Here is a 57,671-nt window from a genome sequence, read left to right on the forward strand (position 1 = left end):
TTTGAGGGGCATGTGAAGTCCTAGGCCCTTATAGGGTAGCCTAAAAACCGCACGTTTTACGTGCGGATTGTTATTTTGTCAATATCAGAGATAGCCCTACTTCCGCCTGAAAAATCCCCCCAAAAAAACACCGCACTTTAAAATTCAGCCCCCCATTCCCCCGTCCAAACCGCCCGAATGAAAATAAAATTTTTAGAAAAGTAACGCCTGAACGCAGCGAAGCGAACATCAGGCTGATTTTTCGTTAAGAAAATTTTATTGGAATGAGGGAAAAGTGAGTTCGTCAAATTTCTCACTTACAGACAAGACATTTTGTCGAAGACAGTACGCCAGTACGGCAAGACAAAATAACGCAGTATGGAAGTGAAAGAAATTTGGCGATGATCGGGGTTCTTTTCTTTGCTTACTCTCTTTTGGGTAAGCAAAAGAAAGGAAGTCGCCAACGGCGAAACCCGTTATTCATTAAAGCATTTAACCAACAATAAAGAACCAAATAATAAAGAGCGGTGGTTTTCCACAAATTTTTAACCACTTAAAACTCCGTGAAAAACCACCGCTCTTTTCGTTTATGTTATTTTTTATTCCACCGCTTTAAATAAAATCTCGCTTGGAATAATTTCGCCTTGCCAATAAAGTTCGCTCGCAACTTTTTCGGCGAGTTGTAGGAAAGATTGGGCAATTTCGCTGTCTGGTGCGGAAATCACTGTTGGTTTGCCGTTATCCATATCTTCGCGCAAGCGGATATGTAATGGCTGTTGTGCCAGCACTTTTACTTGATATTTTTCCGTCATTTTTTCTGCTCCGCCTGTACCAAAAATAGGTTCATGATGGCCGCAGTTGCTACAAATATGCACAGACATATTTTCCACAATGCCAAGCACAGGGACAGAAACACGCTGGAACATTGAAATGCCTTTAATCGCGTCAATTAAGGCTATATCTTGCGGTGTGGTAACCACAATCGCGCCAGTTACAGGGATTTGTTGTGAGAGCGTAAGCTGAATATCGCCTGTGCCGGGTGGCATATCAATCACTAAATAATCTAGCTCCACACCGTCTTTCGCCCATAAGGTTTCTTGTAAAAGCTGGCTTAGCGCACTGCTTGCCATTGGGCCGCGCCAAATGGTGGCGTTATCAGGTTCCATCAAATAGCCAATGGAGTTGGTGCGTAATCCATACACTTCAATAGGGTTAATATGTTTGTTGTCTGGCGAAGTCGGGCGCTGATCTGCCACGCCAAGCATATGGGGGACAGACGGGCCATAAATATCCGCATCGAGCAAGCCAACTTTTGCGCCTTGTGCTTGTAAGGCTAACGCTAAATTGACGGAAACAGTGGATTTGCCCACGCCGCCTTTGCCTGAACTTACTGCAATAATATTTTTGATGCCTTTCACCGCTGGGTGATTATTGGCACGTTTTAAGGTGGCGATTTGGTAGTTCAGTACCCATTTTACTTCTGTGGCTTGGGTGATTTTTTCTAGCGCATTGGTTAGCGCTGCTTTTAATTGTTCAAAACCACTGTTCCACGCAAAAGGCATTGTGATTTCAATGCGTAATACGCCTGCGCCTAGCTCTACTTTTTTGATCGCATTAAGGGTGATTAAATCACGTTGTAAGCTAGGGTGTTGAAATTGTTGGAATAATTGTTGAATTTCGGCTTGTTGGGCCTCGCTTAAATTCGCTGAAAAATGAATGCTCATCATTATTTCCTATTGTTAAGTCGCTGTTAAGTAAATGGTTAGAGAATAGTTGAGTAAATTTGTGGGTATATTTAAACACGGCAAGGCGGTGCTGTTAAGTATAAATTGAGATAAACCGCCTTGAACTGGAAAAAATACCGCCAATAAGGTAAAATTCGGCACAATTTTTCTGATGATAAAGGTAACAGATAATGTCAAATTCACCTCGTAAAATTTTAGTCACTTGCGCATTGCCTTATGCAAACGGCCCGATCCATTTAGGACATATGCTTGAGCATATCCAAGCCGATATTTGGGTGCGCTTCCAACGTATGCGTGGCAACGAAATTTATTTTGTTTGTGCTGATGATGCGCACGGCACGCCAATTATGCTTAAAGCCGATCAAATGGGCATTACCCCTGAGCAGTTAATCGCTGACGTGCAACAAAAACACGTTGAAGATTTCAAAGGCTTTAACATTAGTTTTGATAATTATTATTCAACCCATAGCGAAGAAAATCGCGAGCTAGCAGAAAGCATTTACAATAAATTAAAAGAAAATGGTTTTATCAAAAGCCGTACTATTTCGCAATTATTCGATCCTGAAAAGCAGATGTTCTTGCCTGATCGCTTCGTTAAAGGCACTTGTCCAAAATGTAAATCCCCTGATCAATATGGCGATAACTGTGAAGTTTGTTCTGCTACTTATAGCCCAACGGAATTAATCGATCCGCGTTCTACGGTATCGGGAGCAACGCCTGTGTTGAAAGAAAGTGAGCATTTTTTCTTTGACTTACCAAGTTTTGAAGCAATGTTGAAAGCGTGGATTCGCTCTGGTTCATTGCAGCAAGAAGTGGCGAACAAAATGCAAGAATGGTTTGAAGCTGGGCTGCAACAATGGGATATTTCTCGTGATGCACCTTACTTCGGCTTTAAAATCCCGGGCACAGAAAACAAATATTTCTATGTTTGGCTTGATGCGCCGATTGGTTATATGGCTTCATTCAAAAATCTGTGCAACCGTAAAGGCAACATTGATTTTGACAGTTTTTGGCATAAAGACAGCCAAGCTGAGCTGTATCATTTTATCGGCAAAGACATTATGTATTTCCACTCCCTTTTCTGGCCAGCGATGTTAGACGGAGCGGAATTGCGTAAGCCTGATAATATTTTCGTACACGGTTATGTTACGGTGAATGGCGAGAAAATGTCGAAATCTCGCGGTACATTTATCCAAGCGGCAACCTATTTAAAACACCTTGATCCCGAATATTTACGTTACTACTATGCGGCAAAATTAGGCAACCGCATTGACGATTTAGATCTCAATTTGGAAGATTTTGTACAGCGCGTAAATACCGATGTAGTAAACAAATTAGTCAATCTTGCTTCACGCAATGCAGGCTTTATCCAAAAACGTTTTGCTGGGGAATTAGCGGCCAGCTTGCAAGATCCTGTTTTATTCGCAGAATTTACTTCACAAGCGGATCACATTGCAGCTTATTACGAAAACCGTGAATTCGGCAAAGCCATTCGTGAAATTATGGCATTAACGGATAAAGCCAATAAATATATTGATGAAAAAGCCCCTTGGGTCATTGCAAAAGAAGAAGGTCGCGAGCAAGAGTTACAACAAGTTTGCTCAATGGGTATTGAGTTATTCCGTGTATTAATCGGTTACTTAAAACCTGTGCTACCCCAATTAGCCGAACGTGCTGAAGCTTTCTTACAGACTGAAATTACTTGGGATAACCTTGCAACACCATTGCTTGCTCACAAAATTGCGCCGTTTAAAGCCTTGTTCTCTCGTTTAGATATGAAGCAAATTGAGCAAATGATCGAAGCATCAAAAGCGGAAAATGCTCAACTTAATCCGCAAAGTAGCACAGAAAAAAGTGCGGTACAAAATGCAGCAGATTTTGAGCCTTTTGAAGAAACCATCACCATTGATGATTTCGCCAAATTAGACTTGCGTGTTGCCAAAGTACTGAAATGCGAAGCCGTGCCCGAAAGCAATAAATTATTGAAATTTATCCTAGATTTAGGCGTGGAACAGCGTCAAGTGTTCTCGGGCATTAAAGCAGCCTACAACAAACCAGAAGATCTAGAAGGGCGAATGGTGATTATGGTCGCCAATCTTGCACCACGCAAAATGAAATTTGGAATGTCTGAGGGGATGATCCTTTCTGCAGGCACAGGCGGTGCAGATTTATTCTTGCTTGATGTGGATTCTGGCGCTAAAGCAGGTGCGCGCGTGAAATAATAATCGCAAATTACGGTAGAAAATAGAAAAAAGGCGAACCTAATGTTCGCCTTTTTGTTTATGCTACCGGCGTGCCTTTCAGCAATTTTCTTATCCAGCTGCGATTTGGGCTGAGCTGATGCAAAATATCTTCATTTAACGGCAAAGGTTCGCCATAAATTAATGAAGCCAACACTTCGCCAAGCAAAGGCGCAGACGTGAGTCCCCTTGAGCCTAATGCGCCGATTAAATAAAGATTGTGATGAATTGCCGCTGGCGGAATAGGTTGTTTGCGGCGGCGCAGATTAAAGAGATTTTTATAGTCTTCTACTTGCTGTGTGAAATCTGGCACGTTGCCCACCATAGGAATGCGATCACGCACGGAGCAACGCACGCCAACACGCGCCAAGTTGCCTGAGGTATCAATCTCATTCACCCATTCCACACCCGAAAGATTTTGCTGAATTTTGTGCTGATTTTCTTGCTGTTCTTGTTGGCTAAATTGACGATCTTGATTATCACGAACGTGGCTCGCACCTATGCAATGGCTGGTTTGTTCTTGATCTGCAGGGGTGAGATAGCCGTCATAACAAAGCACCGCTTTAAGTTGATTTAGCTGTGCTGTGGTAGGAATTTGGCTCACTTGCCCACGCACGGGATAAACAGGCAGTTGTGCGGTTTGGCTAAAGTCTTTGAGCTTATGCCCGTTAGCAATAATGGCGATCTGATGAGAAAAGGTTTCACCCTGTGAATTAGTCAGCAGCCAGCCTTCACCTTGTTGAGAAAGTGCGGTGATTTTTTGCGAAGTTTTTATCGTTACGCCACGCTTTTGTAAATAAGCAAATAAATTTTGCACGAATTGACGAGGTGCAAGCCAAGCGCCTTGCGGAATAAATGCCCCATCGCAAGGCAGTGGCAAACCGACTTTTTCGCTCAACTCCGCTTGAGAAAGGCGTTGAAATAAGGTTCCGGGCAGATCTAAGTGAGAAATTTTGTCTAATTTCACCGCACTTTTATGATCATAAGCGCAGAGCGCCACGCCGCAAAAATCTCGTTCAAATTCAATGCCTTGCTCAATCGCCCAATGCAGTTGCTGTTGCCCATATAAAAACGCGTGAATATAAAAACGAATGTTACGCTCATCATCATCGCTCAGCTGCGGATAAAATGCCCCTTGCTTGTTGCCTGACGCGTTGAGCGCGGTTTGCTCATCTTCACAATAAAGCGTGATATTCGCACCACGTTGCAATAAAGAAAGTGCGGTAAAGGCAGAAGCAATGCCGCCACCGATAATGGCGATGTCTTGCGTTTCATTCATTTGAACTGCTTGTGGCAAATACCAAGGGGTTAAAATCGCGTAAGTGCGGTGATTTTTTGCGGAATTTTCTGGTTTCATACCCGCTAAACATTCCCGTTTTTTACCGTAGCCTTTACGTTTATGCACGCTAAACCCTGCATTTTCTAGCCCTTTTCGCGCCGCACTTGCAGCGGTGAAAGTGGCAAACGTGCCGTTAGGTTTGCAATAATCAAACATTGCATTATAAAGCTGTTCGTTCCACATTTGCGGATTTTTACTCGGCGAAAAACCATCTAAAAACCACGCGTCAATGCGATTTTGCATATAGTCGCCAAGTTGCGGTAAGTTATCCGCAATTTCACCAAACCAAATATCCAACGTGGTTTCGGCAAAATGAAAACGCTGACAGCCTGTGATCATCGGCTGCCAATGGCGACAAAGTTGCGTGCTGAAATCGGCAAATTCAGGATAAGGCTGATGAGTTTGGGCAAGCAGTGTTGGATTGAGCGGATATTTTTCAAAAGAAATAAAAAACAAGCGTTTTAGAGGGCTGTGCGGATTGGCTTGGCGAAATTGACGAAAAAGTTGGGTAACAGCAAAAAAATTCAGCCCTGTGCCAAAGCCAGTTTCGGCAATCACAAAATGCCCTTGGTTAAACTGATGCCAACGTTCCCACAGCGCATTTCCTTGTTGAAAGACATAACGGCTTTCCGCCAAACCGTCTTGGTTAGAAAAATAGACATCATCAAATTGGTGGGAAACGGGCGTGTTTTCTTGATTAAAATAAATCTCTGCGTGATTAAGTTTAAACATCTTTGCTGGCATCTTTGTTGTGCTACTTGAGTTTGCTATAATAGCGAAATTTTCGGGATTGGTCGAACCTTCCAAGAAATGCTTGCAATATTTTCATTTCGTAGTAAGTTAGCGACCGACTGTATTTTTTACTCTTTCAACTCAAAAGGAATAATCTATGAGAAGAGCGGTGATTACTGGTTTCGGTGTCATTTCCAGTATTGGTAACAATAAAGAAGAAGTATTAGCTTCATTAAAAGCGGGTAAATCAGGCATTGAGTTAGTGCCAGAATTTGTGGAAATGGGTATGCGTAGCCATATCGCAGGTACGCTCAAAATTACACCTTCAGAATTGATTGATCGTAAAGTTTATCGCTTTATGGGCGATGCGGCGGCTTATGCTTATCTTTCAATGAAAGAAGCCATTGAAGACGCAGGCTTAACAGAAGAACAAGTTTCTAACGATCGCACAGGTTTGGTGATTGGCGCAGGTACAGGTTCTGCACATAATCAGCTTATCGCTTGTGATGCCGTGCGTGGTCCGCGTGGTGTGAAAGCCGTTGGCCCTTATGCGGTAACCAAAACGATGGCATCAAGTGTATCAGCTTGTTTAGCCACCCCTTACAAAATCCGTGGCGTGAATTATAGTATCAGCTCCGCTTGTGCCACTTCTGCACATTGTATCGGCCACGCTTTAGAATTAATTCAATTAGGCAAACAAGACATCGTTTTTGCTGGCGGTGCAGAAGAATTATCGTGGGAATGTGCCACAGAATTTGACGCAATGGGTGCGGTTTCCACCAAATATAACGACACCCCAGAAAAAGCTTCGCGCGCTTATGACGCAAACCGTGATGGTTTCGTGATTGCAGGTGGTGGCGCTGTGGTTGTGGTTGAAGAATTAGAACACGCCCTTGCGCGTGGTGCAAAAATCTATGCGGAAATCGTAGGCTATGGTGCAACTTCTGATGGTTATGATATGGTTGCACCAAGCGGTGAGGGTGCAGAACGTTGTATGAAACAAGCAATGGCAACGGTAGATACCCCCATCGACTACATCAACGTACACGGTACGTCAACGCCAGTGGGTGATGTGAAAGAATTAGGTGCGATCAAAAATGTTTTCGGTGATAAGAAACCGGCTATTTCCTCAACCAAATCAATGACAGGCCATTCATTAGGTGCTGCAGGCGCACACGAAGCCATTTACACTTTATTAATGTTAGACAACGATTTCATCGCCCCAAGCATTAATATCGAAACCCTCGATCCACAAGCGGAAGGCATGAACATCGTAACAGAAACCAAAGAAAATGCGGGCTTAAATACCGTAATGTCAAACAGCTTTGGTTTCGGCGGCACAAACGCAACATTGGTGTTTAGACGTTATACAAAATAAACCAAGCCAAATAATAAAAAACGCTTTCAGTGAGAAAGCGTTTTTTTATATTCAATCATTGTTAGCATTTGAGCTATTTGTCATTCTTTTGCGACTGTTCTAAAGCTAAATATCCTTCCAATAATTCAATGGATTCCAAACAGCGTGAGCGGCGTTGTTGGGTGTGTGCGATGAGCTGTTGGAGCCGTTGTTTTTCCAATTCTTCTTGGGCTTGAAAATACTGATCTTGTTGTTGCTCAATTTTTGCATTTAAGGCTTGCAGGGCTTCGTAATATTTTTCTAAGCGTTCTCTTGGTGGCAGGCGATGAATGGCGTGTTGTTGCTTATCCTTTGCGGTGAGTAGCGCTTTTGTTGGATTACGCTGCGCTGTTTTTCTCGATTTCTGTTGTTTTATGGCATCTAGCAAGGCTTGCAATTGGGCAAGCAGTTTTTCACAATAAAATTGACATTGAGCCTGTTCGTTTTCTTGCAAACGTGCGATTTGAGCAAGGGTGTTGTCTAATTCTGCGCGATAAAATTTGAATAGCTGGAAATCTTCACTAAATAAAGTGCGGTCAAATTTTGCATAAATTTTTTCCGTATCCGGCATTGGATATTGCTGATAACATTGCGAAATTTTTTGGCGCAACGCTTGAATGAGTTGAGTTTTGTTCATTTTTCCGTTCAGTATTGATTTAGTGAGATTGGGTAGCGCGGAAATTATCGCATAAAAAAGGACATCTTGTGATGCCCTTTTCGCATAAAAATGCTTAGAGATACATCGCAGCAAGCCAGCCGAAGATAATCAATGGGATATTGTAGTGAATAAAGGTTGGAACAACAGAATCCCAAATGTGATCGTGTTTGCCGTCCATATTTAGCCCTGAAGTTGGTCCAAGAGTGGAGTCGGAAGCAGGCGAACCCGCATCACCCAACGCCGCTGCCACGCCCACAATGGAAACGGTGGCTAAAGGGCTGAAGCCTAAGCTTAAGCAAAGTGGCACATAAATGGAGGTGATAATCGGCACGGTGGAGAATGATGAGCCGATACCCATTGTGATAAACAAGCCCACAATTAACATTAATAATGCGGCTAAGCCTTTGTTATCTGCCCCCAGTCCGTGGCTGAAGGTTTCCACTAATTGGGTAACGCCGCCCGTTGCGTTAATTACCGCAGCGAAGCCTGAGGCGGCGATCATTACAAAGCCGATCATCGCCATTAAGCGTAAGCCTTGTTGGAAAATGTCGTTACTTTCTTTCAATTTGAAAATGCCACAGACGGCGAAAATGATTAAGCCCGCTAAGCCGCCGATAATGGTGGAATCGGTGAAAAGTTGTAGCCCAAAAGTTACCACAATCGCAACAAGGCTTGCGATAACGTGGAAAGGTTTGATGTTGGCGATATGTTGCTCAATCTCTTCGGTTGTGAGGTGGCTGTCATCAACAGCGTATTCTCTTGGTTTGCGATAGGTGATGAATACGGCGGTGAGTAAGCCTAAAATCATTCCAATCACAGGCAAGCCCATCGCGAGAGATACTTCGCCGACGCTGGTGTGTAAACCCAGTGGCTCGCCCACTTGGTTGATGTTTTTCACTAAAATGCTTTCGATAAAGATTTTCCCGAAGCCAACAGGCAAGAGCATATAGGTGGCGGTTAAACCAAAGGTTAGCACACAAGCCACCGCACGGCGGTCAATGTTGAGTTTATTGAAAATAGCAAGTAACGGTGGGATTACGATAGGAATAAACGCGATATGCACAGGAATGACATTTTGTGATGACATCGCAAAAATTAATAACACGGCGAACATCACATATTTGAAACTCGCCATTGAAAGCCCGCTTGGAGTGCGTCCGAGCTTTTGAATCACTTTGAATGCCAAGAGATCGGTAATACCTGATTTAGAAATGGCAACGGCGAAAGCCCCTAAAATGGCGTAGTTCATCGCCACTTCAGCACCACCACCTAAGCCGCCCGTGAAAGTTTGAATGGTTTCGCTCATTGTCAGGCTGCTGCATAAGCCGGCGGTTAAGGCGGAGATAATCAAGGCGATCACCACGTTGATCCGCAACAGGCTCAGGGCTAACAAGACAATGATCGAAATCACAACAGGGTTTGAGAGTAACATTGCATAGTCCTTATAAAAATAATGAAAAAAAGACCGCACTTTATTCCGCGATATGGTGCGGAAAACCACCTAATTGTTTGAGATGGTTCACCATATAACAGAATAATTCTGCGGTGCGTTCTGTATCATATAAAGCGGAATGCGCTTGTTTATGATCAAAAGGAATGTTCGCCGCTTGGCAGGCTTTCACCAATACCGTTTGACCGAACATAAATCCGCTTAATGTGGCGGTGTCAAACATTCCAAAGGGGTGGAATGGATTACGCTTGGCTTGCACGCGTTCAGCCGCCGCCATTAAAAAACTTTGGTCGAAAGTGGCATTGTGTGCCACGATAATGGAACGTTGGCATTCCGCTTGTTTTTGTGCTTGACGCACCATTTTGAATAATTCACTAATGGCGATATTTTCCGAAATCGCACCACGCAAGGGGTTATCAATATCAATGCCGTTAAATTTGAGTGAATCAGGATTAATATTCGCCCCTTCAAAAGGTTGAATATGAAAATGGCACTTTTGATCGGGCAATAAGAACCCATTTTCGTCCATTTTTACCGTAATAGCGGCGATTTCAAGTAACGCATCAGTTTTTGCGTTAAAGCCTGCGGTTTCTACATCAATAATCACGGGCAAGTAGCCACGAAAGCGGTTTTTCAGCAAATTATAATTAATGGGTTCGCTTGTTGTCATAACATTATGGACTATCAGATCAAAGGTGAGATAAAAAGTGCGGTGTAAAATTTGCGAAAATTTCCACCGCACTTTTTAACCGTTTATTTTAACTTAGTTGCCTAATCCGGCTTGTGCATTTTTGTTTTCGATAAATTCGATTTTGTAGCCATCAGGATCTTCCACGAAGGCAATCACTGTTTTGCCGCCTTTTACTGGGCCCGGTTCACGAGTGATTTTTCCGCCTGCTCGGCAAACGGCTTCGCAAGTGGCATAAATATCATCCACCCCAATAGCGATATGCCCGTAAGCATTGCCTAGATCGTATTCGTGTACGCCCCAGTTGTAGGTTAGCTCAAGCACCGAGGCTTTGTCTTCATCATCATAACCTAAAAAGGCAAGGGTATATTTATATTCTGGATTTTCGCTGGTACGCAATAAACGCATTTCTAACACATCTTGATAAAATTTAATCGAGCGATCTAAATCGCCCACGCGTAACATTGTATGTAAAATTCGCATAATCATCTCCAATCAGCAAAAAATCTTAGGCATTATGCCATAATTAGGGGGAAAAAGCATTACAGAGTTTTGTCTTAAATTTCACTTATTTGCTATAGTCCCTTGCGCCGAAAATCGCCGTGCCAACGCGTACCATTGTCGCACCGCATTCAATGGCGGCAGTTAAATCGTCTGACATTCCCATTGAAAGGGTGTCAATTTGACATTCGGGCAACGCGGTTTTTAATTGTTGGAAAAGCTGTTGCATTTGGCTAAAGGCCTGCTTTTGCTCAGCGATATTTTGCGTTGGGGCGGGGATCGTCATTAAGCCACGCAAACATAAGTGCGGTAGATTTTTGATGTGTTTTGCCAAATCGAGCATTTCCGCAGGTTGAATGCCTGATTTACTACTTTCATCGCTAATATTAATTTGAATCAGCACGTTCAACGGTTTTTTGTAGTGGGGACGCTGATCATTAAGACGATCGGCAATCTTGGCACGATCGAGGGTTTGCATCCAATCAAAATGGTCCGCCACTAAACGGGTTTTGTTTGATTGCAACGGCCCGATGAAATGCCATTCGAGATCGAAACCTTGCCCCTCAAAATGCTGAATTTTTTCTACCCCCTCTTGCACATAGTTTTCGCCAAATTGACATTGTCCCGCTTGGTAGGCTGCCAAAATGGCTTCTACGGGCTTGGTTTTGCTCACCGCCAATAGAGTGATATCCGTGCTGGCTCGCTGAGCTTGCTCGCACGCTTGTTGGATTTGTGTTTGCACCTGTTGTAAATTTTGTTGAATTGTCATTGTGGGCTTACCTATATCCTATGAAGTTTCGCATTATTTTAACAAAATCATTCTATATTATTCATTTTCTGTTTGACAAGGCGTGAAAATTTCGGTATTTCTAACACCATCATTTTTTGTTAGGAAAATCACAACAATGCAACGTACAATGGCAATTATTACCACCACCATTATTACCATTACGATGAATGGGGCGGGTTAGTGCGTTAAAAACAGGATCACAGAAAACCCGCATTACAAAGTGCGGGTTTTTTTATAAGCATTTTTTGCATTCACAACATTTATACTGAGGAGAATTTCTATGCGAGTATTAAAATTTGGTGGCACTTCGCTGGCAAATCCAGAACGTTTTTCACAAGCGGCACGGCTGATCGAAAAAGCCCATTTAGAAGAGCAAGCCGCTGGCGTGTTATCTGCCCCCGCTAAGATCACCAATTATCTTGTCGCCCTTTCTGAAAAAGCAAGCCAAAACCTACCAACTGATACCGATTTTAATCAAGCACTTGAAATTTTCTATACCATTATTAATGGCTTATATGCCGAAAATGAAAATTTTGATCTCGCAGGCTGTAAAGCCGTGATTGACGCAGAATTTGCCCAAATTGCAGAATTATTAGCAGAAATTCGTGCTAAAGGCGTGTTAGATGACGCGGTGAAAGCGACCATTGATTGTCGCGGGGAAAAGTTGTCTATCGCAATGATGAAAGCCTGGTTTGAAGCCCGTGGCTACCAAGTTACGGTGATTAATCCCGTGGAAAAACTTTTAGCACAAGGTGGTTATTTAGAATCTTCGGTGGATATTGAAGAATCCACCAAACGCATTGATGCAGCAAGCATTCCGCTGAAAAATGTAGTGTTAATGGCGGGCTTTACTGCGGGCAATGAGAAAGGGGAACTTGTTTTACTCGGTCGTAATGGTTCAGATTATTCCGCCGCGTGCCTTGCTGCCTGTTTAAATGCTTCTGTGTGTGAAATTTGGACCGATGTGGACGGTGTGTTCACCTGTGACCCACGCCTTGTGCCTGATGCACGCTTATTGCCAAGCCTGTCTTATCGTGAAGCGATGGAGCTGTCTTATTTCGGGGCGAAAGTGATTCACCCGCGTACTATCGGGCCATTGGTGCAAGCGAATATTCCTTGTTTAATTAAAAATACAGGCAATCCTGAGGCGAAAGGCACGATTATTGATAGCCATTCTCAATCAGAACAGCTCCAAGTAAAAGGCATTACCAATTTAGATAATTTGGCGATGTTTAACGTTTCGGGGCCGGGAATGCAAGGTATGGTGGGAATGGCGGCGCGTGTGTTCTCTACAATGTCGAAAGCGGGCGTTTCCGTGATTTTGATTACCCAATCCTCTTCAGAATATAGCATTAGCTTCTGTGTGCCTGTGAAAGCGGCAGAAGTGGCAAAAAATGCATTAGAAGCTGAATTTGCTCAGGAGTTGAAAAATCAAGATTTAGAAGCCATCGAAGTTATCAAAGATCTTTCTATTATTTCCGTTGTCGGCGAGGGAATGCGTCAAGCGAAAGGGATTGCCGCCCATTTCTTCTCCGCATTAGCACAGGCGAATATCAGCATTGTGGCGATTGCACAAGGTTCTTCAGAACGTTCTATTTCTGCCGTAGTGCTACAAAATAAAGCCATTGAAGCGGTGAAAGCCACACATCAAGCCCTATTTAATAACAAAAAAGTGGTGGATATTTTTCTCGTTGGGGTCGGCGGTGTTGGTGGTGAGTTGATCGAGCAAGTGAAAAATCAGCGAGATTACCTCGCAAAGAAGGACATTGAAATTCGAGTTTGTGCGATAGCAAATTCGAATAAAATGCTGTTAGATGAGAACGGGTTAAATCTCGATCACTGGCAGGAGGATTTAGAAAACGCCACTCAGCCATCGGATTTTGATGTGCTACTTTCTTTCATTAAATTGCACCACGTTGTTAATCCTGTGTTTGTGGATTGCACCTCGGCGGAAAGTGTTGCAGGCTTGTATGCGCGTGCTTTAAGCGAGGGCTTCCACGTGGTTACGCCAAATAAAAAAGCTAACACCAGAGAACTTGAGTACTATAATTTATTGCGTGAAAATGCGCGTAAAAGCCAACATAAATTCTTGTATGAAACCAATGTAGGCGCGGGCTTGCCAGTGATTGAAAACTTGCAGAATTTATTAGCCGCAGGGGACGAGTTAATTCGCTTTAGTGGCATTTTATCTGGCTCACTTTCCTTTATTTTTGGCAAGTTAGAAGAAGGACTATCGCTTTCAGAAGTTACCGCATTAGCCCGTGAAAAAGGCTTTACTGAACCCGATCCGCGTGATGATCTTTCAGGACAAGATGTGGCACGCAAGTTGTTAATTTTAGCCCGTGAGGTGGGATTACAACTCGAATTAAGCGATGTAGAAGTAGAGGGCGTGTTGCCAAAAGGTTTCGCAGAGGGCAAATCAGTCAGCGAGTTTATGGCGATGTTGCCAGAGCTTGATGAAGCGTTCAAAGTGCGGGTAGAAAAAGCCAAAGCGGAGGGGAAAGTGCTGCGTTATGTTGGGCAAATCGATAACGGCAAATGCAAAGTGTCGATTGTCGAAGTGGGGCAAGATGATCCACTTTACAAAGTGAAAAACGGCGAAAATGCCTTAGCATTTTACACCCGTTATTATCAGCCAATCCCATTATTATTGCGTGGCTACGGGGCAGGCAATGCCGTTACAGCGGCAGGAATTTTCGCTGATATTTTAAGAACATTACATCATTAAGGAGCTACTATGTTACGAATTTATGCCCCCGCTTCCAGTGCGAATATTAGCGTCGGTTTTGATACCTTGGGGGCGGCTGTGTCCCCAATTGATGGCTCGTTACTGGGCGACGTGGTGCAAGTGGAGGCAATCAGCCAAGGCTTTGAATTAGAAAGTGCGGGTTATTTTGTGCGTAAATTACCCAAAGAACCACAAAAAAATATCGTCTATCAAGCCTACGTTCTGTTCAGTGAACGCTTAAAATTGCGTGGCGTGAACGTGAAGCCTCTCCGCCTCACGCTCGAAAAAAATATGCCGATTGGCTCAGGGCTTGGTTCAAGTGCTTGCTCCATTGTGGCAGCATTAGTTGCATTAAACAAATTCCACGATGAACCGTTTTCCAAAATGGAATTATTAGAAATGATGGGCGAATTGGAGGGGCGGATTTCTGGCTCAATCCATTATGACAATGTCGCTCCTTGTTATTTAGGTGGCGTGCAATTAATGGTACAATCCCTTGGTAATATTTGCCAACAGTTGCCATTTTTTGATAATTGGTATTGGGTGTTAGCTTACCCAGGAATTGAGGTTTCTACCTCAGAAGCACGAGCCATTTTGCCGAAAAGCTACACCAGACAAGATGTGATTACCCACGGTCGCCATTTAGGCAGTTTCGTTCACGCTTGCCACACACAGCAAGAAGCCCTCGCTGCTTATATGATGAAAGATGTGATCGCAGAACCTTACCGCGAAGCCCTATTACCAAACTTCGCGGAAGTAAAACAAGCGGTACGCGATCTTGGCGCACTAGCTTCTGGCATTTCAGGCTCAGGCCCAACAATGTTCGCCATCGCACCAGATTTAAACACCGCCAGCAAAGTGGCCACCTATTTGGAAAACCATTATCTACAAAACAACGAAGGCTTCGTCCACGTTTGTAAAGTAGATAACCAAGGTGCAAGAGAATTGGGCTAAAATCCCATATAAATTCCCAGAATGGAAAGAAGATTTCTAGAAAAGCAATATTATTATCAGCAAAACAAAATAGAAGTTCTACGTTTGTAAAACGGATAATAAAATAAATAGGAAAGGGAATTAAAAATTCCCGTCCAAACCGCCCGAATAGCGATAAAATTTTTAGAAAAGTAACGCCTGAACGCAGCGTAGCGAGTATGGGCTTACTTTTCGTTAAGAAAATTTTATTGGAATGAGGAAAAAGCGGGTTGATCGGGTGCTTTTTTCTTTGCCTACTTTCTTTTGAGCAAGCAAAAGAAAGTAGGTCGCTCAACGAGCGAAACCCGTTATCAACCCCAAAGATAAAAGATTTTAACCAAAGAACTTTAAACAAAGAATATTAACCAACCCCAAAACGGAACAACTATGAATTTATACAACATCAAACACCCCGAAGAACAAGTTAATTTCGCCCAAGCAGTACGCCAAGGGCTAGGCAAGGATCAAGGGCTATTTTTCCCTGAAATTATCCCGCACTTAGACAACATTGACGCCTTGCTTGAGCTACCTTTGGTTGAGCGTAGCGAGAAAATCCTAGGGGCATTAATTGGTGATGAAATTCCAGCGGATAAACTGGCTCAACTGGTGAAAAATGCCTTTACTTTCCTAGCACCAGTAGAAAAAGTGGCAGAGCATATTTATGCCTTAGAATTATTCCACGGCCCAACTCTTGCCTTTAAAGATTTTGGTGGATGCTTTATGGCACAAGCCCTTGCTGCCGTTCGTGGCGATGGTAAAATCACCATTTTAACGGCAACATCAGGGGATACTGGCGCAGCAGTAGCACACGCATTCTATGGCTTAGAAAATATTGATGTGGTGATTTTATATCCAAAAGGTAAAATCAGCCCATTACAAGAAAAATTATTCTGCACCCTAGGCGGAAATATCCGTACTGTTGCCATTAACGGTGATTTTGATGATTGCCAAGCCTTGGTTAAACAGGCGTTTGATGATGCCGAACTTCGCCAAGCGATTGGCTTAAATTCAGCTAACTCTATTAATATCAGCCGTTTATTAGCACAGGTTTGTTATTATTTTGAAGCGGTAGCACAACTGCCAAAAGCAGAGCGTGAAAATATTGTGGTTTCTGTACCAAGCGGTAACTTTGGTAATCTCACCGCAGGGTTAATTGCAAAAACAATGGGCTTACCGATTAAACGTTTTATCGCCGCAACCAATGCGAACGATACCGTGCCACGTTATTTAAGCACAGGCGAATGGGCACCAAATGATACCGTTGCGACTTTATCAAATGCAATGGACGTAAGCCGCCCGAACAACTGGCCGCGCGTGGAAGAATTATTTAAGCGCAACGGTTGGGCATTATCAGAATTACATTCTGCAGCAATGAATGATGAACAGACAGAACAAACATTGCGTGCAATGAATGAACAGGGCTACTTATGCGAACCGCACGGTGCGATTGCCTACGGTGTATTAAAAGCAGATTTGCAACCGGGGGAAACAGGTTTATTCCTTTGCACCGCACACCCTGCAAAATTTAAAGAAAGCGTAGAGCGAATTTTATCCACCGAATTACCATTGCCAGAAGCTTTGGATAAACACAACAAATTGCCATTGCTTTCCGATGAAATGGATAATGATTTTGCAACGTTAAAAACGTATTTGTTGAAGTAAAGATGCAAGAAGTGAAGTAGGGTGGCTTCAGCCCACCATTTGATGAGATTTCGCCCTTTGGTGGGCTGAAGCTCACCCTACGGAGCATTTAGATAAATTTTATATCAGTATAATGAATATATAGGGGCGGGCCGGTGTGTCCGCCCGTTGGCTGATTAAAGAACATAGGACAAAAAATGATTACAGTTTATGGCATTAAAAATTGCGATACGGTGAAAAAAGCGTTGAAATGGTTGGCGGATAATGGCATTGAACATCGTTTGCACGATTATCGTGTAGATGGTTTGGATAAGACTTGGTTGGAAAAAGCAGAAAGCCAATTTGGGTGGGAAAATTTAGTCAATAAACGCAGTACGACTTGGCGTAATTTAACTGATGAAGTGAAAAAAAATCTGTCAAAAAGCACCGCACTTGAAGTGTTATTTGAGCAGCCAACGTTGATTAAACGCCCGATTATTTTACAAGATGATATTGCATTAATCGGCTTTGATGCCACGACATACGATCAAGCTTTTGGTAAGTAAGAAAGGTTAAGCAATGAAAGAAACAATCGTTACCTTAGCGCAACAGCTGATCCAACGTCCTTCGATTAGCCCTGATGATCAAGGTTGTCAAAAACTGATTGCTGATCGTTTAGAAAAACTCGGTTTTCAAATTGAATGGTTGCCTTTTAATGATACGTTAAATTTATGGGCGAAACACGGCTCAATAGACCCCGTGGTAGCTTTTGCTGGGCATACTGATGTTGTGCCAGTGGGCGATGAGAGCCAATGGCAATATCCTCCGTTTTCAGCCCAGATTGTCGATGATATGTTGTATGGCCGTGGTGCGGCGGATATGAAAGGCTCGTTGGCAGCAATGGTTGTGGCGACAGAAAATTATGTGAAAGCTAACCCAAATCACGCAGGGACGATTGCCTTACTCATTACTTCCGATGAAGAAGCTGCGGCAAAAGATGGCACAGTGCGGGTGGTGGAAACCCTAATGGCACGGGGTGAGCCGATTGATTATTGTTTGGTTGGCGAGCCTTCAAGTGCTGAAAAATTAGGTGATGTCGTGAAAAATGGTCGCCGTGGTTCCATTACCGGCAATCTGTATATTCAAGGCGTGCAAGGCCACGTTGCTTACCCGCATTTAGCGGATAATCCTGTTCATAAATCCGTTGATTTCCTAAAAGAATTAACCACTTACCAATGGGATCAGGGCAATGAATTCTTCCCGCCAACCAGTTTGCAGATTGCTAATATTCAAGCTGGCACAGGCAGTAATAATGTAATCCCAGGGGAGCTTTATGTGCAGTTTAATTTGCGTTATTGCACCGAAGTAACAGACGAGCTAATCAAGCAAACCGTAGAACAAATGCTGAAAAAACATCAGCTTGATTATCGCATTGAATGGAATTTATCGGGCAAGCCATTTTTAACAAAACCGGGTAAGCTGGTGAATGCCGTGGTGGATAGTCTTGAAAAAATTGCCAAAATTACCCCCGCACTTGAAACGGGTGGTGGCACGTCAGACGGACGTTTTATTGCCTTAATGGGCGCAGAAGTGGTGGAACTTGGGCCGTTAAATGCCACAATCCATAAAGTCAATGAGTGTGTAAGTTGCCAAGATCTGGCTACGCTAGGTGAAGTGTATCAGCAAATGCTCGTGAATTTATTAGATAAGGACACCGAATGAAAAGCCCATTTAACGCAGCGACACTGACGGGAAAATCCCGTGAGCATTTAGTGGCGTTGCCTTGCCCTTTTTCTCATCAGCATTTTCTTGAAGCCAATGCGTTAAAAGCGTTTCAAGGCTTGCAACAAAGTGCGGTGAAAAATGGCTTTAATTTACAGCCTGCGAGTAGCTTTCGTGATTTCCAACGTCAGCAAATGATCTGGAATGATAAATTTGCTGGCAAGCGTAAAGTGCATAATGATGAAGGACAAGCGCTTGATTTATCCTGTTGTTCTGATTGGGAAAAATGCCAAGCCATTTTACGTTGGTCAGCCTTACCGGGGGGCAGCCGTCATCATTGGGGAACGGAAGTGGATATTTTTGATCCTGATTTATTGCCCACAGATCAAAAATTACAACTTGAGCCTTGGGAATATACGCAAGGCGGTTATTTTGCTGAACTCAGCGCGTGGCTGCAAGAAAATGTGGCGAAATTTGATTTTGCCTTTCCTTTTTCGCAAATGCCAGCGAGAGTAGAGATTGGTTATGAGCCTTGGCATATCAGCTATTTGCCAATGGCAGAGCAGGCTCGCACGTATTTCAACCCTGAGATTTTAGTGCAATCTTGGCAAGACCAAGAAGTGGCTGGCAAGGCAACATTAATCAAGCAATTACCTGAAATTTTCGAGCGATTTTTTATCTAATTTTTTATTTAATAAGGAAAACTAAAATGAATGAAAAACATTTTTTCCCACAGGGGATCTCGTCCTTTTTGCAGTGGATTTTGAATGTTTCCTTACTCATTCTCGCCTTAATTTTGGTGGTCTTTCTGGCGAAAGAAACCTATGCTTTAGCCCTTGTCTTATTTGAGCAATCAAAAGAAGCTTCTTATTTGTTGGTGGAAAAAATTGTGGTGTATTTCCTTTATTTTGAGTTTTTAGCCTTGATTGTGAAATACTTCAAAACCGATTATCACTTTCCATTGCGTTATTTTTTATATATCGGGATCACCGCAATGGTGCGCTTAATCATTGTGGATCATTCTAGCCCAGTAAATACTTTGCTCTTTTCTGGATCGATTTTGCTAATGGTGATTGCGCTATTCTTGGTTAGCTCAGATCGCCTGAAGAAAAGTTAGCCGATTTTTCACAGGTTTTGTGAACAAGGTCAAAGTTTTCAACAAAGATCAGAAAAATTACATTTTTTTTTGTAAAAAACTGGCGTATTCTTAGCAAAATTTTATGCGAGGAAAAATGATGTCCGACTTACAGCAGTTTACCCAACAGGATATTGAAATTATCAAGGAAGAACCGCTTTATAACGGTTTTTTTAATTTAAAGAAAGTTTATTTTAAACATAAGCTGTTTGCTGGCGGTGAAAGCGGTGTAGTAACCCGTGAATTGCTGGTGAAAGGCGCAGCTTCTGTGGTGGTGGCTTATGATCCTGATGCCGACAGCGTGGTGATGGTAGAACAGGTGCGCATCGGTGCTTATAACCCACAGCTCAGCCAATCCCCTTGGTTGTTAGAACTGATCGCAGGTATGGTGGAAGAAGGCGAGCAGCCCGATGAAGTGGCGCAGCGTGAAAGCCAAGAGGAAGCAGGTGTGCAAGTAGAACATTTGCGTGAAGTGATGAGCTTTTGGGATAGCCCTGGGGGCATTGTGGAACGCATTCATTTATTTGTCGGTAAAGTAGATAGCCAAAAAGCACAGGGTATTCACGGCTTGGCCGATGAAAATGAAGACATTCGCGTTCACGTTATCCCGCGTCAAACTGCTTACGAATGGGTTTGCAATGGCAAGATTGATAATGGCTTAGCGGTAACAGGTTTGCTGTGGCTACAATTAAATTACCTTTCTTTACAAAAAGAATGGTCAAAAATGTGAACTGGATCGAATTTTTAATAGAAAATTTGGCGTAAACTTTGATCCCGCTAGCATTTTTTAGATTTACCTAATGCAATTTTTTTTCAAATTCGTAACGTATAACAAAAATTAATAATAAATATAACAGGAGGAGAGCGTACTTTGGTCAATACTTATACATATCCAACGGACAATGACGTTGTACGTTTGGTGCAGATTACAGATCCTCATTTGTTTAAGGACGAAAACGGTGAATTGCTTGGTATCAACACCCAAGCCAGCTTCAACCAAGTTTTAAGTGAAATTAAACAAAGTGATTTTGATTATGAGTTGGTTCTTGCCACAGGGGACTTGGTGCAAGACAGTAGCAGTGAAGGGTATTTACGTTTTTGCGAAACAGTGCAGTGCTTAGAGAAAATGGTGTTTTGGATCCCCGGAAATCACGATTTTCAACCTAAGATGTTTGATATTCTTAATCATAATAACGGCAACATTAATCCGCTTAAACATCTTTTAATTGGTGAACACTGGCAGATTTTAATGCTTGATAGCCAAGTTTTTGGCGTGCCTCACGGACAGCTCGGACAATATCAGATTGATTGGCTGTTATCTAAACTGAAAGATTATCCTGAGCGCTATTCTTTGGTGGTGTTGCATCACCATATCTTATCTACGAACTCTGCTTGGCTAGATCAGCATAATTTACGCAATGCATTAGATTTAGCCTATGCCTTATCACCATTTAACAATGTGAAAGGCATTTTATATGGACATATCCACCAAGCTGTGGATAGCGAATGGAAGGGCTACAAAGTGATGGCAACGCCGTCCACCTGCATTCAATTTAAACCTGATAGCAACAGCTTTGCCTTGGACACATTACAACCTGGTTGGCGTGAAATTGAGCTTTACAATGATGGACGCATTGAAACCCGAGTGAAACGTATCCAGCAAGCTACATTTCTACCGAATATGCTCGGGGAGGGCTATTAGCTGAGGAAAGAGCAAATAATTAAGTGCGGTGATTTTTCACCGCATTTTTATAGTTACTTGCTCCTTACTTACTATAACCCCAACGCATACTTCAATGCCTGTTTTTTCAATGGTGTCGCTTTGGAGGCTAAGAAAAGGGCGGCATTGCGGGCGATTTTGAGTGGCAACAATTCTGTTTTAAAGCCTTTGTAGAATAAATCCATCGCCGATTGCATTAGTAAATTGTCTTTTTGGCGCAAGGCTTGGTATTTTTTTAGCACCTCATCAGAAGCAAAATCTTGCTGATTTTGCACCGCACTTTCCATCACTTGTAACAGCGCTTTCACATCTTTAAAGCCTAAATTTACCCCTTGCCCAGCCAATGGATTAATCGTGTGAGCGGCATCGCCCACTAGCACAATGCCTTGATGATAATATTGCTGAGCGTGGCGGCGGGTGAGGGCAAAACTGCCTGCTTTTTGCACCTTAACTTGACCTAATCTTGCAGGGAAAGATTGCTCAATAGTGTGGGCTAATTTTTCTTTGGATAATTGTTTCAGTTGAGTGATTTTTTCTGCGCTGTCATACCACACAAGGCAAGCCTGTTGCCCTTCAAGGGGTAAAAAAGCTCTTGGGCCAGAAGGGAAAAATTGCTGCCAAGTGATGTCTTGTTGTGGTAATTCGGTGTCCACCAAAATTAATAAACAATCTTGGCGATATTGCCAGCCCGTTACGCCAATGCCGGCAATTTGGCGCAGTTGCGAATTTGCACCGTCTGCGGCAATCACTAAAGGGGCGGAATATTGTTCACCATTGGTTAAAAAAATCTGCCAATTTTCACCGCACTTTTCAGCCCGTTCCACTTTAGCCTGCAAGCTACTTTGCACGTTTTCAAGCTGGGAAAAGGCTTGCCATAAGCCAAGTTGAATCACGTTGTTTTCCACCATATAACCCAGTTCGGAATGATCTAATTCTTCGCAATGAAAATAAGTGGAAAAGCCGTCAATTTCCCAAGTTTCTAAGGCGCGATAGGGGCAAATGCGCATTTGTTCGATATATTTCCAACTTTGTAATTGTTGCAGTAATTGGACAGAAGCAAGGCTAATGGCGGAAATGCGCAAATCATAAGGGGAATTTTCCTGAAAAGTGGGTAATGGCGCGCCTTCAATCACTTGCACGTTTAGCCCTAATTGCCCCAACCCTACGGCACAAGCCGCACCAACCATTCCGCCGCCAACAATAATTACATCGCGTTGCGTATTCATTTTTGCCTCTTTTTTATCCGAAAAGTGCGGTGATTTTTTTGCTAATTTTTATACCGCACTTGCATTTTTCACTGCCTGTTAGTTTACCTTTTATGAGTAAAATTCAAAAGAAAAGATTATTTTAACTAGCCACCACCAGCACAAGTCGGTAAAATAGCCAGTCGATTTTTACAGGTTAAACGATTTAAAGCAAATTATGACGCAAAAATTACATATTAAAACGTGGGGCTGCCAAATGAACGAGTATGACAGCTCAAAAATGGCAGATTTATTAAACAGCACACACGGCTTGGAATTAACGGATATTCCAGAAGAAGCGGACGTGTTGTTGTTGAACACTTGCTCTATTCGTGAAAAAGCGCAAGAAAAAGTGTTCCATCAATTAGGGCGTTGGAAAGAATTAAAGAAAACCAATCCCAGTTTAGTGATCGGTGTGGGCGGTTGTGTGGCATCACAAGAGGGTGAGCATATTCGTAGCCGTGCGCCTTATGTGGATATTGTTTTCGGGCCACAAACCTTACACCGCTTGCCTGAAATGATTAACCAAATCCGTGGCGGTAAAAGTTCTGTGGTGGACGTGAGTTTCCCTGAAATTGAGAAATTTGACCGCCTGCCAGAACCGCGCGCTGAAGGCCCAACGGCGTTCGTATCAATTATGGAAGGCTGTAATAAATATTGTACTTTCTGCGTAGTGCCTTACACTCGTGGCGAAGAAGTGAGCCGTCCCCTTGATGACGTGCTATTTGAAATCGCACAGCTGGCAGAACAAGGCGTGCGTGAAGTGAATTTATTAGGGCAAAACGTGAATGCTTATCGCGGCCCAACGCACGATGGTGGCATTTGTTCTTTCTCTGAATTATTGCGTTTAGTAGCGGCGATTGATGGCATTGATCGCGTGCGTTTCACCACGAGCCATCCAATTGAATTTACTGACGATATTATTGATGTGTATGCGGACACACCAGAATTAGTCAGTTTCTTACACTTGCCAGTGCAAAGTGGCTCGGATCGTATTTTGAATTTAATGAAGCGCGGCCATACAGCGTTGGAATATAAATCCATTATTCGCAAATTACGCAAAGTGCGCCCTGATATTCAAATCAGCTCTGATTTTATCGTTGGCTTCCCAGGGGAAACGGATCAAGATTTTGAAGATACGATGAACCTGATCGCACAAGTGAATTTCGATATGAGCTTTAGCTTCATCTATTCTGCTCGTCCGGGAACGCCAGCGGCAGATATTCCTGATGATGTGAGCGAAGATGAGAAAAAACAGCGTTTATATGTGCTACAACAACGCATTAACAACCAAGCGGCACAATTTAGTCGCGCAATGCTTGGCACAGAACAGCGCGTGTTAGTGGAAGGTCCATCGAAAAAAGATTTAATGGAACTCACCGGCCGCACGGAAACCAACCGTATCGTAAACTTTGTGGGAACGCCAGATATGATCGGCAAATTTGTGGATATTAAAATTACCGATGTGTTCACTAACTCATTGCGCGGTGATGTGGTACGCACCGAAGATCAAATGGGCTTACGCGTGGTGCAATCACCACAAGCAGTGATTAACCGCACGCGCAAAGAAGATGAACTCGGCGTGGGGCATTATCAAGGTTAGCTAAATTAAAATGTGGTGGTGCGATCACATTATCTTTTAGTACCTATTAAAATAAAAAAGCTGATTGTAATAATCAGCTTTTTTATGTATTAATTATAGAAACCTCACTTTAAATGATAAAACTTTGCAAAAAACCACCGCACTTTATTTTATAAGGGTTATCTGATTTGCCAAGATTCATCTGTTAGTAGTCGGCCAAAATGGCTTTCAACTAAACGTTTGGTAATATCATTTTGTGGGTGAGTGAAGACATCACGGGTTGTGCCGTATTCGATCATTTTGCCTTCGTCCATCACCAACACATCATCAGAAATATGCTTAATAATGCCCAAATGTTGCCCAACATAAATATAAGAAATGCCCAGTTTTTCTTGAATTTCAAGCATTAAATTCATCAATTGGGTTTTTACTGTGGCATCGAGTGCCCCCAGTGCATCATCGGTGATGATGATTTCAGGCTCAAGGATTAAGGCACGAGCCAGGGCAACACGCTGTTTTTGGCTCACTGACATTGTGTTGATTTTTATGCTGGCGTGATCGGGATAAAGCCCTACGAGCTTGAGAGTAGCAAAGATTTTTTCATCACGCTCTTCTTCGGTTAAATCTGTGGCAAGACGCAATGGGGTATCCAAAATTTGCCCGACATTGAGTTTGGGGTTGAAGGAGCTATTCGGATCTTGGAAAACCATTCGAATATGCTGCGAACGGTAGTGATAATCGCCAAACTGTAAGGGATTATTTTTAAACAAAATTTCCCCCGCACTTGGTGCGATAATCCCCACGATCATTTTTACTAAAGTGGATTTTCCCGAACCATTTTTGCCAATAATCGCTAAGGTTTTCTTACGCTCTAACTGGAAGCTGACATTTTCCACGGCAACGAACTGGCTAGATGAAAAAATGCCGACATTATCATCAAAGGATTTGGATAAATTTTCAATTTTTAATAAGGCACTCATTCGCTTTTCCTATTCTTCGTTATTTTCATCCGTATTAATGATAAGTGGCGTTGCGACATCTTCTCTTTCTTTTCGCTGATTTTCACGCAAATTCAGTGGAAAATGGCAGGCAAATTCGTGATGTTTAATGCGTCTTGTTGGCGGTTTATTAATACATTTTTTCTGCGCAAATGGACAACGTGGGCCAAGGCGACAGCCAATAGGCAACTGATCCAACAGCGGAACACTTCCACGCAATGTACCTAAACGGCTTTTGAGCGGCAACGGCTGTTTAAAATCAGGAATAGAATGTAGCAGTGCATTGGTGTAAGGGTGATGTGGTGTGCTGAGTACACTTTCTTTCGGCCCAGATTCCGAATTTTGCCCGCAATAAAGCACACTGAAACTGTCGCACCATTCACGGATACTATTAATATCATTGCTGGCTAGCAAGATAGATGTGCCTTGGTTTTGGTTCATACTCAACAGCAGGCGGAAAATTTGCACCTTAGTGATGGATTCTAACGCGTTGGTCGGCTCATCAGCAATTAATAAGCGTGGCTGATTGGCAACGGCAGCGGCGATCATCACTTTTTGCCCTTCCCCCTCGGTGATTTCATCGGGGTAGCTGTTCATTATGTCTTTATGATCTTTAATTCCCACACGGTGTAATAATTCAATGGCGCGACGTTTTTTCCAGCCAAACCATTGCCACCAGCGGCCTTTGAATGTCCAAGAGGGAATATTTTGGATCAGCTGTTTACCAATTTTTGTGCTGGGATCTAAATTCGTCAGCGGCTCTTGGAAGATCATTGAAATTTCTTTGCCCACCAATTTCCGCCTTTTATGTGGGCTAAGTTTGAGCAGTTCCACATCATTAAACCGAAAGCGATCGGCGGTAACAACCCACGAATCCTTAATGGTGTTACAAATCACTTTTGCAATCAGACTTTTTCCTGAACCCGATTCCCCGACTAAACCGCAAATTTCCCCTTCATTTAAGGTGAGATTGACGTTATCGATGATTTTTACTCGACCATTTGGCGTTTTTATTTCTATGCAAAGATTACGAATATCAAGTAGTGCCATAGGAATCCCTATTCATAATATTTTTCAATGGCTTTATTAATGCCGTTGCCGAGTAATAGCGCGACTAAGATCACCGTCATAATGGCAAGCCCCGGTAGGATTACCGTCCAAGGTGCAAGGTAAATCAGTTCGAGAGAATCTTTAATCATCACGCCCCATTCAGGCATTGGGCTTTGCGCACCGAGAGAAATAAAGCTTAATGCACTAATATCCAAAATGGCGATGGTAAAAGCGCGGGTGATTTCTTGGATATATTTCACCCAAATATTGGGGAAAATGGCGTCTTTTAACAAAATCCAATTTGATGCCCCTTCAAGACGGAGCATTAAAATGTATTCTTTTTTCAGCTCTTTTTGAATGGCTTGGTAAATCTCGTGAATAAAGTGTGGCAATAAGGCCAAGGTAATGGCAAGCATTGCGTTAATCAGGCTAGGCTGCATTAAGGTAGCAATAATAATGGCAATCAACAAAATGGGCGTGGAAAGGAAAGCATCAAGAAAATGCCCAAGTATACGTGATTTAATCCCTTGCGACATTCCAGCCCAAACGCCCATAATGCCACCTAAAATTGCGGTGAAAATCACTACAATTAAGGCTGAGCCTAAGGTGTAGGTTGTTCCTGTAATTAATCGGCTTAGCACATCACGTCCAATGTCGTCCGTGCCAAAGAAATAGGCAATTTTTCCGCCATTCACCCAAGATGGGGGCATTAACTCAAAACCGATAAATTGCGTTTCAGCTGGATAAGGGGCAATAAATCTACTAAAAAGTGCGGTCAAAATAAACAACAAAAATAGATAAAAACTGGCAAGCGCCACTTTATCTTGGCGAAATAATTTCCAAATGGTGGTTAATGTTGCTGTGTGGCGAAATTCTGCCGGATCTTTATCTTGCATACCAACCTTTCTTATTTAACGGATCTAACACAAAGGTGAGTGTTTCTACCAATAAATTCACCACAATAATACATAATCCAATCACGATAATGCCTGCGGAAATACTGTTGTAGTCTTGTTGGGCAACGGCATTAATCAGCCAACGACCAATGCCAGACCAGCCAAACGTGCCTTCAACCAACATACATTGCGCAATCACAAGAGTGAACAATCGCGTCATTTGCGGCACTAACAATGGCAAGGTATTGCGTAAAATATGGGTACGCAAAATCTTGCACATTGACCAGCCTCTTGTCATTGATATTTTGATGTAAGGCTGTTCAAACAAATAGGCAGCACGTTCTTGTACGATACGGATAATTTCCATTGTTGGCCAAATGGTCAGCACTAAAGTCGGTAAAATCAGGTGTTGCAGCACATTTTGGATCACTTTAATACGATAAGGGGTATCAATAAACCAGACGTCAATAATAGGAAACCCAGTGATAGGCTGAATTTCATAAAGCAAATTATATTGCCCAATAGCTGCAATTTCCCAGCCATAAATAGCAGCCGCATAAAGCAGTAGAGGCGCAAGCCAGAACACGGGCAGAGAAAGCCCTATGACAGACAAAGTGCGGATGGTTTTTCCGAAGAATTTTTTACGATAAATCGCTCCAATTAGCCCTAAAGGAATGCCAAAGAGCAACGCCAGTAAAATGGCGGTAAAGCAAAGTTCAAGGGTAGGCGGTAGCACGGTGAGAATTAAATCACTTAGGGAATCACCACCGTTATAGCTAATCCCTAAATCCCCATTGAGTAAATTTTTCACATAGAAAAAATAGCCCGAATAAAAATGTGGCGTTGCCAACACTTCATTGAGCGGATCGCGCATTAGCACCGCATAGCTAATGATAGAAAGAATTACTAAGGTGATCACCAACAAGATAAGATGTCTGAAAAACGACAAAATCATTTTTTCTCTCCTTGTTGATAGGATAGCGTAGTAAAGTTAATGCTGCCAAAAGGCGCAAGTTCCAATCCTTTCACCCGTGAATTTGCAATTAACATTCGTTTTACGTTGGCCACAGGAATAATGGGTAATTCTGACAAAATAATTTCTTGCGCAATATTATAATAATTGGCGCGTGAACGTAAATGCGTGGTATTTAAAGCACGGTTCATTGCATCTTCAAAAGGCGCATAGCACCAGTTGGAAAGATTAGTAATATCATTGACCGTGCCGCAGCTTAAAATCGGGCGCATAAAGCTATCGGGATCTAAATTCCCCGCAAGCCAGCCAGTGAGAATCAAATCGTAATCTTCCGAGCCATTTCGCAGCTGCTCAATTAAATAAGTGCGAGTTACAGGGCGAATGGCTAATTCCACGCCCACTTGTGCCAAATCCCATTTGATTAGTTCTGCCATTTTGATTGGCGAAGGGTTATACACCTGTTCTTCGTTTAGCACCCACATTGTGAGTTTGAGTTGCTTATCTTGTAAAAAGGCTTTGGCGGCTGTCGGGTTGTAATCATAGGCAAAATCAGGCGTGTTCACCGTTGCCGCCCAAGAAATATTAGGAATAATATTATTCGCTACACTTGCCGTATTATGATAAATCCGATGAATAATGCGTTCCCGATCAATACCTTGCGAGATGGCTCGGCGCAGATCCAGATCTTTCATCGTAGGTTTTAGGAAATTAAATGCTAAATAGGATAAATTCATTCCTTCAGTGGACTTCAAATAATAGCGCTCATCAAACTGTTTTAAAATTCCCAGTTGGCTCACATCAGGGCTAGAGGTGATCTGACATTCGCCATTTAAGAATTTAATCAAACGCCCTGTTCTATCTGTGGAAAGATCAATAATAATATGCTCAATTTTCCCTTTTTTACGCCAATAATCTTCATTCCTTGCTAAGCGAACATATTGATTTCGCACGAAATTTTGTACTTTATAAGGGCCCGTTCCCACCGGCAAGGTGTCTAGCTGAGAAAGGTTGTCATCAGCGTTAAGCTGCAAAGCATATTCTTGCGAGAAAATAATTGCATATTGACTGGCAAGGTGGGAAAGAATGGACGCATCAGGCTGAAAAAGCTGGATTCGCACTTGATAGGGCGAAGTGGCAACCACAGACTCAATTTTTTCGCTCAATTTAATGCTTTCAAAATAAGGAAAACGCACTTTGCGTGCTTGCTCGTGGAAAATACGGTATAGCGGATTTTTGTAGTCCACTAAGGTTTCTAAAGTAGGCAAATCCGTGTTATGTCCTAGCACGCGATTGAGCGAAAATACCACATCTTCCGCATTAAAATTACGCGTTGGGGTAAACCAATCTGTTTGGTGAAATTTAATTCCTTTTCGTAAATTAATGGTGATGGTTTTGCCGTCTGCGGACAGACTATAACTCTGCGCTAGCACTGGCTCAACGGTTGCGCTGTTATTCTTGATTTCAAATAATTTATTGTAAATCTGCTCGGTTACCACATTCATACTGGTTCCCGCATCGCTCGTTTGCGGGTTGAAGGATAAACTGTTTGCCTGCGTGCAATAAATTAACCCATTTTGCGTGAGAATTTTTGGCACTTTAGGGGCGCTAAAACTTGGCAAACTGATTAGGCTTGCACTCAGCAAAATAGCAGAAACAACGATTTTTCTTATAAACATAACAGGCATATTTGTGATAAATTATGATGAAATTTTAAAGTATATTAGCGAAATTTAAAAATAAAATGTTTGATTATATTCAAAAAGAACTGGATAACCTCATTGATCGCGGATTTGACCGCACGTTACGTTTAGCTGTAACAGGGTTAAGTCGTAGCGGCAAAACGGCCTTTATTACCAGCCTTGTGAATCAACTTTTGCATATTAATGCAGTGGATAACGTTCATTTGCCCTTATTTGATGCAGCGCGCGATAAGCGGATTCTAGCCGTAAAACGTATTGAACAGCGCACAATGCACATTCCCCGTTTTGAATATGAAAATAATTTGAAATGTTTAACGGACGACCCACCGCGCTGGCCTGATTCCACCCGTGGTGTGAGTGAAACGCGCTTGGCCATTCGTTACCAACAGCGTGGCTTATGGCGTCATTTAAAAGAAACTAGCACCCTTTATCTTGATATTTTTGATTATCCGGGGGAATGGCTACTAGATTTACCCTTGCTCGAATTAGATTTTCCACAATGGAGCGAACAACAGCATCAGCTTATGCAAGGGCAACGTCTTGAGTTAGCGCAAAAATGGCGCGAAAAACTCGAGAAAATCGACTTATTTGCGAAAGCCGATGAAGAAGTGCTGGCGCAGCTGGCGAAGGATTACACGGAATACTTACTTGCTTGTAAAGCGCAGGGCTTGCACTTTATTCAACCAGGGCGTTTTGTTTTAATGGGAGAGCTGGAAGGCTCGCCAGCGGTGCAATTTTTCCCCTTGGTTCATCTTAATGCAGAACAATGGCAAGCCTTGAAAAAAGCCGATAGTAATAGCTATTTTGCTTTTTTAACAAAGCGTTACGATTATTATTGCCAACATATCGTCAAAGGTTTTTATCGCGATTATTTTTCCACCTTTGATCGCCAAGTGATCTTGGCAGATTGTCTTACGCCGCTTAATCATAGCCAACGTGCGTTTTTGGATATGCAAGAAGGCTTGCAAGCCTTATTTAAGAGCTTTCATTATGGCAAACGCACCTTGCTTAACCGCTTATTTTCACCAAAAATTGATAAATTAATGTTCCTTGCTACCAAAGCGGATCACATTACTAAAGATCAACGCCATAATTTGGTCAGCCTGCTACGTCAGCTTGTGCAAGAAGGTGGGCGTTATGTGGAATATGAAGGCATTGAAACGGCATACAGCGCCATTGCGGCCATTCGCGCCACACAACAGGTTACGGTAAATCAAAATGGCAAGTTTTATCCTGCGATCCAAGGCGTTCGACAAAAAGATCAGCAAAAAATCACCCTTTATCCAGGGGAAGTGCCAAACCGCTTACCGAATGCGCAATTTTGGCAAACTCAACATTTTGAATTTGATCAATTTGAACCCCAGCCCCTTGAACAAGGCAACCCTATTCCCCATTTACGAATGGACGCCGTACTGCAATTTTTACTCGCGGATAAACTAGATTGATCGCACAGCATTGGTCGTAACGGAGATAAGCAATGAAAAAACAAATTTTTCACACCGCACTTGAAGATCAAGAACAACAAGCCTTTGCACCGAAACAAACTTTTTCGCAAGAGAATTTAATTATTGAAGCGGAAGTGGAAGATGAACTGGGCGATCTCGCACCACAGTTTGAGCAAGCGGTACAGCCGAAATCCCGTTGGTGGAAAAAATGGCTAGCAGGTTCTGCACTCTTTTTTGGTGGCGCAGTGATTGCGCAGTCGGTGCAATGGTTGATTGATAGCTGGCAAAATCACCAATGGATTTATTTCTCTTTTGCCGTGGCAAGTTGTTCCTTGGTGGCATTGGGAATCAGCGCGATTGTCAGCGAATGGCGCAAGCTGGTGAAGTTAAAAAAACGAATGATCTTGCAAACGCAAAGTCAAACCTTGCTTAACCGCCAATCTGTACGCCAGCAAAGTGCGGTGGATTTTCAGCAAGATTTTTCCCCACAAGAAAGTGAAAAAGTTCAACAGCTCTGCCAAGATATTGTGAAAGCAATGGATATTTCGCCACAATCGCCAGAATTTATCCAGTGGCAAAAGCAGGCTAATGAAGGGCATTCCGCCAGTGAAACCGCCTATTTATTCAGCCAAACCGTGCTAAAACCCATTGATAAACAAGCCCAAAAATTAATTAGCAAAAATGCCATCGAAGCCGCAGCCATTGTTGCAGTTAGTCCTTTGGCGGTGGTTGATGTGTTTTTTATCGCGTGGCGAAATATTCGCTTAATCAATCAGTTAGCCAAACTTTATCATATTGAGTTGGGTTATTTCAGCCGTCTGCGTTTATTGCGAATGGTGCTATTAAATATGGCGTTTGCCGGTGCGACAGAAGTGATCCAAGATATTGGAATGGATTGGCTTTCACAAGATGTTACGGCGAAATTTTCCGCTCGCATTGCCCAAGGTGTTGGCGTGGGGCTGCTTACCGCAAGGCTTGGTATTAAAGCAATGGAATTCTGCCGTCCGCTTGCCTTTAAGCAAGAAGAACGCCCACGCTTAAAGCATATTCAAAAAGAAGTGTTATCGAGTTTAAAGGGCTTATTGTTGCCAAGTAAAAAAGCAGATTAATCTATAAAAATTGCCCCTAGCGTTGATAACTAGGGGCAATTTTTTTTATTCATAAAATGAACCTTTAAGCATTCTCTTTTGGTTTTTTATCTTGCGGCAGCACTAAGTTCAAAATCAACGCTAATAAGGATCCCACAGTAATGCCTGAACCGAGTACTTCTTTGAAAAAGTGCGGTAGTTTTTCAAGTAATTCTGGGCGAGTGGTTACAGCTAAGCCGCAACCGATGGAAATAGCGATAATTAAGCCGTTGCGTTTGCTACGTTCAATGCTATCTAGCATTTGGATACCTGCGGCAATAATCATTGCGAACATCATCAGCCCCGCGCCGCCAAGCACTGGTAGTGGAATTGACACAATTAACGCACCGAATACTGGGAATAAGCCTGCTAGCACCAATAATGCCCCAGTTATAGCAACAACATAGCGGCTTGCCACGCCAGTAAGAGAAATCACGCCGATATTTTGCGAGAAAGAAGAAAACGGCGTAGTGGACATAATCGCCGCAAGGGCTGAACCTAAACCATCACACAACACGCCACCGCGTAAATGTTTTCCTGTGATTTCCGTTTTCGTGGCGTTACCTAAGGCTAAGAAATTACCGCTTGATTCCACAATGGTTACTAAATAGGCGATGGACATACCAATAATTCCCGCAATAGGGAAAGATAAACCAAAGTGTAGCGGTTGCGGTACGGCGAAAATTTGCGCTTGTTTCACCCCATCAAAATTCACCCAACCTAGGGCGAGCGCTACCACATAGCCTGTCATCATTCCAATTACAATAGCGGCCGCGGAAAAAATGCCTTTACCCCATTGCACTAAAATCACCACAATGACTAACACGAAACTTGCCATCATCAGGTTTTCTGGCGTGGCATAATTCGGATCGTTGCGTTGTCCGCCAGCAAACCAATCCACCGCCACAGGAATAAGGCTAAGGCCGATCATCATCACCACGGTTCCTGTTACCACAGGTGGGAATAATTTACGGATATAAGGCATAAAGAAACTACCGATGATCATCACCAACGATCCCACGAGCGAAGCGCCTAAAATCCCTGCAACGCCATCTTCACTAAAGCCAATGGCAAGGGCCGCGGCCACAAAGGTGAAACTTGTCCCCATTACGCTTGGTAAGCGAATACCGATCGGGCCTAAACCACGGCATTGAATAATGGTTACCACGCCTGAAATAAGTAGCGCGGCGTTTACCAAGGTGATGGTGTCTTCGGTGGGTAATTTTAATACATTCCCGATCACCAATGGCACAGCAATAATCCCCCCTAAGGCGGCAAGCAAATGCTGAGCGGCTAATAATAGGCTTAACCCGAAAGGCGGTTTGTCTTCAACGGAATAGAGTAGGTTGTTGTTCATAAGCTTTCCTGAGTAATAAAAAATAGCGCGCATTATACTTGAAAATGGATTTTAAGCAATCGTTTGCTTTTGCGCGGCTAAAACTTTGTAAAATTGCACCGCACTTTGTTATTTGGGGGATTTAGGGGGAATGAGTTATAGATTTTTTATTTTAACTTAATGCGATGAAGGAGGACAAAAATTAGGGGCTAATTTAATTTAGCCCTTCACTTTAATAAAGACATCTACATCTTTGGTTTACTCACCATAATCTCAATAACTTGTCGATCGGTGTATTGCATACTGCGTGAAGCAATGTTGCAAAGGTTATTAATTGAACGATCGATACAATGTTCTACAATGCCCTCGTTGCCGGTAACTTGCATATTATCCAATGCCATTAGTACCGCTTTATAGCTTGAGGTTACACTGGTGGATACTTTCATTGCACAGCTATTTGCTGCGCCATCACAAATAATGCCGCTAATATCGCCAATCATACTGCTGATTGCCATACTTACGGTTTCAAATTTGCCCGTAAGCAACCAAGCAATGCCCGCACAACTACCCATTGCTGCGGTGGTCGCCGCACATAATGCGGAAAGTTTTGGCAGTTTGCTATGGATATAAATCGCCATTAAGTGCGAAAGAAATAACGCACGGGTGAGCTGTTCATCAGTGGCGTTAATATGTTTTGCAACCACCACAACAGGCATTGTCGCCGCAATCCCCTGATTACCAGAGCCAGAATTACTCATTGCAGGCAGATTTGCGCCCCCCATTCTCGCATCGGAGGCGGCGGTGGTTTCGATAATAATGCGGTTCATTAAATCATCACCGAGCAATCCTGTGGCAATTTGTTTTTGCAATGTGCGCCCAATATGCAAGCCATAATCTTGCCGTAAGCCCTCTTGTGAAAGGGCTGAATTTAGCCTTTCAGCTTCATCAATAAATTTAATCTTGGCCAGATCCACTTGGGTGGAAAAATCAAAAATCGCTTTCGCTGAAAGTGCGGTAAAAATTTCGTACAAATTTTCACTTTCTACCGCGCAAGGTTTGGTGAAAATCACCTGATCATTTTTGGCAATATAAATCACATTGGTATGATGGGCCGCAATGCGCACGCACACTTTGTCCTGCTGATGAAAAAGCGTAGCTTCAGAATACAAAATATGCTCCGTTTCAAAAATTGAAACAGAAACTCTATCTTCCTTGATCATTTGTTTCGCTTGTTCGGTTTGTTCTGGCGTGATGTTTTTTAACACTTCCAATCCAGCATTAGGATCGCCACCAATCGCCCCGATGGCCGCAGCCATCGTCAGCCCTAAAGTCCCTGTCCCAGGCACGGTTACACCCATTCCGTTTTTCATTAAATTAGGCGAAACTTTTGCTTCAATACGTTCGGGCATCGCGTTTAAATATTGTCGTGCGGTTGCCGCCGCTAAAGCAAGGGAAATGGGTTCGGTGCAGCCTAGTGCGGGAACCACTTCTTGTTTTACAATGTCCAATAGGGCTTGTTCGGTATCTGCTTGAAAATTCATAATGTTCCTTTATTTTGCTGTGCGGTAATTATTTCTGTTCAGCGAGCCATTTTTTCATTCGCTCTATGCCTTCGCGTAAATGGGCAATCTCTCTGGTATAGGCAAAGCGGAGATAATGCTTCGTACCATTTTCCCCAAAATCGATCCCTGGGGTGGCTGCTACTTGAATTTCAGCCAGCATTTTTTTCGCAAATTCATAGCTATCTTGCGTGTAATCAGACACATCTGCCCAAAGATAAAATGCCCCTTGTGGTTTAAACTCGATCTTGAATAAGGCTTTTAATTCGTTATACAGAAAATCTCGCCGTTCTTGGAAAATGCCTTTAATTTCATCAAGATAATCATAATCAAAGGCCGCCAGCGCCCCGTATTGGCTCAATGTGGGCGCAGAAATAAAAATGTTTTGCGCCACAATTTCCGCTTCTCTTGCCTTTTCTTCTGGCACGATAATCCAGCCTAAACGCATTCCCGGCATACAAAAATACTTAGAAAACCCGTTAATCACATAAGCATTCGGATTAAATTGCAAGGCGGTCGCGGCTTGCTCATCATAAACCAAGCCGTGATAAAGCTCATCGGAAATAAAAGCAATTTGATTAGCAATACAATATTCATTCAGCGCTTGCAGACGTTCAGGCGTATAAATATTGCCCGTTGGATTGGCGGGTGAAGAAATTTGCAAAGCCTTAATTTGACGATTTTCAAGCTGTTGTGGTGCAAGCTGATAACAATCTTGCTTGTCTACGGGGATAAATTCAGGCTGAATATCCATCATATAAGCAAAATTTTTATAGCACGGATAAGCAGGATCTGTCAGCCCCAGTTTATCCCCTTGATTAAGGGTTAAGGCATAGGCGACAAGAAATGCGCCACTTGTACCGGGGGTAAGAATAATGCGATGCGGCGCAACCTCCACTTGATAAGTGCGGTGGTAAAATTCACGAATTTTTTCACGCAATGCGGGCAAGCCAAGGCTTTCTGTATAACTAAATTGATTGTCTTCAATGGCTTGTTGCAAGGCTTGCTTGACTTTCGGTGATGGCGGTAAATCAGGTTGGCCAATTTCAAAATGAATGGCATTAGGGTATTTCGCCGCTTCACGCACAATATCCATCACAATAAATGCCGACATATTTTCACAACGCATTATTTTTTCCTTTTTGCCTGTCTTAAGATTCTCTTAATATTTCTTTGTTTTAATGTTCCCAACAAGACAGTCGTCTTGTCATTTGAAAGGAGTTTAACAATGAAAAAACTTAGTTTAGCAACAATTTTACTATTATCAACTGCAAGCCTAGTGGTGAACGCTGAGAATTTACCTGCAAGTAATGACAAAATAGCCACAGTAGAGCAAACAGCGCCAATCCTACCAGATGCGGAAAAAGCAGAAAAAGCGCATAAAAAACATCATCATAAACATAAAAAAGAGCACAAAAAACGCGGTGGATTTGTTGATCCGACTAATCCACAACCGCAAACCAAGGATAAAAAATCCTTTGCGAATAATTTACCTGTAAGCCAAATTAGCGAGCAAGCTGCTTGGAAAGATGATCAACGCATTGTTTTACAAGGAAATATTGTTAAACAATTAAGCAAAGATGATTTCTTATTCCGCGATAAGAGCGGTGAAATTGAAGTGGAAATTGAGCCGCACGCGTGGCGTGGCAAAACGATCACGCCAAATGATGAAGTGAAAATTCTTGCGGAAGTGGAGAAATCCGACAAAAAATTAGAATTGGAAGTTCAACGCGTTGCAAAAGTGGCAAAAAGTAATTAATCGAGAAAAGATTCCATTCGCAAATTTATCTTTTTAGGCTAAACTCAATGGGCATTTTGCTCATTGGGTTTATGTGGTAAATGGGACAAAATGGCATTATTTACTTCAACATAAAAGGAAAATCAAATGCTTACCATAGAAAACCTGATCGCCCAAAGCCAGCCTTATTGGGATAATTATATCCAACATTCCTTTGTGCAGCAGCTCGCCACAAGTCGCCTGCCACGCCAATGCTTTCAACATTATTTACAGCAAGATTATCTCTATCTCTTTCAGTACAGCCGTGCGTTATCGCTAGGCATTTTCAAAGCGGATAATTTTGCTGAAATTCACACCGCTCATCAAGCCAATGACGTGCTGCTGAAAGAAATTCAGTTGCACATTGCATTTTGCCAAGAATGGGGTATTTCCGAACAGGATCTGCAAAAAGTGCCAGAATCCACCGCTTGTGTAGCCTACACGCGTTATGTGCTGGATTGTGGCATCAAAGGTGGGCTTGCGGAACTTTATACCGCCCTTGCGCCTTGTATGTTGGGCTATGCGGCAATCGGTAAAATGCTCGGCTGCCAAGCGCCAACGCCGAATAATCCTTATCAGAAATGGATCGATACTTACGCCGCACCAGATTTTCAACAAGCTGCGGCGGAGTTTAGCGCAATGCTCAACGGATTATTTGAAAATGTTTCAGCAAAACAACAGCAACAATTACAGCATATTTTCACCACGGCGACACGAATGGAAATTGACTTTTGGCAAATGGGGCTAGATTTAAGCTAACTAAAGTGCGGTTAAAATTATGCGAATTTTATTAATTGAAGACGATCCGTTGATCGGTGATGGCCTTAACATTGGGCTCGGCAAATCAGGTTTCAGTGTCGATTGGTTTCAAGACGGTGAAAGCGGTATGCAAGCCTTGGCTTCCGCCCCTTATGATGCCGTGGTGCTCGATCTCACCTTGCCGAAAAAAGACGGCTTGCAGGTGTTGCAACAATGGCGTAAAGCCAATCAAGATGTGCCTGTACTTATTTTAACCGCACGAGATAGCTTAGAACAACGCATTGAAGGTTTGCAACTCGGGGCGGACGATTATCTCGGCAAGCCCTTTGCTCTCGGTGAAGTGGTCGCTCGCTTACAAGCGCTCATTCGCCGCCGTTATGGGCAAACACAATCGCTTCTCACCCACGGTGCGGTGAGCCTTGATCTGGGGCAGCACAAAGCCTTTTTGCGTAATCAAGAAGTTTCCCTCACAGGGACGGAATACAAGTTACTTGAGCTATTTATGCATCATAAAGAGCGGGTACTTTCTCGCGGATTTATTGAAGAAAAGCTCTATACTTGGAATGATGAAGTGAGTAGCAATGCGTTGGAAGTGCATATTTACAATTTACGTCAAAAACTCGGCAAACCGTTTATTCGCACGATACACGGCGTAGGCTATGCCCTTGGTACAATCGAGGAATAAAATGAAACCGCGTAGCTTACGTCTTCGTCTAATTCTCATTCTTTCCCTGTTAGCCAGCGCTATTTGGCTGGCATCTACTGCGATTGCGTGGTCGGCAGCGCGTAGCCAAGTAAACGAAGTTTTTGATACACAACAGATTTTATTCGCCAAACGGCTAGCCACTTCGCATTTAAAAAGTATTTTAATTGAGCGCTACCGCCCCGAAGGAAAAAATTATCGCCAAAAACCACCGCACTTTCGTAAAAGACAAAATTACGATGATGACGCCCTTGCCTTTGCGATTTTTAATCACGATGGTGAAATGCTGCTCAGTGATAGTGAAAACGGCAACAATTTCATTTATGAACCGAAAAGGGGGTTTAATAACACCACCTTGCAAGGTGATGACGATGAATGGCGAATTTTTTGGCTGCCCGCGGCGGAAGGCAGATTAATGATCGCCGTGGGACAAGAGCTGGAATATCGCCAAGAATTAGTCGAAAAAATGGTGCTAGGTCAAATGTGGATTTGGTTTGCTAGCCTGCCTGTGTTGCTTGCCGTGATTATTTGGGCAATTAGCCGTGAATTAGCGATATTGCGCAATGTGAGCGAACAGGTGAGCCAGCGTAGCCCTGATGATGAACAACCGCTCGACACGCAGCAAGTGCCAAAAGAAATCTTGCCATTAGTGCAAAATTTAAATCAATTTTTTACCCGCATCGCAACCAGCCTACTCAGAGAGCGGCGTTTTACATCTGATGCGGCGCACGAATTGCGTAGCCCGCTCACCGCATTGCGTATTCAAACTGAACTCGCACAAATGGCAGTTGATGATGAAACAATGCGCAATCAAGCATTGCAAAACCTTACGCTAGGCATCGATCGCGCAAGCCAATTGGTGGAACAGTTGCTTACACTTTCGCGCTTAGATAATCTCAATGAATTAGCCCATCTTAACACCATTGAATGGGATAAATTAATCACCGAGCTTGTGGCGGAGCGTTATTTAAAAGCCGAAAAAGCAGGGATCACATTAATTTTTGAACTGCTAAGCAAACCCAATACGCAACAAGGTGAACCATTATTGCTTTCTTTGATGCTACGCAATCTGATCGACAACGCCATTGCCTATTGCCCTAAAGGCAGCGAAATTCGCCTTATTTTACAACAAGATAAACTTATCATCGCCGACAATGGCGGTGGTGTCCCTGATGACGCCCTAGATAAACTCGGCCAACGCTTCTACCGCCCCGCAGGCCAAAATGAAAAAGGCAGCGGCTTGGGATTATCTATCGTACAACGCATCGCCCAATTACATCACTACCAAGTGCGGTATAAAAATGCGGAGAATTCGCGTGGAGAGAAAGGATTTTGGGTGGAGATTTTATTGAATAAAAAAGCACCTTAAACCGCCTTAAGGTGCTAACATTATTATTGTTGCGACTATTGTTCGCTTAATACACGTGGGAATAAGATATTATTTTCCGTGTGAATATGCTCTTGCAGATCATCACAAAATTCTTGAATACCTTGGTAGAGATTACGCCAAGAAGTGCAGGCATCAGCAGGTGGTGTCATATTGTGGGTGAGAGTGCGTAATACTTCAATCGTTGCACCGTGTTCATCGTGTTCAAATTCCATTACCTGAATAGGCATTCGTGCCATCATATAATTACCTGCTTGGATCATTGGGAACAAGATTTGTTCTTCTTTCATCATATGGCTAGACAAATCCGTATAGGCATTTTTTAGCGCGTCAGCTAAACCTTTTGGACAATCAGGGTGATCAGCGTGACGTTCTTCTACTTTTTCTGCAAGGGGAATTAGCTCTTGTAATTGTTCACGATGACGTTGATGAAAACGCGATAAGATATGCGAGATAGTATCTTGATAACTGGCGCTTTGCCATTGTTGATCGGCTTGTTTCATTCTATTTTCTAATGACATAATTTGACCTTAATATTGGATTGTTAAACCTGACCAAAATACTAAGGTATTTGATTGGTAATCCCAACTTCTTTTTAAGAAAAGGTGGTCGGCTTATGATCTAAATCAGATTTTATAACTCAAAATAGGTGGGGGAATTTTACAAAATTCCACCGCACGTTGAATTATAGAGAATAAAAGGCTGGGTGAAGTGAAAAAGCGGTTTAAGCTAAACCAAACCGCTTGAGAGTTTAGTGAGATTAATGGTTGTAGCCGAGTAGCATTGCGCCAACAAATGAAATTAATGCAAACAGAAATGTCGCTGGGCTATTAGCTGTGCCTCGTTTAAAAAACTTAGCGGCAAAAATGATGTAGCTAATTAATAAGGCAAATTTGGCGATAATCCACCAAGGGAAGCCTATTCCTAGGGAGAATAATAAGATTGCACCGCTTACGATAATTAGCGTATCGGATAAGTGCGGTAGGATTTTGAGTAATTTTATGGCACGCCAATCTTTTCCTGCAAATTGCATTAAGGCACGAATAATAAATAGCCCTAAGCTAATAAAAGCACAAAAAAAGTGGGTGTAAATAGCATAAAAAATCATTGTCTAAATTCCTATAGAATGGTTTGGGATTTTAAAAGTCCAGTGTGAAAAAAGGTTTCAGCTTTGGGAAAAGAGAAAGTGGGCGAGTTGCCCACTTTGTTTTTATTCTTCCACATCGTCTGTTTCAATGCCCGATTCTTCATCGTCCACATCACAAACACGCTCAAGGCTCACCACCTGCTCGTCTTCAGCGGTGCGGATTAAGCGAACCCCTTGGGTGTTTCGTCCAACAATGCTCACTTCGCTAACACGGGTTCTGACTAAAGTTCCTGCATCAGTAATCAGCATAATTTGGTCATTTTCTTCCACTTGGGTCGCGGCAACCACTTTACCGTTACGCTCGCTCACCTTGATAGAAATCACCCCTTTGGTGTTACGCGATTTGGTTGGATACTCCGCTAAATCGGTACGTTTACCATAACCGTTTTGCGTTGCGGTAAGGATTGCGCCGTTATCTTTCGGGATCACCAGCGACACCACTTTGTCGATATTAAGATCTAGCGTCTCTTCGGTGTTATCCTCAGAAATTTCTTCAATTTCCACCGCACTTTCATCTTCCGCTAGATCGTTAGTTAGGGCTAATTTAATGCCGCGCACCCCTGTTGCGGTACGTCCCATTGGGCGCACTGCACTTTCTGCAAAGCGTACCACGCGTCCTTGTGATGAGAACAGCATAATCTCGTTTGAACCGTCTGTAATATCCACGCCGATAAGTTCATCTTCATCACGCAAGTTAAGAGCAATAATCCCGTTTGAACGTGGGCGGCTGAATTCGGTTAAAGCGATTTTTTTCACCATACCGCCTGCGGTTGCCATCACCACAAATTTATTTTCTTCATAAGCGGAAATTGGCAAGATGGCGGTGATACGCTCGTTTTCGTCTAATGGCAGAATATTAACGATTGGACGACCACGCGCACCACGGCTGGCTTGCGGTAATTGATACACTTTGAGCCAGTATAAACGTCCACGGCTAGAGAAACATAAAATCGTATCGTGGGTGTTGGCAACCAATAATTTTTCGATGAAATCTTCTTCTTTCATCTTGGTTGCCGATTTCCCTTTACCGCCACGGCGTTGGGCTTCGTAATCGGTAAGTGGTTGATATTTCACATAACCTTCGTGAGAAAGGGTTACCACAACATCTTCTTGTGCGATTAAATCTTCTAAATTAATATCGCCTGACGCCATTGTGATTTCAGTGCGGCGTTTATCGTTAAATTCCGCTTTAACACGTTCTAACTCTTCACACACCACTTCTCTTAAGCGTTCAGTGCTATTTAAAATGCGTAATAATTCGCCAATTTCGACCAAGATTTGTTGGTATTCGGTAACGATTTTTTCGTGTTCTAAGCCAGTTAAGCGTTGTAAACGTAAATCTAAAATAGCGCGAGCTTGTTCTTCAGAAAGGTAATATAGCCCATCACGCACACCTAATTCAGGGGAAAGATCTTCAGGGCGAGAAGCATTCATTCCTGCCGCTTCTAACATTCCACTCACATTGCCCAAATCCCAACCGCGCGCAAGCAAGGCTTCACGGGCTTCATCACCGGTTTTTGACGCACGAATTAATTCAATAACCGGATCGATATTGGCTAAGGCAATGGCTAAACCTTCTAAAATATGCGCACGTTCACGGGCCTTACGCAGTTCAAACACCGTACGGCGTGTAACCACTTCACGGCGGTGTTTCACAAAGGCTTCAATAATTTGTTTTAAATTGAATAATTTCGGCTGACCGTGATCCAATGCCACCATATTGATACCAAAGGTCACTTGCATTTGGGTGAGTGCATAAAGGTTGTTTAGCACCACTTCGCCCACAGCATCGCGTTTCACTTCAATTTCAATACGGAAACCTTCTTTATTGGATACATCAAGCACGTTGCTAATGCCTTCGATTTTTTTATCACGCACCAACTCAGCGATTTTTTCCACCAATTTCGCTTTGTTTACTTGATAAGGAATTTCCGTCACGATAATGGTTTCGCGGCCTTTTTCGCTGGTTTCAATTTCTGCTTTGGCACGCACATAAACCTTTCCACGCCCTGTTTTATAGGCATCTTCAATGCCTTTGCGACCATTAATTAACGCCGCCGTTGGGAAATCTGGGCCAGGAATAAATTGCATTAATTCATCAATGGTGATGTCTTCGTTGTCTAAATAAGCCAAACAACCATCTAACACTTCACCTAAATTATGTGGGGGAATATTGGTTGCCATACCCACCGCAATCCCCGATGAACCATTGACTAACAAGGCTGGAATTTTGGTTGGCAACACATCAGGGATCATTTCTTTGCCATCATAGTTCGGCGAGAAATCCACGGTTTCTTTGTCTAAATCCGTTAATAATTCCTGCGTGATCTTTTGCATACGCACTTCGGTATAACGCATTGCCGCTGGCGCATCACCATCCACCGAACCGAAGTTACCTTGACCGTCCACCAACATATAACGCAATGAAAACGGCTGCGCCATACGTACAATGGTGTCATAAACCGCACTATCTCCGTGCGGGTGATATTTACCGATCACATCACCCACCACACGAGCAGATTTTACATAGGCTTTATTATAGGTAATGCCACTTTGATCCATTGAATATAAAACACGGCGGTGTACTGGCTTTAGCCCATCACGCACATCAGGCAACGCACGCCCAACAATCACGGACATTGCATAGTCAAGATAGGAAGATTTCAGCTCTTCCTCAATACTCACAGGGGTAACGTTTGAAACCAAATTCGTCATTGAAATATTCCCTAATTAGATAAAAAATTAGGCGAGATTGTAGCATAATTTCAATTATTTCTCTAATTTAATAAAGATTGTTATGGCGTAAATTTGTTTTTTCTTTGTGATTAATAACGAGTTTCGCTCGTTGAGCGACCTACTTTCTTTTGCTTGCTCAAAAGAAAGTAGGCAAAGAAAAAAGCACCCCGATCAAACCGCGTTTCCTCATTCCAATAAAATTTTCTTAACGAAAAATCAGCCTGATGTTCGCTTCGCTCTCGCTCGGCGTGATTTTTCTAAAAATTTTATCGGAATGATGGCGGTTTGGACGGGGAAATTCGGTTAGAGTGAATTTTAAAGTGCGGTGGGAATTTGGGGATTTTTAGAAAGTGCAAAGAAAATTCCCTTATCTCAGCCACAGCGTGGCTGTGTTACCTAACCAACTATGGCTCGTAGGTGGTAAAGTTAAGAACAAATCTCCCCTAACCCCTCTTTACTAAAGAGGGGGACAGGTAGGTGCAATCCATTGAAAGCGTATTATCATCTTCCGTGTAAATTGCCTTCATTTTTAACAAATTTTTAGAAAAGTAACGCCTAAACGCAGCGCAGCGAGTATGGGCTTACTTTTCGTTAAGAAAATTTGTTAAAAATGAAGATTAGCAATTTAGTCGGGGGCTTTTTTCTTTGCCTACTTTCTTTTGAGCAAGCAAAAGAAAGTAGGTCGCTCAACGAGCGAAACCCGTTATTTATCCCAAAGAAAAAAGAAATTTAACGTAGAAAAATATTTTCTTTAACAAGAAAAATAGCTATTAGAACCATAAAGTGCGGTCATTTTCCACAAAATTTTAAAAATTTCCATCGCACTTGTAATATAATCCCCGTCCAAACCGCCGTCATTCCAATAAAATTTTTAGAAAAGTAACGCCTGAACGCAGCGTAGCGAGTATGGGCTTACTTTTCGTGAAGAAAATTTTATTGGGATGAGGAAAAGTGGTTTGATCGGGGTTCCCTTTTCTTTGCTTCCTTTCTTTTGGGTAAGCAAAAAAAAGGAAGTCGCCAACGGCGAAACCCGTTATCAGAACCAAAGAAAAACGAAATTTAAAAGACGAGAAAAATAATGCAAAACATCGACCAACAAGAACTCGAAAAATTTGAAAAAATGGCCGAAACTTGGTGGGATCCTGAAGGGGATTTCAAGCCGATTCACCGCTTAAATCCAGTGCGTTTAGCGTATATTTGCCAGCAAGCGGAGGGATTGTTTGGTAAAAATGTGCTCGATGTGGGCTGCGGAGGCGGTATTTTAGCGGAAGCAATGGCAAAACAAGGGGCGAAAGTAACAGGCATTGATATGACCACCGCCCCCCTTGAAGTGGCGAAATTACACGCACAAGAAAGCGGTTTAAGCATTGATTATCAACAAACCACAGTAGAAAATTTTCTGCAAAAACACACCGCACTTGGTGGGGAAAAATTTGATGTGATCACCTGTATGGAAATGCTGGAACACGTTCCCGATCCCAGCTCGATCATCAATGCCTGCAAAGCCTTGTTAAAGCCAAATGGCGTGCTGTTTTTCTCCACCATTAATCGCACCTTGAAATCTTGGGCTTTAGTGATCATCGGTGCGGAATATGTATTAAAAATGCTACCAAAAGGCACGCACGATTACGAAAAATTTATCAAGCCTGCTGAACTTTTGGCGTGGACAGACAAAGCAAAGTTAGAATGTGTGAATATGGTGGGTTATCACTATAATCCACTAACAGGAACATTTAAATTAAATCAGGACGTGAGCGCCAATTATATAGCAACTTTTAAGATGAGATAAAAAAATCACCGCTTTTAAAGAGCGGTGATTTTTTTGTAAATTTTTGGAGAAAACGAGATTATTTTTTCTCTTTTTCATCACAGTTGTCAATATCACTACATTTTCCGTAAAGATATAAACTGTGAGTTTTTAATTTAATGCCGTGTTGTTCGCTGATTTGTTTTTGTCGTTGTTCAATGATTTCATCATTAAATTCAAACACTTTGCCACAATCCACACAAATAATGTGATCGTGATGCTCGCTCGGCGCAAGTTCAAAAACGGATTTATTTCCTTCAAAATTATGGCGAATCAGGATATTTGCTTCATCAAATTGATTAAGCACACGGTAAACGGTGGCTAAGCCAATATCTTCACCACGTTCAAGCAATAGTTTATAAACATCTTCTGCAGAAAAATGCGACATACTATGTTCTTGCATTAACGCTAAAATCGTTAAGCGTGGTTCGGTGATTTTTAACCCCGCTTTTTTAAGAAGTTTGATATTTTCTTCAGACATAATGTTTCCTTTCTTTTGCTCTTGGTGGGTTATTCAACTAACTCAGCTAAACACATTTCATCAAAAACTTGTTTTGTCCATTTCTCAACACGTTCTGCGGTGAGTTCTGGCTGACGATCTTCATCAATACATAAACCAACGAATGTGTTTTCATCAACCAATGCCTGGGAAACTTCAAAGGTGTAACCTTCTGTTGACCAATGACCTACGATAATCGCGCCTTTCGGTTCGATAATATCGCGCACTGTTCCCATTGCATCGCAGAAATATTCAGCATAGTCTTCTTGATCGCCGCAACCAAAAATAGCCACTAATTTATCGGTGAAGTCAATTTCTTCTAAGGTTGGGAAAAAATCGTCCCAGTCGCACTGTGCTTCGCCATAGTACCAAGTTGGGATACCAATCATTAAAAAGTCATAGGCTTCAATATCTTCTTTTGTGCTTTTGGCGATATCACGAATATCCACCACTTCTGAGCCTAATTGTTTTTGAATCATTCGTGCAATGTTTTCAGTATTGCCCGTATCACTACCATAAAATAAACCAACGATAGCCATTTTTATTTCCTATGTTCTTGAAATTTAAAATATTCTTGTAAAATCGTTACGATTAACTCTGAACGACTAACACGCTGTACAGACGCTAAATCTTCTAATTTTTGAACAATATCCGTATGCAATTTTAGCTCAACACGCTTTAGCCCACAGGATTTATCCCGCCTAAGCTGATTGCGTTTGTTGATACGGAGTTGTTGTTCTCGGGTCAGCGGATTTGTTTTTGGGCGTCCCACTTTGGGTGTGTTAGCAAACAGATCTAAGGTTATGCAATCTGCATCTTGTTTTGCCATTTTTCAAATCACTGAACTGGTTAAAATGTAGCTAATTGAGAATGATAAGCTACAACTACTAATGACCGCGAACTATATCACAATTCATAGTTGATTAAAACCCTCAACCTTTGATTGGTGAGATTGTTATTGGCTATCTAAAAAACGCTGAATAATGCGAATGATCGCTTCTGGTTTTTCCGCGTGTACCCAATGTCCGCTGCCGTTAATAGTAAAGGACGTGGCTTGCGGAAATTGCGCTAAAATCTGCTCGCTATATTCTGGCTGAATATAATCCGACTGCCCACCTTTAATAAATAGGGTAGGATTGGGGTAAAAACAAGTTTGCCAATCCATAATATTGGCATAATTTTGTTGAAGTGCGGTCAAATTAAAGCGAAATTTTTCCGCCGATTGACCGTCAAAGGATTTCAGCATAAATTGTTGAATACTTTCTTGTGGAATATGTTGGCTTAAAATCGGTTTAGCCTGTTGGCGAGTTTCAGGCTGCGCGGCTTTCACGGCAAATAATCCAGCAAAAATGCTATCGTGTCCGTGTTCGCCATATTTCACGGGTGCAATATCAATAACGATCAATTTTTCCACTAAATCAGGGCGAAGTGCGGCCGCTTTCATTGCGGTTTTTCCGCCCATAGAATGGCCGATTAAGATCACTTTTTTTAGCTCTAAATGTTCAATGGTCGCCAATAGATCTTCTGCCATTAATTCATAATTCATTGATTCAGAATGAAAACTCTGCCCGTGATTGCGTAAATCTACGCGTAAAATAGGGTAATGTTCCGCAAAAGCGCGAGCGATCACCCCTAAATTATTCATATCGCCAAATAAGCCGTGAATAAACACCAAGGTAGGGTTGCTAGTCGGTTGTTTTAATTGATGAAATTGAAAATTGAGTAATTGCGTTTGCGACATAATTTTTGCGTGAGTATTTGAAAATAAATCGCTATAATGTTGTAAAAGCGTAAAGAGATCAAGCAACTGGAGAGAAAAAATGAAAATTATTGAAGTAGATGAAGAACTTTATCAATACATAGCCAGCCAAACCCGATCTATCGGTGAGAGTGCTTCTGATATTTTACGCCGTTTACTCAATTTTCCTGCGGTGCGCGCGGATAACAACGTGGCGATTGCGCCGAACCTTGCTGCTGATAATCAAAGTGCGGTGGAAATTTCCAATGAATTTGCACAGTCGAATGAAAAAGTGGAAGAAAAGCCAGCGGCAAAAGAAAAAGTATCCACGAAAAAGCAATCTGATGAAGCGATCCAAAAAGTGGTGGGCAAAGTGCGTGAATTGATCCAGTCGGCAGATTTCCAACAGGAAAGCAAAGCCGTAGTGCGTTTTTTAGCCATTTTACGCGTGCTTTATCGCACCAATCCAGAAAGTTTTGCGCAGGCAACAGAATCTTTGCAAGGCCGTACGCGCGTTTACTTTGCACGCGATGAAGGCACCTTATTAATGGCGGGTAATCACACCAAACCAAAACAAATTCCTGATACGCCATATTGGGTGATCACCAATACGAACAGCGGGCGCAAGATGTTAATGCTGGAAGGGGCGATGCAATCAATGCACTTGCCAGAAGAATTAATTGATGAAGTGCGGTCGTTTTTCACTGCAAATTAATTGGCATTACAATGACATATCTTTGGCAACATTATGCCGCTCAGCCTGATTATCAACATAAAGTAGCCTTGCGTAATGAGCAAGGCGAACTTTTTTCTTGGCGACAACTTAGCGAAAAAATTAATGCTGTGGCTTATGCGTTTTCTCAGCAAGGGGTAAACGCTGGCGATGGCATCGCATTGTGCGGAAAAAATAGTTTTGCCTTATTGCTTGCCTATTTGGCAGGGATTCAGCTTGGTGCAAGAGTGCTGGGGATTAATCCTGCCTTTCCCGCAGAAAAGATCACGCAATTATGTGAAAATGCAGCAGTGCCGTTTTATTACGATCCTAAGGGCGAAAAAACGTTGCAAAATTGCACCGCACTTTTGATTTCATCGGACTTGCCACATTTTTTTTCCGCATTAAAAGAACAGGCAATGGTGGATTACGATCCTAACCGCCCCGCTACAATGACGCTTACATCAGGTTCAACGGGCAACCCTAAAGCCGTGGTGCATACTGTACAAGGGCATTTGGATAATGCGCAAGGCGTGTGCGAATTAATGGCGTTTGGGGCTGAAAATGCGTGGTTGCTTTCTTTGCCTTTATATCACGTTTCAGGCCAAGGCATTGTGTGGCGCTGGCTGTACGCAGGGGCAAGGCTGCATTTGCCAAATGAAGATTTTTATACGGAAGCGGCTGGTGTTTCACATCTTTCTCTTGTGCCAACCCAGTTGCAACGGTTTATCGCTTATTTACAGCAACACCCTGAACAAACTATTCACACACAACATATTTTATTGGGCGGTAGCCATATTCCCCTTGCCTTAACGCAACAAGCCGTGCAATATCATTTGACTTGTTATTCAGGCTATGGAATGACGGAAATGGCGTCCACGGTTTGCGCGAAAAAAAGTGATCAATATAATGGCGTCGGCTTGCCACTTAAAGGACGAGAGCTTGAACTCATTGACGGTGAAATTTGCTTGCGTGGCGCAGGCTTAGGGCTAGGCTATTGGCAACGGGGCGAAATATTGCCCTTAGTGCAACAAGACGGCTGGCTTCATACCAAAGATCTGGGTGAATGGCAAAATGGCAAGCTACGCATTTTAGGGCGTTTAGACAATATGTTTATTTCAGGTGGTGAGAATATTCAGCCTGAAGAGATTGAACGGATAATCTTGCATTATCCTGAAATAAAACAAGTATTTATCCTGCCAGTGGAGGACAGCGAATTTGGTCAGCGACCTGTAGCAATGGTTGAGTTTGCTAATGGATTTAGCCAAAGTGCGGTGGAAAATTTGCAAATTTGGCTTGCCACAAGATTAGAAAAATTTAAGCAACCCATACGCTATTTTCCGCTAGATGTGGCACAATGCCAGCAGCAGGGAACAATTAAAATTTCACGCAATGCGTTAAAAATGGCGTTAAAAGAATTACTAGGAAAATAAAATGAAACTGATTGAGCGTATTTTTACGATCTTTTTTCTGTCCTTGATTTGGGCTTCTGCAAGTTGGGCGGCGTTACCAAAAGAAGCGGATATTCAAACACAGCTTGCTGCAGCGAAAGAGGCAGATCAAAGTGATGTGAATAATAAAATCTTGGTACAAAACCTAGAAGAAACGCTTACTTTGCTTGGAAATATTGAAAAGCAAAAAGCCGATAACGCTTCATTAAGTAAGTCGGTAGATAACGCCCCGAAACAGGTTGCAGATTTACAAGTTGCGGTGGATAAATTAAAAAATACCGCTCCTGTTACGTTACAAGATTTCGAGAAATTATCACTTACCGATTTACAAACGCAATCTATTGCCACGCAACAAAATTTGCAACAAATCCAGACGGATTTGCTAGCAATTAATGCGCAGTTAGTAAGTCAGCGAGCTGCACCAGAGCGTGCGCAGTCTGCCTTGAGTGCAAATTTAATTCGTTCACAAGAAATTGATAAATTGCTATTTGGCATTACAGCAGCAGATTCGGTTGAAAAAACGAAATTAGAAACTGAACTGGTCTTGATCGGTTTACAAAACACCTATAACCAAATGTTGTTGCAGGGCAACAATGATCTTACCTCGCTTTATACAATCCAATTAGAGCAAAAAAATTTGATGCAACAACAGTTGCAAACTAAGCTTTCTATGTTGCAAGAGGTGATTAATGAAAAGAATTTGCAAGAAACTCGCCAACAAGCAGAACAGTTAAAGCAATCGCAAACGAATGTACAAGATAGTAATCCCATTATTGTTGAACAGCAAAACCAAAATGTGCGAATTAGCCAAGATTTGGTGAAACAAACCGCTCAGCTAAATGCACTATCACAAGATAGTTTGCGAATAAAGAGCGTGCTGGATAATTTGCAACAAACAGAACGGAACATTAATGAACAAATTAGTGCGTTGCAAGGCACATTGGTGCTTTCGCGCATTATTAATAAGCAAAAACAACTGTTACCACAGGATCAAATGATCCGTGGTTTGCCAAAACAAATCACCGATTTACGCGTACAGATTTTTGATTTAACAGAGTTGCGGGATAATTTATACGATACCCAAAGCTATATTTCTAATTTAGAAAAAAGCACGAATACCCATTTAACTGATGATGAAAAAAGCCAGCTTACGACAATTTTGCAAGAGCGGCGTAAATTATTATCAGATTCTATTACGAATTTGAATAATCAGCTAAATTTAGCCATTAATATTGAATTAAATCAGCAACAGGTTACCGCAATTAGTGATGCCTTGCAGGGAAAATTACAACAGCAAAGTTTCTGGGTGAGAAGTAATCCGCCGTTGGATATGGATTGGTTTACCAATTTCTTGCCAAAAGTGAAATATCAGTTGCAAGATATTAAGCGTTTAATCAATTTTTCTAACTGGAAAGACAACTTGCTGCCAACCGCAGTGTTAGTTATTTTGTTAATGATTTTCACCGCACTTATTCAATGGCGAAAAGAGAAAATCACTCAACGTTTGGCTTATATCAATAGTAAGATCAATACATTAAAAGGTGAGCGACAACGTTATACACCAGAAGCGATTTTTTGGACGCTAATTTTATGCTTGCGTTCCACCTTCATTTTCTTGTCAGCCTTAATTTTGATTGCCTCGATCTGTTTTGAGAAGCCAGAACCATTTTGGGTGTGGTCTTTCAGAATGGCGGGGTATTGGCTATTTTTTGCTTTTATCTTGGCAATGCTGCGTCCTAATGGATTAGCCTATCGCCACTTTAATATGCCGCAATCTAATGTGCAGCTGTTTTATTCTGTTTCTAAACGTTCTGTTTGGATTTATGCGTTATGGTTGAATGCTTCTATTTTTACGAATTTAGATGCAGGAATTACCAATGATGTTATTGGTGAAGTGCTAACCATCTCAATTTTAGTGATTTCTCTTTTCATCGTAGGGCCACGGTTACGCTATGCAGTAAGCATTTATCAGAAAACCCAAGAACAAGCGGGAGAGCGGAGCTATTTATTCAAGTTTTCACGCATTGTATTAGTGATCGCACCGATCGCATTAATCGTGTTGATCGTAATGGGGTACTATTACACCGCACTGAATTTGATGGAACATTTGATCTCCTCTTATTTTGTGTTGGTAATTTGGATGATTGCGCGCGATGTGGTGTATCGTGGCTTTACCGTATCGGCAAGACGCCTTGCTTATCGCCGCTTACAAGAAAAAATTCAGGCACAACAAGCGCAAAAAGAAGACAATAATAATGATCTGAACTCTGAATATTCACGTGAAGAGAGTCTTGCGCTTTCCCAAGTAAAAAGCCAAGTGAAAAGTGTGGTGGATTTGTTGCTTTGGGTTGGATTATTTGGCTTATTTTATTGGGTATGGTCTGATCTCATCACTGTTGCCTATTATTTAGAAGGGGTAACCTTGTGGCAACAACAGGTGGTAACAGAAACTGGCACAGTGAGTGAGTCCATCACCTTGCTGAATTTATTATTTGCTTTGATTATTATCATTGGCACTTATGCGTTAGTGAAAAATATTGGCGGTTTGCTCGAAGTCTTAGTGTTTTCGCGAATGAGTTTTTCTCAAGGCACGCCTTATACCATCACCACCTTGCTGACTTATTTTATTATTGCCATTGGCGGTGGCGCAGCGTTTTCCGTGTTAGGAATGTCGTGGTCAAAATTACAATGGTTATTTGCCGCACTTTCGGTAGGTTTAGGTTTCGGTTTACAAGAAATCTTCGCCAACTTTATTTCGGGGATCATCATTTTATTTGAACGCCCAGTACGGATTGGCGATGTGGTTACCATTGGGGAATTTTCAGGCACGGTATCGAAAATTCGCATTCGTTCCACCACCTTGATCGATTTTGATAAAAAAGAAGTGATCGTGCCAAATAAAGCTTTCGTAACAGAACGCTTGATCAACTGGGCATTGACTGATTCAATGACGCGCGTGGTGTTAAGTGTAGGCGTGGCTTATGGCTCAGATTTAGAATTAGTGAAACGTTTATTATTACAAGCCGCTGATGAATGTGAATATGTTTTGAAAGATCCAGAGCCTGTGGCATACTTCTTAACTTTTGGCGCAAGTACCTTGGATCACGAATTGCGTGTTTATGTGGGTAACCTAAATGAACGCACCCGAACTATCGATTATGTGAATCGCCGTATTGATGAGCTATTTGCCGCGCATAATGTGGAAATTGCCTTCAATCAGCTTGATGTGTTCATTAAAAATCCAACTACATCGCAAGAAATAAAAATCGTGTCAGAAAATTTAGCGAAATCATAAGGAATAAATAAGGAAAAATAATGGCAGGAAATAGCATAGGACAACTTTTTCGCGTAACCACCTTTGGCGAATCTCACGGCATCGCACTGGGCTGTATTGTTGATGGCGTACCACCGGGGCTTGAGCTATCCGAACAAGATATTCAGCCTGATTTGGATCGCCGTAAACCCGGCACTTCACGTTACACCACGCCAAGACGGGAAGATGACGAAGTGCAAATTCTCTCAGGGGTGTTTGAAGGGAAAACCACAGGCACGAGCATTGGAATGATCATCAAAAACGCCGATCAGCGTTCGCAAGATTACGGCGAAATTAAGGATCGTTTCCGCCCAGGTCACGCCGATTATACTTACCAACAAAAATACGGCTTGCGTGATTATCGTGGTGGTGGACGTTCTTCTGCTCGCGAAACAGCAATGCGCGTGGCTGCAGGGGCGATAGCAAAAAAATATTTGCGTGAATATTTTGGCATTGAAGTGCGTGGTTATCTTTCACAAATTGGCTCGGTGAAAATTGATCCGAAAACGGTGGAAAACATTGCTCAAATTGATTGGCAGCAAGTAAACGGCAACCCATTTTTCTGCCCTGATCCGAGTGCGGTGAAAAAATTTGATGAATTAATCCGCGACTTGAAAAAAGAGGGCAATTCCATTGGTGCGAAATTAACGGTGGTGGCGGAGAACGTGCCAGTAGGGCTAGGCGAACCCGTTTTCGATCGCCTTGATGCGGATTTGGCGCACGCTTTAATGGGGATCAATGCGGTGAAAGCGGTGGAAATCGGCGATGGCTTCGCAGTAGTGGAGCAAAAAGGCACACAGCATCGTGATGAAATGACCCCTGAAGGTTTTTGTTCTAACCACGCAGGGGGAATTTTGGGCGGGATTAGCTCAGGGCAACCGATTATCGCCACCATCGCATTAAAGCCCACCTCAAGCATTACCATTGCAGGGCGTTCGGTCAATCTTAACAATGAACCCGTGGAAGTGATCACCAAAGGTCGCCACGATCCTTGTGTCGGTATTCGAGCAGTGCCAATCGCGGAAGCAATGACGGCGATTGTGCTGTTAGATCATTTATTACGTTTTAAGGCTCAATGTAAATGAAACACGCAATGAAATTATTAAGTGCGGTGCTTTTTTGTGGCATTTTTTCTACAACTACCGCATTGGCTAGTCCTGAATATTGGCAAAAAGTGAAACGCCCTATTACGGGCGAGCCAACGCCTGTGGGATCATACAGCAACGGCTGTATTATTGGTGCGAAAGCCTTGCCTTTTGACGGCGAGGGCTATCAAGTGATCCGTACGAGTAAAAATCGCTATTACGGCCACCCAGATATGATCGCCTATCTGCAACGCTTAGGCAAAAAAGCCAAATCCGCTGGCATTCCAACAATGCTTATCGGCGATATTGCAATGCCGGGGGGCGGGCGCTTTTTAACGGGACACGCCAGCCACCAAATGGGCTTGGACGCAGATATTTGGCTACGTTTAGGGCGTTTATCCGATAAAGATGCACAAAATCCAGCGGGAATGGGCTTGTTAGTGGTGGATCGCAAAGCGCAACGTGTTGATGATTCCGTATGGAATGAAAATCACGCCAATTTAATTCGTTTAGCGGCGCAAGATAAGCAAGTGGCGCGTATTTTCGTTAATCCAGCGATTAAATTGAAATTATGCCAAACGGTGCGTGGTGATCGCAGTTGGTTGCAGAAAATTCGTCCGTGGTTTGGACACGATTCCCATTTTCACGTTCGCTTAACTTGCCCGAAAGGTGCGACTTACTGCGAAAATCAAGCGCCCGTCCCCGCAGGCGAGGGCTGTGGCGATGAGCTATATTCTTGGTTTAAGCCTGCTAAACCTTCAACGGGAACAAACAAACCAAAAGCGCGTCCACCTGAGCCATTTTTATGTCAGCAAGTAAGCCACGCGCCAAATCAAAGCGAATGGTTGGAATAAGCCCTAGAATAACAATTAGGGTAGTAGCATAAGAGCGAAAATAGGAGTGAAAAATGGAAATCAGCCTAAATCTTATTGCGTTATTATTTTTAGTGGCATTTATTGCTGGATTTATTGATGCCATTGCGGGTGGCGGTGGCTTAATTACCATTCCCGCCTTGCTAATGACTGGCATTTCCCCCGCGATGGCATTAGGCACGAACAAACTGCAGGCCTGTGGCGGCTCATTTTCAGCGAGCTTTTATTTTTTACGCAAAAGAGCGGTGGATTTAAAAGAAATTTGGCTGCTCGTGCTAATGACCTTTATCGGCGCAGTGCTTGGCACAATCCTTATTCAGTTAGTGGATAGTGCGCTGATTAAAAAAGTCATTCCATTTTTAGTGCTAGCCATTGGCTTGTATTTTTTATTCACCCCAAATTTAGGCGATGAAGATCGGCACAAACGCATTTCTTACGCCACTTTTGCCTTTAGCGCAGGATTTGGAATTGGTTTTTATGACGGTTTCTTCGGGCCGGGAACAGGTTCATTGCTAAGTTTAGCTTTTGTTACGTTGCTTGGTTTTAATCTTGCGAAAGCCACGGCTCACGCCAAAGTGCTAAATTTCACCTCAAATATTGCCGCACTTTTGCTCTTTCTCATTGGTGGACAAATTTGGTGGGAAGCAGGGCTGGTGATGATGTTAGGACAAATTATCGGCGCAAATTTAGGCGCAAAAATGGTGCTAAGCAAAGGCAAACAGTTAATTCGCCCGATGGTGGTGATAATGTCTTTTATTATGACTGCCAAAATGGCTTATGATCAAGGCTGGTTCGGTTCGTTGAGGTTTTATGACACAACAAAATGATGATGTACGCTTAACCGCTCGCGTGGGCTATGATCCCAAATGGCAATGGGCGTTTTTATTGCCAAAATATTGGGGCGTTTGGCTTGGTATTTTCGCCTTGGCGCTATTCGCCTTTGTGCCTTTTCGCTTAAGGGATAAGATTGCCGCGAAAATTGGCTTGCTCGTTGGGCAAAAAGCGAAAAAACAACGTCATCGCGCAAGGGTAAATTTGCAATATTGTTTCCCTGATTGGACAGAGCAGCAGCGTGAAAAAGTAATCGATGAAATGTTTATCACCGTCAGCCAAGTGATGCTGGGCATTGGTGAAATTGCGTTACGTTCAAAAAAACATCTACAACAACGCAGCGAATTTATCGGTCTGGAATATATTCAGCAAGCCAAAGCGGCAGGGCATAACATTATTTTAATGGTGCCTCACGGCTGGGCGATTGATGCTTCGGGGATTATTTTGCACACCTACGGAATGCCGATGACATCAATGTATAATCCCCACCGTAACCCATTGGTCGATTGGCTGTGGACGATGACACGCCAGCGTTTTGGTGGCAAAATGCACGCTCGACAAAATGGCATAAAACCTTTTCTTAATGCAGTAAAAAAAGGCGAAATGGGGTATTATTTGCCTGATGAAGATTATGGCGAAGAATTAAGTGAATATGCAGATTTTTTTGCCACTTATAAGGCCACCTTGCCGGGCTTGAATAAAATGGCAAAATTGGCAAAAGCTGTGGTGATCCCAATGTTTCCGCGCTATAACGCAGAGCGTGGTAAATATGAAATGGAAATTCACCCACCAATGCCAATTAGCGAAGAGCCTGCACAAATGGCACGGGAAATGAACAAAGAAATTGAGCAATTTGTTACCCCAACGCCAGAGCAGTATGTGTGGATTTTGCGTTTATTAAAAACCCGAAAAGATGGTGCGGATATTTATCGTTAAATTGAATAATCTGTGGTAATATGCGTGCCGCTCTTTTTTATGCAAAACGGTCGAAAATTTGACCGCACTTTAGGTAATAAAATGAACAAACAATTAGAACTGATTAAATCATCGATCAAATCTATTCCAAACTACCCGAAAGAAGGCATTATCTTTCGTGATATTACAAGTCTTGTGGAAACCCCTGCGGCGTTCAAGGCAACCATTGATTTAATCGTGGCACAATATAAAGACAAAGGCATCACCAAAGTTATCGGCACAGAAAGCCGTGGCTTTATTTTTGGCGCGCCTGTGGCATTAGCCTTAGATATTCCTTTTGTATTAGTGCGTAAACCAGGTAAATTGCCGCGTGAAACCATTGCGCAATCCTATCAGTTAGAATATGGGCAAGACACCTTAGAAATTCACACAGACTCTATTCAATCGGGCGATAACGTATTGATTATTGACGATTTATTAGCCACAGGCGGAACGGTTGAAGCCACTGTGAAGTTGGTTGAACGTCTTGGTGGTGAAGTGAAAAATGCCGCGTTCGTGATTAATTTGCCAGAACTTGGCGGCGAACAACGCTTACGCAATTTAGGGGTAACCCC

Annotated in this window: 49 protein-coding genes and 1 pseudogene (1 of these 50 running past the window's edge); 27 read left to right on the top strand and 23 right to left on the bottom strand. The window is 42.6% G+C overall.

All coding sequences use genetic code 11. The features are described from left to right. Positions 1–578: 578 nt before the first annotated feature. Positions 579–1,703 carry an iron-sulfur cluster carrier protein ApbC gene (gene apbC / locus ACLS0A_RS03105; protein WP_416082432.1) on the bottom strand — a complete coding sequence of 375 codons (1,125 nt, stop codon included), beginning with the start codon at positions 1,701–1,703 and terminating at the stop codon, positions 579–581. Between the two features lie 191 nt (positions 1,704–1,894). On the opposite strand from apbC, the gene metG reads away from it, so the two are divergent. Then, positions 1,895–3,946, top strand: coding sequence for a methionine--tRNA ligase (gene metG / locus ACLS0A_RS03110; protein WP_416082427.1), 2,052 nt, complete (start codon positions 1,895–1,897; stop codon positions 3,944–3,946). Positions 3,947–4,004: 58 nt separating this feature from the next. Here the strand turns inward: metG and mnmC are convergent, their stop codons facing one another. Further along, positions 4,005–6,035 (bottom strand): bifunctional tRNA (5-methylaminomethyl-2-thiouridine)(34)-methyltransferase MnmD/FAD-dependent 5-carboxymethylaminomethyl-2-thiouridine(34) oxidoreductase MnmC, encoded by a 2,031-nt coding sequence (mnmC, locus tag ACLS0A_RS03115; protein WP_416082426.1) that lies wholly within the window; start codon positions 6,033–6,035, stop codon positions 4,005–4,007. 157 nt (positions 6,036–6,192) lie between these two features. Here mnmC and fabB point away from each other — a divergent pair, with 157 nt between their 5' ends. After that, positions 6,193–7,413 carry a beta-ketoacyl-ACP synthase I gene (fabB, locus tag ACLS0A_RS03120; RefSeq protein ID WP_416082425.1) on the top strand — a complete coding sequence of 407 codons (1,221 nt, stop codon included), beginning with the start codon at positions 6,193–6,195 and terminating at the stop codon, positions 7,411–7,413. Positions 7,414–7,486: 73 nt separating this feature from the next. Here fabB and priC read toward each other — a convergent pair whose 3' ends face one another. From priC to ACLS0A_RS03145, 5 genes are all read right to left on the bottom strand, one after another. Then, positions 7,487–8,068 carry a primosomal replication protein PriC gene (gene priC / locus ACLS0A_RS03125; RefSeq protein ID WP_416082424.1) on the bottom strand — a complete coding sequence of 194 codons (582 nt, stop codon included), beginning with the start codon at positions 8,066–8,068 and terminating at the stop codon, positions 7,487–7,489. Between the two features lie 94 nt (positions 8,069–8,162). Further along, positions 8,163–9,521 (bottom strand): Na+/H+ antiporter family protein, encoded by a 1,359-nt coding sequence (locus ACLS0A_RS03130; RefSeq protein WP_035685164.1) that lies wholly within the window; start codon positions 9,519–9,521, stop codon positions 8,163–8,165. Positions 9,522–9,561: 40 nt separating this feature from the next. After that, complete coding sequence (gene rnt, locus ACLS0A_RS03135) at positions 9,562–10,209, bottom strand: ribonuclease T (RefSeq protein ID WP_035685289.1); 648 nt, start codon at positions 10,207–10,209, stop codon at positions 9,562–9,564. A gap of 93 nt (positions 10,210–10,302) precedes the next feature. Beyond that, positions 10,303–10,710 carry a lactoylglutathione lyase gene (gene gloA / locus ACLS0A_RS03140; RefSeq protein ID WP_416082423.1) on the bottom strand — a complete coding sequence of 136 codons (408 nt, stop codon included), beginning with the start codon at positions 10,708–10,710 and terminating at the stop codon, positions 10,303–10,305. Positions 10,711–10,795: 85 nt separating this feature from the next. After that, on the bottom strand, positions 10,796–11,497 hold the full coding sequence (locus tag ACLS0A_RS03145; RefSeq protein ID WP_416082422.1) for a YggS family pyridoxal phosphate-dependent enzyme: 702 nt from the start codon (positions 11,495–11,497) through the stop codon (positions 10,796–10,798). 301 nt (positions 11,498–11,798) lie between these two features. Here ACLS0A_RS03145 and thrA point away from each other — a divergent pair, with 301 nt between their 5' ends. The 9 genes from thrA to cpdA all read left to right on the top strand — a co-directional run bounded on the left by thrA (position 11,799) and on the right by cpdA (position 21,397). Beyond that, a complete protein-coding gene (thrA, locus tag ACLS0A_RS03150; RefSeq protein ID WP_416082421.1) occupies positions 11,799–14,246 on the top strand; it encodes a bifunctional aspartate kinase/homoserine dehydrogenase I in 2,448 nt (815 codons plus the stop codon). 9 nt (positions 14,247–14,255) lie between these two features. Further along, positions 14,256–15,200 (top strand): homoserine kinase, encoded by a 945-nt coding sequence (gene thrB, locus ACLS0A_RS03155; RefSeq protein WP_416082420.1) that lies wholly within the window; start codon positions 14,256–14,258, stop codon positions 15,198–15,200. Positions 15,201–15,605: 405 nt separating this feature from the next. Continuing rightward, positions 15,606–16,880, top strand: coding sequence for a threonine synthase (thrC, locus tag ACLS0A_RS03160; RefSeq protein ID WP_416082419.1), 1,275 nt, complete (start codon positions 15,606–15,608; stop codon positions 16,878–16,880). Positions 16,881–17,056: 176 nt separating this feature from the next. After that, positions 17,057–17,404, top strand: coding sequence for an ArsC family reductase (locus ACLS0A_RS03165; RefSeq protein ID WP_416082418.1), 348 nt, complete (start codon positions 17,057–17,059; stop codon positions 17,402–17,404). 13 nt (positions 17,405–17,417) lie between these two features. After that, positions 17,418–18,560, top strand: coding sequence for a succinyl-diaminopimelate desuccinylase (gene dapE / locus ACLS0A_RS03170; RefSeq protein ID WP_416082417.1), 1,143 nt, complete (start codon positions 17,418–17,420; stop codon positions 18,558–18,560). After that, positions 18,557–19,243 carry a M15 family metallopeptidase gene (locus tag ACLS0A_RS03175; RefSeq protein WP_416082416.1) on the top strand — a complete coding sequence of 229 codons (687 nt, stop codon included), beginning with the start codon at positions 18,557–18,559 and terminating at the stop codon, positions 19,241–19,243. Before dapE ends, ACLS0A_RS03175 begins: the two co-directional genes overlap by 4 nt. Before the next feature lie 26 nt (positions 19,244–19,269). Continuing rightward, positions 19,270–19,677, top strand: a complete 408-nt coding sequence (psiE, locus tag ACLS0A_RS03180; RefSeq protein ID WP_103852741.1) for a phosphate-starvation-inducible protein PsiE — start codon at positions 19,270–19,272, stop codon at positions 19,675–19,677. A gap of 118 nt (positions 19,678–19,795) precedes the next feature. Then, entirely contained in the window at positions 19,796–20,425 is a 630-nt protein-coding gene (gene nudF / locus ACLS0A_RS03185; protein ID WP_103855564.1) for an ADP-ribose diphosphatase, read from the top strand. Between the two features lie 141 nt (positions 20,426–20,566). Continuing rightward, positions 20,567–21,397 carry a 3',5'-cyclic-AMP phosphodiesterase gene (gene cpdA, locus ACLS0A_RS03190; protein ID WP_416080322.1) on the top strand — a complete coding sequence of 277 codons (831 nt, stop codon included), beginning with the start codon at positions 20,567–20,569 and terminating at the stop codon, positions 21,395–21,397. Between the two features lie 71 nt (positions 21,398–21,468). Here cpdA and ACLS0A_RS03195 read toward each other — a convergent pair whose 3' ends face one another. After that, complete coding sequence (locus tag ACLS0A_RS03195) at positions 21,469–22,641, bottom strand: FAD-dependent monooxygenase (protein ID WP_416082415.1); 1,173 nt, start codon at positions 22,639–22,641, stop codon at positions 21,469–21,471. 196 nt (positions 22,642–22,837) lie between these two features. On the opposite strand from ACLS0A_RS03195, the gene miaB reads away from it, so the two are divergent. Then, the gene (gene miaB, locus ACLS0A_RS03200) at positions 22,838–24,262 is read left to right on the top strand and encodes a tRNA (N6-isopentenyl adenosine(37)-C2)-methylthiotransferase MiaB (protein WP_416082414.1); all 1,425 of its coding nucleotides are present in this window, start codon (positions 22,838–22,840) and stop codon (positions 24,260–24,262) included. Positions 24,263–24,420: 158 nt separating this feature from the next. On the opposite strand, the gene ACLS0A_RS03205 is transcribed toward miaB, so the two are convergent. Genes ACLS0A_RS03205 through ACLS0A_RS03225 form a run of 5 tightly spaced genes read right to left on the bottom strand, consistent with a single transcriptional unit; the run spans position 24,421 to position 29,834 of the window. Beyond that, positions 24,421–25,221 (bottom strand): ATP-binding cassette domain-containing protein, encoded by an 801-nt coding sequence (locus ACLS0A_RS03205; RefSeq protein WP_416082413.1) that lies wholly within the window; start codon positions 25,219–25,221, stop codon positions 24,421–24,423. A gap of 9 nt (positions 25,222–25,230) precedes the next feature. Further along, the gene (locus ACLS0A_RS03210; protein ID WP_416082412.1) at positions 25,231–26,289 is read right to left on the bottom strand and encodes an oligopeptide/dipeptide ABC transporter ATP-binding protein; all 1,059 of its coding nucleotides are present in this window, start codon (positions 26,287–26,289) and stop codon (positions 25,231–25,233) included. Between the two features lie 8 nt (positions 26,290–26,297). After that, on the bottom strand, positions 26,298–27,185 hold the full coding sequence (locus ACLS0A_RS03215) for an ABC transporter permease subunit (RefSeq protein WP_416082411.1): 888 nt from the start codon (positions 27,183–27,185) through the stop codon (positions 26,298–26,300). Continuing rightward, entirely contained in the window at positions 27,175–28,140 is a 966-nt protein-coding gene (locus tag ACLS0A_RS03220; protein ID WP_416082410.1) for an ABC transporter permease, read from the bottom strand. The genes ACLS0A_RS03215 and ACLS0A_RS03220 overlap by 11 nt, the downstream gene beginning before the upstream one ends. Continuing rightward, entirely contained in the window at positions 28,137–29,834 is a 1,698-nt protein-coding gene (locus ACLS0A_RS03225) for an ABC transporter substrate-binding protein (protein ID WP_416082409.1), read from the bottom strand. The genes ACLS0A_RS03220 and ACLS0A_RS03225 overlap by 4 nt, the downstream gene beginning before the upstream one ends. Positions 29,835–29,899: 65 nt before the next feature. Between ACLS0A_RS03225 and ACLS0A_RS03230 the strand changes: the two genes are divergently transcribed. Both ACLS0A_RS03230 and ACLS0A_RS03235 read left to right on the top strand, forming a co-directional pair. Then, positions 29,900–31,303, top strand: a complete 1,404-nt coding sequence (locus ACLS0A_RS03230) for a YcjX family protein (RefSeq protein WP_416082408.1) — start codon at positions 29,900–29,902, stop codon at positions 31,301–31,303. A 32-nt stretch (positions 31,304–31,335) separates the two neighbouring features. After that, a complete protein-coding gene (locus ACLS0A_RS03235; RefSeq protein ID WP_416082407.1) occupies positions 31,336–32,412 on the top strand; it encodes a TIGR01620 family protein in 1,077 nt (358 codons plus the stop codon). Positions 32,413–32,476: 64 nt separating this feature from the next. Here ACLS0A_RS03235 and ACLS0A_RS03240 read toward each other — a convergent pair whose 3' ends face one another. The 3 genes from ACLS0A_RS03240 to ACLS0A_RS03250 all read right to left on the bottom strand — a co-directional run bounded on the left by ACLS0A_RS03240 (position 32,477) and on the right by ACLS0A_RS03250 (position 36,454). Further along, positions 32,477–33,787 carry a nucleobase:cation symporter-2 family protein gene (locus ACLS0A_RS03240; protein ID WP_126372949.1) on the bottom strand — a complete coding sequence of 437 codons (1,311 nt, stop codon included), beginning with the start codon at positions 33,785–33,787 and terminating at the stop codon, positions 32,477–32,479. A gap of 224 nt (positions 33,788–34,011) precedes the next feature. Next, positions 34,012–35,307: a serine dehydratase subunit alpha family protein gene (locus ACLS0A_RS03245; RefSeq protein WP_416082406.1), complete on the bottom strand. Its 1,296-nt coding sequence runs from the start codon at positions 35,305–35,307 to the stop codon at positions 34,012–34,014. Positions 35,308–35,335: 28 nt separating this feature from the next. Beyond that, complete coding sequence (locus ACLS0A_RS03250; RefSeq protein WP_416082405.1) at positions 35,336–36,454, bottom strand: pyridoxal phosphate-dependent aminotransferase; 1,119 nt, start codon at positions 36,452–36,454, stop codon at positions 35,336–35,338. Between the two features lie 99 nt (positions 36,455–36,553). Here ACLS0A_RS03250 and ACLS0A_RS03255 point away from each other — a divergent pair, with 99 nt between their 5' ends. From ACLS0A_RS03255 to qseC, 4 genes are all read left to right on the top strand, one after another. Next, the gene (locus ACLS0A_RS03255) at positions 36,554–37,084 is read left to right on the top strand and encodes a YgiW/YdeI family stress tolerance OB fold protein (RefSeq protein WP_416082404.1); all 531 of its coding nucleotides are present in this window, start codon (positions 36,554–36,556) and stop codon (positions 37,082–37,084) included. A gap of 126 nt (positions 37,085–37,210) precedes the next feature. Continuing rightward, a complete protein-coding gene (tenA, locus tag ACLS0A_RS03260) occupies positions 37,211–37,861 on the top strand; it encodes a thiaminase II (protein ID WP_416082403.1) in 651 nt (216 codons plus the stop codon). Between the two features lie 19 nt (positions 37,862–37,880). Next, positions 37,881–38,546 carry a response regulator gene (locus tag ACLS0A_RS03265; RefSeq protein WP_126372021.1) on the top strand — a complete coding sequence of 222 codons (666 nt, stop codon included), beginning with the start codon at positions 37,881–37,883 and terminating at the stop codon, positions 38,544–38,546. A 1-nt stretch (position 38,547) separates the two neighbouring features. Further along, a complete protein-coding gene (gene qseC / locus ACLS0A_RS03270) occupies positions 38,548–39,933 on the top strand; it encodes a quorum sensing histidine kinase QseC (RefSeq protein ID WP_416082402.1) in 1,386 nt (461 codons plus the stop codon). Between the two features lie 35 nt (positions 39,934–39,968). On the opposite strand, the pseudogene ACLS0A_RS03275 reads toward qseC, so the two are convergent. From ACLS0A_RS03275 to gyrA, 3 genes and pseudogenes are all read right to left on the bottom strand, one after another. Beyond that, a pseudogene (locus ACLS0A_RS03275) lies at positions 39,969–40,463 on the bottom strand (hemerythrin domain-containing protein); the annotation flags it as partial. 248 nt (positions 40,464–40,711) lie between these two features. Beyond that, complete coding sequence (locus ACLS0A_RS03280) at positions 40,712–41,059, bottom strand: SirB2 family protein (protein WP_416082401.1); 348 nt, start codon at positions 41,057–41,059, stop codon at positions 40,712–40,714. A gap of 102 nt (positions 41,060–41,161) precedes the next feature. Further along, on the bottom strand, positions 41,162–43,813 hold the full coding sequence (gyrA, locus tag ACLS0A_RS03285) for a DNA topoisomerase (ATP-hydrolyzing) subunit A (RefSeq protein ID WP_423105262.1): 2,652 nt from the start codon (positions 43,811–43,813) through the stop codon (positions 41,162–41,164). Between the two features lie 1,099 nt (positions 43,814–44,912). On the opposite strand from gyrA, the gene ubiG reads away from it, so the two are divergent. After that, on the top strand, positions 44,913–45,623 hold the full coding sequence (gene ubiG, locus ACLS0A_RS03290; protein ID WP_416082399.1) for a bifunctional 2-polyprenyl-6-hydroxyphenol methylase/3-demethylubiquinol 3-O-methyltransferase UbiG: 711 nt from the start codon (positions 44,913–44,915) through the stop codon (positions 45,621–45,623). A gap of 58 nt (positions 45,624–45,681) precedes the next feature. On the opposite strand, the gene fur is transcribed toward ubiG, so the two are convergent. The 4 genes from fur to ACLS0A_RS03310 form a co-directional block, all read right to left on the bottom strand. Beyond that, the gene (gene fur, locus ACLS0A_RS03295) at positions 45,682–46,122 is read right to left on the bottom strand and encodes a ferric iron uptake transcriptional regulator (RefSeq protein ID WP_103852677.1); all 441 of its coding nucleotides are present in this window, start codon (positions 46,120–46,122) and stop codon (positions 45,682–45,684) included. A gap of 29 nt (positions 46,123–46,151) precedes the next feature. Next, positions 46,152–46,679: a flavodoxin FldA gene (gene fldA / locus ACLS0A_RS03300; protein ID WP_416080363.1), complete on the bottom strand. Its 528-nt coding sequence runs from the start codon at positions 46,677–46,679 to the stop codon at positions 46,152–46,154. Between the two features lie 2 nt (positions 46,680–46,681). Continuing rightward, on the bottom strand, positions 46,682–46,969 hold the full coding sequence (gene ybfE / locus ACLS0A_RS03305; RefSeq protein WP_126372036.1) for a LexA regulated protein: 288 nt from the start codon (positions 46,967–46,969) through the stop codon (positions 46,682–46,684). Between the two features lie 126 nt (positions 46,970–47,095). Next, on the bottom strand, positions 47,096–47,881 hold the full coding sequence (locus ACLS0A_RS03310) for an alpha/beta fold hydrolase (RefSeq protein ID WP_330933775.1): 786 nt from the start codon (positions 47,879–47,881) through the stop codon (positions 47,096–47,098). Positions 47,882–47,960: 79 nt separating this feature from the next. Here ACLS0A_RS03310 and seqA point away from each other — a divergent pair, with 79 nt between their 5' ends. The 8 genes from seqA to apt all read left to right on the top strand — a co-directional run. Continuing rightward, positions 47,961–48,593 (top strand): replication initiation negative regulator SeqA, encoded by a 633-nt coding sequence (gene seqA, locus ACLS0A_RS03315; RefSeq protein WP_416082398.1) that lies wholly within the window; start codon positions 47,961–47,963, stop codon positions 48,591–48,593. 11 nt (positions 48,594–48,604) lie between these two features. Next, a complete protein-coding gene (menE, locus tag ACLS0A_RS03320) occupies positions 48,605–50,023 on the top strand; it encodes an o-succinylbenzoate--CoA ligase (RefSeq protein WP_416082397.1) in 1,419 nt (472 codons plus the stop codon). A gap of 1 nt (position 50,024) precedes the next feature. Beyond that, positions 50,025–53,336, top strand: coding sequence for a mechanosensitive channel MscK (gene mscK / locus ACLS0A_RS03325; protein WP_416082396.1), 3,312 nt, complete (start codon positions 50,025–50,027; stop codon positions 53,334–53,336). Positions 53,337–53,356: 20 nt separating this feature from the next. Continuing rightward, on the top strand, positions 53,357–54,439 hold the full coding sequence (gene aroC, locus ACLS0A_RS03330; RefSeq protein WP_416082395.1) for a chorismate synthase: 1,083 nt from the start codon (positions 53,357–53,359) through the stop codon (positions 54,437–54,439). An 8-nt stretch (positions 54,440–54,447) separates the two neighbouring features. Continuing rightward, positions 54,448–55,293: a penicillin-insensitive murein endopeptidase gene (mepA, locus tag ACLS0A_RS03335; RefSeq protein ID WP_416082431.1), complete on the top strand. Its 846-nt coding sequence runs from the start codon at positions 54,448–54,450 to the stop codon at positions 55,291–55,293. Positions 55,294–55,346: 53 nt separating this feature from the next. Then, positions 55,347–56,138, top strand: a complete 792-nt coding sequence (locus ACLS0A_RS03340; protein ID WP_416082394.1) for a TSUP family transporter — start codon at positions 55,347–55,349, stop codon at positions 56,136–56,138. Further along, the gene (gene lpxM, locus ACLS0A_RS03345) at positions 56,122–57,078 is read left to right on the top strand and encodes a lauroyl-Kdo(2)-lipid IV(A) myristoyltransferase (RefSeq protein WP_416082393.1); all 957 of its coding nucleotides are present in this window, start codon (positions 56,122–56,124) and stop codon (positions 57,076–57,078) included. Before ACLS0A_RS03340 ends, lpxM begins: the two co-directional genes overlap by 17 nt. Before the next feature lie 81 nt (positions 57,079–57,159). Beyond that, positions 57,160–57,671, top strand: the 5' portion of a protein-coding gene (apt, locus tag ACLS0A_RS03350) for an adenine phosphoribosyltransferase (RefSeq protein WP_416082392.1). The gene runs 31 nt beyond the window's last position; only the first 512 of its 543 coding nucleotides appear in the window; its start codon is at positions 57,160–57,162; its stop codon lies off the right edge, out of view.

The sequence above is a fragment of the Avibacterium volantium genome (assembly GCF_049366555.1).
Classification (GTDB): domain Bacteria; phylum Pseudomonadota; class Gammaproteobacteria; order Enterobacterales; family Pasteurellaceae; genus Avibacterium; species Avibacterium volantium_A.

Excerpts from the sequence above, each read along its gene's own strand:
- ACLS0A_RS03245 (WP_416082406.1), bottom strand. The coding sequence starts at position 35,307 with ATGAATTTTCAAGCAGATACCGAACAAGCCCTATTGGACATTGTAAAA.
- rnt (WP_035685289.1), bottom strand. The coding sequence starts at position 10,209 with ATGACAACAAGCGAACCCATTAATTATAATTTGCTGAAAAACCGCTTT.
- mnmC (WP_416082426.1), bottom strand. The coding sequence starts at position 6,035 with ATGTTTAAACTTAATCACGCAGAGATTTATTTTAATCAAGAAAACACG.
- thrC (WP_416082419.1), top strand. The coding sequence starts at position 15,606 with ATGAATTTATACAACATCAAACACCCCGAAGAACAAGTTAATTTCGCC.
- ACLS0A_RS03255 (WP_416082404.1), top strand. The coding sequence starts at position 36,554 with ATGAAAAAACTTAGTTTAGCAACAATTTTACTATTATCAACTGCAAGC.
- priC (WP_416082424.1), bottom strand. The coding sequence starts at position 8,068 with ATGAACAAAACTCAACTCATTCAAGCGTTGCGCCAAAAAATTTCGCAA.
- apbC (WP_416082432.1), bottom strand. The coding sequence starts at position 1,703 with ATGAGCATTCATTTTTCAGCGAATTTAAGCGAGGCCCAACAAGCCGAA.
- ACLS0A_RS03210 (WP_416082412.1), bottom strand. The coding sequence starts at position 26,289 with ATGGCACTACTTGATATTCGTAATCTTTGCATAGAAATAAAAACGCCA.
- ACLS0A_RS03165 (WP_416082418.1), top strand. The coding sequence starts at position 17,057 with ATGATTACAGTTTATGGCATTAAAAATTGCGATACGGTGAAAAAAGCG.
- ACLS0A_RS03225 (WP_416082409.1), bottom strand. The coding sequence starts at position 29,834 with ATGTTTATAAGAAAAATCGTTGTTTCTGCTATTTTGCTGAGTGCAAGC.
- menE (WP_416082397.1), top strand. The coding sequence starts at position 48,605 with ATGACATATCTTTGGCAACATTATGCCGCTCAGCCTGATTATCAACAT.
- ACLS0A_RS03220 (WP_416082410.1), bottom strand. The coding sequence starts at position 28,140 with ATGATTTTGTCGTTTTTCAGACATCTTATCTTGTTGGTGATCACCTTA.
- fldA (WP_416080363.1), bottom strand. The coding sequence starts at position 46,679 with ATGGCTATCGTTGGTTTATTTTATGGTAGTGATACGGGCAATACTGAA.
- dapE (WP_416082417.1), top strand. The coding sequence starts at position 17,418 with ATGAAAGAAACAATCGTTACCTTAGCGCAACAGCTGATCCAACGTCCT.
- mepA (WP_416082431.1), top strand. The coding sequence starts at position 54,448 with ATGAAATTATTAAGTGCGGTGCTTTTTTGTGGCATTTTTTCTACAACT.
- ACLS0A_RS03195 (WP_416082415.1), bottom strand. The coding sequence starts at position 22,641 with ATGAATACGCAACGCGATGTAATTATTGTTGGCGGCGGAATGGTTGGT.
- ybfE (WP_126372036.1), bottom strand. The coding sequence starts at position 46,969 with ATGGCAAAACAAGATGCAGATTGCATAACCTTAGATCTGTTTGCTAAC.
- gloA (WP_416082423.1), bottom strand. The coding sequence starts at position 10,710 with ATGCGAATTTTACATACAATGTTACGCGTGGGCGATTTAGATCGCTCG.
- mscK (WP_416082396.1), top strand. The coding sequence starts at position 50,025 with ATGAAACTGATTGAGCGTATTTTTACGATCTTTTTTCTGTCCTTGATT.
- fur (WP_103852677.1), bottom strand. The coding sequence starts at position 46,122 with ATGTCTGAAGAAAATATCAAACTTCTTAAAAAAGCGGGGTTAAAAATC.
- seqA (WP_416082398.1), top strand. The coding sequence starts at position 47,961 with ATGAAAATTATTGAAGTAGATGAAGAACTTTATCAATACATAGCCAGC.
- qseC (WP_416082402.1), top strand. The coding sequence starts at position 38,548 with ATGAAACCGCGTAGCTTACGTCTTCGTCTAATTCTCATTCTTTCCCTG.
- aroC (WP_416082395.1), top strand. The coding sequence starts at position 53,357 with ATGGCAGGAAATAGCATAGGACAACTTTTTCGCGTAACCACCTTTGGC.
- ACLS0A_RS03240 (WP_126372949.1), bottom strand. The coding sequence starts at position 33,787 with ATGAACAACAACCTACTCTATTCCGTTGAAGACAAACCGCCTTTCGGG.
- nudF (WP_103855564.1), top strand. The coding sequence starts at position 19,796 with ATGTCCGACTTACAGCAGTTTACCCAACAGGATATTGAAATTATCAAG.
- psiE (WP_103852741.1), top strand. The coding sequence starts at position 19,270 with ATGAATGAAAAACATTTTTTCCCACAGGGGATCTCGTCCTTTTTGCAG.
- ACLS0A_RS03235 (WP_416082407.1), top strand. The coding sequence starts at position 31,336 with ATGAAAAAACAAATTTTTCACACCGCACTTGAAGATCAAGAACAACAA.
- tenA (WP_416082403.1), top strand. The coding sequence starts at position 37,211 with ATGCTTACCATAGAAAACCTGATCGCCCAAAGCCAGCCTTATTGGGAT.
- thrB (WP_416082420.1), top strand. The coding sequence starts at position 14,256 with ATGTTACGAATTTATGCCCCCGCTTCCAGTGCGAATATTAGCGTCGGT.
- ACLS0A_RS03280 (WP_416082401.1), bottom strand. The coding sequence starts at position 41,059 with ATGATTTTTTATGCTATTTACACCCACTTTTTTTGTGCTTTTATTAGC.
- ACLS0A_RS03265 (WP_126372021.1), top strand. The coding sequence starts at position 37,881 with ATGCGAATTTTATTAATTGAAGACGATCCGTTGATCGGTGATGGCCTT.
- ACLS0A_RS03130 (WP_035685164.1), bottom strand. The coding sequence starts at position 9,521 with ATGTTACTCTCAAACCCTGTTGTGATTTCGATCATTGTCTTGTTAGCC.
- ACLS0A_RS03230 (WP_416082408.1), top strand. The coding sequence starts at position 29,900 with ATGTTTGATTATATTCAAAAAGAACTGGATAACCTCATTGATCGCGGA.
- ACLS0A_RS03175 (WP_416082416.1), top strand. The coding sequence starts at position 18,557 with ATGAAAAGCCCATTTAACGCAGCGACACTGACGGGAAAATCCCGTGAG.
- ubiG (WP_416082399.1), top strand. The coding sequence starts at position 44,913 with ATGCAAAACATCGACCAACAAGAACTCGAAAAATTTGAAAAAATGGCC.
- fabB (WP_416082425.1), top strand. The coding sequence starts at position 6,193 with ATGAGAAGAGCGGTGATTACTGGTTTCGGTGTCATTTCCAGTATTGGT.
- gyrA (WP_423105262.1), bottom strand. The coding sequence starts at position 43,813 with ATGACGAATTTGGTTTCAAACGTTACCCCTGTGAGTATTGAGGAAGAG.
- metG (WP_416082427.1), top strand. The coding sequence starts at position 1,895 with ATGTCAAATTCACCTCGTAAAATTTTAGTCACTTGCGCATTGCCTTAT.
- miaB (WP_416082414.1), top strand. The coding sequence starts at position 22,838 with ATGACGCAAAAATTACATATTAAAACGTGGGGCTGCCAAATGAACGAG.
- ACLS0A_RS03145 (WP_416082422.1), bottom strand. The coding sequence starts at position 11,497 with ATGACAATTCAACAAAATTTACAACAGGTGCAAACACAAATCCAACAA.
- ACLS0A_RS03310 (WP_330933775.1), bottom strand. The coding sequence starts at position 47,881 with ATGTCGCAAACGCAATTACTCAATTTTCAATTTCATCAATTAAAACAA.
- ACLS0A_RS03215 (WP_416082411.1), bottom strand. The coding sequence starts at position 27,185 with ATGCAAGATAAAGATCCGGCAGAATTTCGCCACACAGCAACATTAACC.
- thrA (WP_416082421.1), top strand. The coding sequence starts at position 11,799 with ATGCGAGTATTAAAATTTGGTGGCACTTCGCTGGCAAATCCAGAACGT.
- ACLS0A_RS03340 (WP_416082394.1), top strand. The coding sequence starts at position 55,347 with ATGGAAATCAGCCTAAATCTTATTGCGTTATTATTTTTAGTGGCATTT.
- ACLS0A_RS03250 (WP_416082405.1), bottom strand. The coding sequence starts at position 36,454 with ATGCGTTGTGAAAATATGTCGGCATTTATTGTGATGGATATTGTGCGT.
- lpxM (WP_416082393.1), top strand. The coding sequence starts at position 56,122 with ATGACACAACAAAATGATGATGTACGCTTAACCGCTCGCGTGGGCTAT.
- ACLS0A_RS03205 (WP_416082413.1), bottom strand. The coding sequence starts at position 25,221 with ATGAGTGCCTTATTAAAAATTGAAAATTTATCCAAATCCTTTGATGAT.